General features: G+C 64.2%; 48 protein-coding genes, 1 pseudogene and 1 riboswitch (2 of these 50 only partly in view). Of the genes and pseudogenes, 17 read left to right on the top strand and 32 right to left on the bottom strand.

Annotated elements, in window-relative coordinates; translation table 11 throughout:
- The 4 genes from FJ424_RS22080 to FJ424_RS22065 all read right to left on the bottom strand — a co-directional run.
- Positions 1-990, bottom strand: partial view of an efflux RND transporter permease subunit gene (locus tag FJ424_RS22080; protein ID WP_140655014.1) — the start only. The gene continues 2,187 nt to the left of window position 1, outside the view; only the first 990 of its 3,177 coding nucleotides appear in the window; it begins with the start codon at positions 988-990; its stop codon lies beyond the left edge, outside the window.
- 70 nt (positions 991-1,060) lie between these two features.
- The gene (locus FJ424_RS22075) at positions 1,061-2,260 is read right to left on the bottom strand and encodes an efflux RND transporter periplasmic adaptor subunit (protein ID WP_140655011.1); all 1,200 of its coding nucleotides are present in this window, start codon (positions 2,258-2,260) and stop codon (positions 1,061-1,063) included.
- An 85-nt stretch (positions 2,261-2,345) separates the two neighbouring features.
- The gene (locus FJ424_RS22070; protein ID WP_140655009.1) at positions 2,346-2,558 is read right to left on the bottom strand and encodes a hypothetical protein; all 213 of its coding nucleotides are present in this window, start codon (positions 2,556-2,558) and stop codon (positions 2,346-2,348) included.
- A gap of 57 nt (positions 2,559-2,615) precedes the next feature.
- Positions 2,616-4,037 (bottom strand): coniferyl aldehyde dehydrogenase, encoded by a 1,422-nt coding sequence (locus tag FJ424_RS22065; RefSeq protein ID WP_140655006.1) that lies wholly within the window; start codon positions 4,035-4,037, stop codon positions 2,616-2,618.
- 273 nt (positions 4,038-4,310) lie between these two features.
- On the opposite strand from FJ424_RS22065, the gene FJ424_RS22060 reads away from it, so the two are divergent.
- On the top strand, positions 4,311-5,195 hold the full coding sequence (locus FJ424_RS22060) for an AraC family transcriptional regulator (protein ID WP_140655003.1): 885 nt from the start codon (positions 4,311-4,313) through the stop codon (positions 5,193-5,195).
- Between the two features lie 89 nt (positions 5,196-5,284).
- On the opposite strand, the gene FJ424_RS22055 is transcribed toward FJ424_RS22060, so the two are convergent.
- The gene (locus FJ424_RS22055; RefSeq protein ID WP_140655000.1) at positions 5,285-6,415 is read right to left on the bottom strand and encodes a patatin-like phospholipase family protein; all 1,131 of its coding nucleotides are present in this window, start codon (positions 6,413-6,415) and stop codon (positions 5,285-5,287) included.
- 492 nt (positions 6,416-6,907) lie between these two features.
- Complete coding sequence (locus tag FJ424_RS22050) at positions 6,908-7,993, bottom strand: citrate synthase/methylcitrate synthase (RefSeq protein ID WP_140654997.1); 1,086 nt, start codon at positions 7,991-7,993, stop codon at positions 6,908-6,910.
- An 89-nt stretch (positions 7,994-8,082) separates the two neighbouring features.
- Between FJ424_RS22050 and FJ424_RS22045 the strand changes: the two genes are divergently transcribed.
- Complete coding sequence (locus FJ424_RS22045) at positions 8,083-9,228, top strand: citrate synthase (protein WP_140654994.1); 1,146 nt, start codon at positions 8,083-8,085, stop codon at positions 9,226-9,228.
- 79 nt (positions 9,229-9,307) lie between these two features.
- Here FJ424_RS22045 and thyA read toward each other — a convergent pair.
- Positions 9,308-9,671 (bottom strand): annotated as a pseudogene (gene thyA, locus FJ424_RS22040) (thymidylate synthase); the annotation flags it as partial.
- Between the two features lie 71 nt (positions 9,672-9,742).
- Positions 9,743-10,462, bottom strand: a complete 720-nt coding sequence (locus tag FJ424_RS22035) for a helix-turn-helix domain-containing protein (RefSeq protein WP_140654991.1) — start codon at positions 10,460-10,462, stop codon at positions 9,743-9,745.
- A 207-nt stretch (positions 10,463-10,669) separates the two neighbouring features.
- Between FJ424_RS22035 and FJ424_RS22030 the strand changes: the two genes are divergently transcribed.
- Entirely contained in the window at positions 10,670-11,902 is a 1,233-nt protein-coding gene (locus FJ424_RS22030) for an NAD(P)/FAD-dependent oxidoreductase (protein WP_140654988.1), read from the top strand.
- Between the two features lie 437 nt (positions 11,903-12,339).
- Here the strand turns inward: FJ424_RS22030 and phaR are convergent, their stop codons facing one another.
- Positions 12,340-12,933, bottom strand: a complete 594-nt coding sequence (phaR, locus tag FJ424_RS22025; RefSeq protein WP_140645823.1) for a polyhydroxyalkanoate synthesis repressor PhaR — start codon at positions 12,931-12,933, stop codon at positions 12,340-12,342.
- Positions 12,934-13,238: 305 nt separating this feature from the next.
- Here phaR and FJ424_RS22020 point away from each other — a divergent pair, with 305 nt between their 5' ends.
- The 6 genes from FJ424_RS22020 to FJ424_RS21995 all read left to right on the top strand — a co-directional run bounded on the left by FJ424_RS22020 (position 13,239) and on the right by FJ424_RS21995 (position 21,353).
- Positions 13,239-14,423: an acetyl-CoA C-acetyltransferase gene (locus FJ424_RS22020; protein ID WP_140645824.1), complete on the top strand. Its 1,185-nt coding sequence runs from the start codon at positions 13,239-13,241 to the stop codon at positions 14,421-14,423.
- A 125-nt stretch (positions 14,424-14,548) separates the two neighbouring features.
- Complete coding sequence (gene phbB / locus FJ424_RS22015; protein WP_140654986.1) at positions 14,549-15,274, top strand: acetoacetyl-CoA reductase; 726 nt, start codon at positions 14,549-14,551, stop codon at positions 15,272-15,274.
- 714 nt (positions 15,275-15,988) lie between these two features.
- Positions 15,989-19,372 (top strand): helicase-related protein, encoded by a 3,384-nt coding sequence (locus FJ424_RS22010; RefSeq protein ID WP_140655022.1) that lies wholly within the window; start codon positions 15,989-15,991, stop codon positions 19,370-19,372.
- Positions 19,373-19,523: 151 nt separating this feature from the next.
- Complete coding sequence (locus FJ424_RS22005; RefSeq protein ID WP_140654983.1) at positions 19,524-19,910, top strand: RNA-binding S4 domain-containing protein; 387 nt, start codon at positions 19,524-19,526, stop codon at positions 19,908-19,910.
- Between the two features lie 151 nt (positions 19,911-20,061).
- Positions 20,062-20,400 carry a ferredoxin FdxA gene (gene fdxA / locus FJ424_RS22000; RefSeq protein WP_140645827.1) on the top strand — a complete coding sequence of 113 codons (339 nt, stop codon included), beginning with the start codon at positions 20,062-20,064 and terminating at the stop codon, positions 20,398-20,400.
- Between the two features lie 371 nt (positions 20,401-20,771).
- The gene (locus FJ424_RS21995; RefSeq protein WP_140645828.1) at positions 20,772-21,353 is read left to right on the top strand and encodes a CarD family transcriptional regulator; all 582 of its coding nucleotides are present in this window, start codon (positions 20,772-20,774) and stop codon (positions 21,351-21,353) included.
- Between the two features lie 299 nt (positions 21,354-21,652).
- Here the strand turns inward: FJ424_RS21995 and FJ424_RS21990 are convergent, their stop codons facing one another.
- The 3 genes from FJ424_RS21990 to FJ424_RS21980 form a co-directional block, all read right to left on the bottom strand.
- Complete coding sequence (locus FJ424_RS21990; RefSeq protein WP_140654980.1) at positions 21,653-22,423, bottom strand: amino acid ABC transporter ATP-binding protein; 771 nt, start codon at positions 22,421-22,423, stop codon at positions 21,653-21,655.
- A complete protein-coding gene (locus FJ424_RS21985) occupies positions 22,420-23,100 on the bottom strand; it encodes an ABC transporter permease subunit (RefSeq protein WP_027166691.1) in 681 nt (226 codons plus the stop codon). Before FJ424_RS21985 ends, FJ424_RS21990 begins: the two co-directional genes overlap by 4 nt.
- Positions 23,101-23,263: 163 nt before the next feature.
- Positions 23,264-24,037, bottom strand: coding sequence for an amino acid ABC transporter substrate-binding protein (locus FJ424_RS21980; protein WP_140645831.1), 774 nt, complete (start codon positions 24,035-24,037; stop codon positions 23,264-23,266).
- 305 nt (positions 24,038-24,342) lie between these two features.
- Between FJ424_RS21980 and FJ424_RS21975 the strand changes: the two genes are divergently transcribed.
- Complete coding sequence (locus FJ424_RS21975) at positions 24,343-25,206, top strand: RNA polymerase factor sigma-32 (RefSeq protein WP_140645832.1); 864 nt, start codon at positions 24,343-24,345, stop codon at positions 25,204-25,206.
- A gap of 171 nt (positions 25,207-25,377) precedes the next feature.
- Positions 25,378-27,369 (top strand): caspase family protein, encoded by a 1,992-nt coding sequence (locus FJ424_RS21970; RefSeq protein ID WP_140654977.1) that lies wholly within the window; start codon positions 25,378-25,380, stop codon positions 27,367-27,369.
- 73 nt (positions 27,370-27,442) lie between these two features.
- Here FJ424_RS21970 and FJ424_RS21965 read toward each other — a convergent pair whose 3' ends face one another.
- The 4 genes from FJ424_RS21965 to thiB form a co-directional block, all read right to left on the bottom strand.
- Positions 27,443-28,909: a M48 family metalloprotease gene (locus FJ424_RS21965; RefSeq protein ID WP_140654974.1), complete on the bottom strand. Its 1,467-nt coding sequence runs from the start codon at positions 28,907-28,909 to the stop codon at positions 27,443-27,445.
- A gap of 153 nt (positions 28,910-29,062) precedes the next feature.
- A complete protein-coding gene (gene thiQ / locus FJ424_RS21960) occupies positions 29,063-29,851 on the bottom strand; it encodes a thiamine ABC transporter ATP-binding protein (RefSeq protein ID WP_140654971.1) in 789 nt (262 codons plus the stop codon).
- Positions 29,848-31,464, bottom strand: coding sequence for a thiamine/thiamine pyrophosphate ABC transporter permease (thiP, locus tag FJ424_RS21955; protein ID WP_140654968.1), 1,617 nt, complete (start codon positions 31,462-31,464; stop codon positions 29,848-29,850). Before thiP ends, thiQ begins: the two co-directional genes overlap by 4 nt.
- Positions 31,465-31,688: 224 nt before the next feature.
- Entirely contained in the window at positions 31,689-32,699 is a 1,011-nt protein-coding gene (thiB, locus tag FJ424_RS21945) for a thiamine ABC transporter substrate binding subunit (RefSeq protein WP_140654965.1), read from the bottom strand.
- Positions 32,700-32,741: 42 nt separating this feature from the next.
- A riboswitch (TPP riboswitch) is annotated at positions 32,742-32,847 on the bottom strand.
- Between the two features lie 136 nt (positions 32,848-32,983).
- Here thiB and FJ424_RS21940 point away from each other — a divergent pair.
- The 4 genes from FJ424_RS21940 to FJ424_RS21925 are packed head-to-tail and all read left to right on the top strand — an operon-like array spanning position 32,984 to position 36,041.
- A complete protein-coding gene (locus tag FJ424_RS21940) occupies positions 32,984-33,628 on the top strand; it encodes a thiamine diphosphokinase (protein WP_140654961.1) in 645 nt (214 codons plus the stop codon).
- Position 33,629: 1 nt separating this feature from the next.
- Positions 33,630-35,444, top strand: a complete 1,815-nt coding sequence (locus FJ424_RS21935) for an ABC-F family ATP-binding cassette domain-containing protein (protein ID WP_140654958.1) — start codon at positions 33,630-33,632, stop codon at positions 35,442-35,444.
- Positions 35,445-35,499: 55 nt separating this feature from the next.
- The gene (locus FJ424_RS21930) at positions 35,500-35,742 is read left to right on the top strand and encodes a type II toxin-antitoxin system CcdA family antitoxin (RefSeq protein WP_140645840.1); all 243 of its coding nucleotides are present in this window, start codon (positions 35,500-35,502) and stop codon (positions 35,740-35,742) included.
- Entirely contained in the window at positions 35,742-36,041 is a 300-nt protein-coding gene (locus FJ424_RS21925; protein WP_140654955.1) for a CcdB family protein, read from the top strand. Before FJ424_RS21930 ends, FJ424_RS21925 begins: the two co-directional genes overlap by 1 nt.
- Before the next feature lie 30 nt (positions 36,042-36,071).
- Here the strand turns inward: FJ424_RS21925 and FJ424_RS21920 are convergent, their stop codons facing one another.
- Together FJ424_RS21920 and FJ424_RS21915 are read right to left on the bottom strand one after the other, a co-directional pair.
- Complete coding sequence (locus FJ424_RS21920) at positions 36,072-37,868, bottom strand: hypothetical protein (protein WP_140654952.1); 1,797 nt, start codon at positions 37,866-37,868, stop codon at positions 36,072-36,074.
- Positions 37,869-37,936: 68 nt separating this feature from the next.
- Complete coding sequence (locus tag FJ424_RS21915; RefSeq protein WP_140645843.1) at positions 37,937-39,235, bottom strand: adenylosuccinate synthase; 1,299 nt, start codon at positions 39,233-39,235, stop codon at positions 37,937-37,939.
- 320 nt (positions 39,236-39,555) lie between these two features.
- Between FJ424_RS21915 and FJ424_RS21910 the strand changes: the two genes are divergently transcribed.
- Complete coding sequence (locus FJ424_RS21910; RefSeq protein WP_140654949.1) at positions 39,556-40,455, top strand: DMT family transporter; 900 nt, start codon at positions 39,556-39,558, stop codon at positions 40,453-40,455.
- A 108-nt stretch (positions 40,456-40,563) separates the two neighbouring features.
- Here the strand turns inward: FJ424_RS21910 and serA are convergent, their stop codons facing one another.
- From serA to glmM, 5 genes are all read right to left on the bottom strand, one after another.
- Positions 40,564-42,165 (bottom strand): phosphoglycerate dehydrogenase, encoded by a 1,602-nt coding sequence (gene serA, locus FJ424_RS21905; protein WP_140654946.1) that lies wholly within the window; start codon positions 42,163-42,165, stop codon positions 40,564-40,566.
- Positions 42,166-42,229: 64 nt separating this feature from the next.
- Positions 42,230-43,405, bottom strand: coding sequence for a phosphoserine transaminase (locus tag FJ424_RS21900; RefSeq protein WP_140654944.1), 1,176 nt, complete (start codon positions 43,403-43,405; stop codon positions 42,230-42,232).
- A 195-nt stretch (positions 43,406-43,600) separates the two neighbouring features.
- Positions 43,601-44,386 (bottom strand): outer membrane protein, encoded by a 786-nt coding sequence (locus FJ424_RS21895; RefSeq protein WP_140654941.1) that lies wholly within the window; start codon positions 44,384-44,386, stop codon positions 43,601-43,603.
- Positions 44,387-44,589: 203 nt separating this feature from the next.
- Positions 44,590-45,435, bottom strand: a complete 846-nt coding sequence (locus tag FJ424_RS21890) for an outer membrane protein (RefSeq protein ID WP_140654939.1) — start codon at positions 45,433-45,435, stop codon at positions 44,590-44,592.
- Positions 45,436-45,655: 220 nt separating this feature from the next.
- Positions 45,656-47,008 carry a phosphoglucosamine mutase gene (gene glmM, locus FJ424_RS21885; protein ID WP_140654936.1) on the bottom strand — a complete coding sequence of 451 codons (1,353 nt, stop codon included), beginning with the start codon at positions 47,006-47,008 and terminating at the stop codon, positions 45,656-45,658.
- 370 nt (positions 47,009-47,378) lie between these two features.
- Here glmM and FJ424_RS21880 point away from each other — a divergent pair, with 370 nt between their 5' ends.
- Complete coding sequence (locus FJ424_RS21880; RefSeq protein WP_140654933.1) at positions 47,379-48,239, top strand: hypothetical protein; 861 nt, start codon at positions 47,379-47,381, stop codon at positions 48,237-48,239.
- 391 nt (positions 48,240-48,630) lie between these two features.
- On the opposite strand, the gene ftsH is transcribed toward FJ424_RS21880, so the two are convergent.
- The 9 genes from ftsH to tolQ form a co-directional block, all read right to left on the bottom strand.
- Positions 48,631-50,565: an ATP-dependent zinc metalloprotease FtsH gene (gene ftsH, locus FJ424_RS21875; protein WP_140645850.1), complete on the bottom strand. Its 1,935-nt coding sequence runs from the start codon at positions 50,563-50,565 to the stop codon at positions 48,631-48,633.
- A gap of 105 nt (positions 50,566-50,670) precedes the next feature.
- Positions 50,671-52,047 carry a tRNA lysidine(34) synthetase TilS gene (tilS, locus tag FJ424_RS21870; RefSeq protein ID WP_140654930.1) on the bottom strand — a complete coding sequence of 459 codons (1,377 nt, stop codon included), beginning with the start codon at positions 52,045-52,047 and terminating at the stop codon, positions 50,671-50,673.
- A complete protein-coding gene (gene ybgF / locus FJ424_RS21865; RefSeq protein ID WP_140654927.1) occupies positions 52,041-53,210 on the bottom strand; it encodes a tol-pal system protein YbgF in 1,170 nt (389 codons plus the stop codon). Before ybgF ends, tilS begins: the two co-directional genes overlap by 7 nt.
- Before the next feature lie 210 nt (positions 53,211-53,420).
- Positions 53,421-53,927: a peptidoglycan-associated lipoprotein Pal gene (gene pal / locus FJ424_RS21860; protein ID WP_126080754.1), complete on the bottom strand. Its 507-nt coding sequence runs from the start codon at positions 53,925-53,927 to the stop codon at positions 53,421-53,423.
- A 233-nt stretch (positions 53,928-54,160) separates the two neighbouring features.
- The gene (locus FJ424_RS21855; RefSeq protein WP_140654925.1) at positions 54,161-54,382 is read right to left on the bottom strand and encodes a four helix bundle protein; all 222 of its coding nucleotides are present in this window, start codon (positions 54,380-54,382) and stop codon (positions 54,161-54,163) included.
- Entirely contained in the window at positions 54,345-55,631 is a 1,287-nt protein-coding gene (tolB, locus tag FJ424_RS21850; protein WP_226892221.1) for a Tol-Pal system beta propeller repeat protein TolB, read from the bottom strand. Before tolB ends, FJ424_RS21855 begins: the two co-directional genes overlap by 38 nt.
- Before the next feature lie 66 nt (positions 55,632-55,697).
- Entirely contained in the window at positions 55,698-56,852 is a 1,155-nt protein-coding gene (locus FJ424_RS21845; protein ID WP_140654922.1) for a TonB family protein, read from the bottom strand.
- A 7-nt stretch (positions 56,853-56,859) separates the two neighbouring features.
- Positions 56,860-57,318, bottom strand: coding sequence for a protein TolR (gene tolR, locus FJ424_RS21840; protein ID WP_140645854.1), 459 nt, complete (start codon positions 57,316-57,318; stop codon positions 56,860-56,862).
- Positions 57,319-57,327: 9 nt separating this feature from the next.
- Positions 57,328-57,671, bottom strand: the end of a protein-coding gene (tolQ, locus tag FJ424_RS21835; protein WP_140645855.1) for a protein TolQ. 367 nt of this gene lie beyond the right edge of the window; only the last 344 of its 711 coding nucleotides appear in the window; its start codon lies off the right edge, out of view — the gene reads right to left on this strand; its stop codon occupies positions 57,328-57,330.

Below are 57,671 nucleotides of genomic sequence, written 5' to 3'. Positions count from 1 at the left end.
GTCGCCCAGCAGCTGGTTGACGAAGACCGACTTGTCCTGCGTGTAGGTGACATGCATGCCCTCGGGCATCGTCTTGATGAAATTGTCCGACACTTCCCTGACATGGGTCAGCGTGTCGATCAGATTGGCGCCGATGCGCTTCTTCACCTCGATGGCGATGGCCGGCCTGCCATCGAGGCGCGTCACCGTTTCGGCATCCTTGAAGGTCGAGCGGATCGTCGCGATGTCTTTTGCCTGCACAACCGCATTGGGCGTCGCGACAACCGGCAGGTTGGCGACATCCTCCGGCGTCTCGATCAGCGACGGCACCTTGACCGCGTATTTGCCTTCCGAGCCTTCGAGATTGCCGGCGGCAACCAGGCTGTTGGAGGAGGCGACACCCTGGATCACCTGGTCGAGCTGCAGCCCGTAGGAAGAGAGCTTCACCGGGTCGATGACGACCTCGACCAGATCGTCGCGCGCGCCTTGTATAGTGCCCTCAAGAACGCCCGGCACTTCCTCGATGCGGTCGCGCAGTTCTCGCGCCGACGCCGTCAGCACACGCTCGGGCACATCGCCGGACAGCGTCACAACCAGGACCGGAAACTCGGAGATGTTGACCTCGGTAACAACCGGTTCTTCTGCCGCCTGGGGCAGGTCAGCCTTCGCGTCCTGAACCTTCGAACGTGTATCAGTCACCGCGGTGTCGACTTTTATAGACGGCAGAAACTCAAGGAAGACAAAGGCGCCGCCCTGATAGGCGGATGATTTCATCTCCTTTAAGCCTTTGAGACTCTTGAGCTTTGCCTCCAGAGGCCTGAGCAGAAGTCTTTCCGCGTCTTCGGGCGCAATGCCTTGATAGGCGACATTTATGTAAACATAAGGGGTGGGAACATCGGGTTCCGCTTCCTTCGGCGTCGCTTGGTAGGCGACCCAGCCGGCGACCAGCAGGAACATCAACGCAGATATTGTGAGCCGGGCATTGTGGATTGCGAGTCTGACGATATCCATGACTTGAGCCTGCTGTTTTCGGGAGCTGCGATGCTGGCCGCGCCGGGCAAGGCCGGCGGCGGCCGTCGCGCTACTGCGTGCCGGCGGTGGCTTCACTGATCAGCTTGTTGATGGTCGCCTGGTCGGCCTCGACCGGCTTCACCGGGTCGCCTTCCTTCACCAGTTCCTGGCCGGCGACGATGATGCGCGCATCCTGCGGGATGCCGCCCAGCACCAGGCCGTGCGGCGTGTCGTCGACGAGATCGATCGGGAAGAACGCCACCTTGTCGTCCTTGCCGACGGCGCGGATGCCGAGGTCGCCCTTGTCGCCCAGCGTCACCACCGAGCGTGGCAGCATGACCGCATTGGTCGGCTCGGCGCTGAGCGTGATCTCGGCCGTCATGCCGGCGGGGATCGAACCGTCGCCATTGGGGATCGCCACCTCGACGCGGAAGGTACGGGTCTGCGCCGAGGCATCGCGGCTGATGTAGCGCACGGTGCCGGTGACCTTCTGGTCGTTGACCAGGCGCACGTCGGCCTCGTCGCCGATCTTGACGTAGCGCAGGTCGCGCTCGCTGATCTCGCCGCGCGCGATCACCGGATCGAGCTTCAGGATCGTCGCCACCTCGCCGCCCTGCATCACCGAGCTGCCTAGCTCCACCGGGATGCGGTCGATGACGCCGTCGAACGGCGCCTTGACCTCGTTGCGGTCGAGCTCCGCCTGCGCGGTGTCGAGCTGCGATTGCGCAAGCGTCAGGTTGGAGCGGGCGGTGTCGAGCTGCAGCTTGGGCAGGTTGCCGGTCTTGGCCAGCCGCTCGGCGGCATCGAGCTCGGCCTTGCGCTGCACCAGCAACTGCTTGGCGTTGTCGACATTGGAGATCTTCTCCTCGGCTGCGAGCATCAGCACGAGGTCGCCGGTCTTGACGTGATCGCCCTGCTTGACCGGCAGCTTTTCGATGACGCCATTGACGCGGGTTGCAAGAACCGCGCGCTTGTCGGCCTCGGTCAGCCCGGAAACGCGGATGGCGCGCGCGAAGGTCTTGCGCGGCGGCGTCACCACCGCGACGGTGCGCGGCGCAGCCTTGGGCTCGGCTTGCGCCTCGTTCGGCTTGGTGATGTCCGGCTTCCCGGCTTCAGGCTGCGCCGGCTTGCCGGCGTCAGCCTGCTTGTTGGCGGTAACCGACTTGTCGGCGGCGCTGCCGACGGAGGAAAACTCGCCCGTCCCCATCCAGGCCGCGAATCCGATGAGCACGACAATGGCTGCAAGCTTGTGAAACCTGATTTTCGGCATCGTCATTTTTCCGTTGCAGGACCTGGCGAGGTCGGCGCTTCCGACTTCGGGCGCGCGGCCGATATGGGTGCGCGCGGGGCCCAGTTCAATTTGCCGTGAACGGCGAAGCGCCGCTTCTACCTGAAAGTTGCGGCGCAATATAGCCGGAAAAGTTGCGGGAACGTTGCGGCGTGGAACGCTGTGCCTCGACAAATATCGGCTTTTCTGCCAGCCGGCTGCCGCTTTTGCAGGCGCGCCGACAGGTTTCCCCAAGGTTACTGGCAGCAGCCGTCAGCATGATGCGAAAAATCTTCCGCATGCAGCGACAGTCGCCCGGCTGGAGCGCAGTCACGCCCGCCATTCCCGGCTGAAGCTGTCAAGTGATGAGATTCAGCAGCCAGAAGAGACGCTCGAAGGTCTTGCCATAGGGCGGGCGCAGCAGGCCACCGGCGCTGAGCTTCGACTGGATGAAGATCGGCTTTTCCTTGCTGAAGGTGCGGAACCCCCATTCGCCGTGATAGGCGCCGGTGCCGCTCTCGCCGACGCCGCCGAAGGGCTGCCGCTCCTGCACCAAATGCAGCATGCAATCATTGACCGTGACGCCGCCGGCCACGGTTTCCCGCATGACCCTCTGGCGATTGGCGCTGTCGCTGCCGAACCAGTAGAGCGCCAGCGGACGCTCGCCCCGGTTCACATGCTCGATGGCCTCGTCCACCGTGCCATATTCGACGATCGGCAGCACCGGCCCGAAGATCTCCTCGCGCATCAGCCGCAGATTCTCGCCGGCATTGCGCACCAGCACGGGCGCCATCTTGCGGTCGGTGACGCCGAGCTTCTCGTTCGCGGGATTGATCTCGGTGATGTCGGCGCCGCTGTCGCGCGCCTCGGCGACCATGTCACCCAGCCGTCGGTGATGCCGCTCGCTGACGATCGCCGTATAGTCGCGATTGTCGCCAAGGCGCGGATAGAGCTTTGCGATTGCCGCGGCGAACTTGGCCGCGATCGCCGCGCCCTGGCCTTGCGGGACCATCAGATAGTCCGGCGCGATGCAGGTCTGGCCGGCGTTGAGCAGCTTGCCATAGGCGACGCTGGCGACCGCCGCGTCGAGATCGCAGGAGGGATCGAAGATCGCCGGCGACTTGCCGCCGAGCTCGAGCGTCACCGGCGTCAGATTGGCGGCGGCGGCGAGCGCAACCTGGCGGCCGACGGCCGTCGAGCCCGTGAACAGCAGGTGATCGAACGGCAGGGACACGAATGCCTTGCCGACCTCCGCGTCGCCGACCATCACGCTGAGCTCGTCGGCGGCGAAATATTTTTCGACCAGGCTGGCAAGCAGGTCCGAAAACGTCGGCGTCAGCTCCGACGGCTTGACCATAACGCGGTTGCCGGCAGCGAGTGCCGCGGTCGCCGGCGCAACGGCGAGCTGGAACGGATAGTTCCAGGGCGAGACGATGCCGACGACGCCGAGCGGTTGCGGCAAGAGGCGGTTGCGTCCGGGCAGAAACGGCAGGCTGGTGGCGACGCGCCGCTCGCGCATCCAGGCGCCGAGATGCGACAGCGCATGCCTGATGCCGGCGCGCACGACGAACAGCTCGGCAAGCCGCGTTTCCTCAGCCGAGCGTGCCGAAAAATCGCTGTCGATCGCAGCACATATCTCGGCTTCATGCTTTTCGGTGAGCGCCAGAAGGCGGTTCAGCCGGTCCTTGCGCGCCGCCAGCGTCGGGAACGGCTCCTTCTCGGAGGCCCTGCACTGCGCTTCAAACCTGACCCCGAGAGCGTTCCGTCCGGTCTGCAGCATCGCTTACCTCCCCTTTACGTTCAGGTAAGTTACATCGGCCAAGCAACCGAATCCAGCATTTGCCTCGATCCAAGCGATCCGGATATCCCGTTTGGCACCCGTCATCGACATAGGAAAGCCACCGGTCCGCAAACCGCCCTTTTCGCCGTTCATGCATGAATTGGCGTGCAAACGGTCCTTGGCGGCGGTGGGCGGCTCGCGACAGAACCGCAAGATCGGTCGAGCGCCTCATGTCCGCGCGGCTTAGCTGATGCTGCCACGGAGAATGGAACGATGAAGGCGGCAGTTCAAAACCACCATGTCCGGATGCAGAGGGTGCTGAATCACATAGACCGGCATCTGGACGACGATCTGGACCTGGACGCGCTGAGCGGTGTCGCGGCCTACTCGAAATATCATTTCCACCGGCAGTTCACGGCGACCTTCGGGCTGTCCGTGCATCGCTATGTCCAGCTCGCCCGCATGAAGCGCGCTTCATGCCGGCTGGGCTGCGCGGATGCCGAAAGCGTCACCGATATAGCGATGGATGCCGGTTACGACGCACCGGATGCCTTCGCCCGCGCCTTCCGGCAACGGTGCGGGCAATCGCCCTCGTCGTTCCGGAGATCTCCCGACTGGGGTTCGTGGCTGATGGCCTTCGGGCCTCTCGACAACGCGAGGAGAAAGCTGATGCAGATAATCTTTACACCGGAAGACGTGATGATCCGCGACGTGTCGCCCACCCCGGTGGCGATCATGGAACATCGCGGGGATCGGGCGACGCTCGGCGATACCATCCAGCGGTTCATCGCCTGGCGCAAGGCAGCCGGCCTGTCACCCGAAACGAGCCCGACCTTCAACGTCTTTCGGTCCGAAAGATGTCCCGCTGTCGCGGCCGATTACAGCATGGATATTTGTGTCGGCACCGACCGGCCGATCGACGCGGGCGACGAGCAGATGAAGGCTGGCGTGATCCCCGGCGGACGCTGCGCCGTGCTGCGCTACCCCGGCAACACCAACAATCTGGAGCCGGCCGCGCTTTATCTTTATCGCGACTGGCTTCCGGCCAGCGGCGAGGAAGCACGCGACTTCCCGATCTATTGCCAGCGGCGGCTGTCCTTTCTTCCGGAGATGTCGGTGCCCGAGATCGTCACTGAACTCTTTTTGCCTCTAAAATAGCGCGGCGGGAAAGCGGCCTTTCTCTTCCGTTCGAAGGAACGGGCCGCCATCCAACCAATCTCGGCTTTATGAGCTCACGACCTGGGCAATCAGGCGCGGCGCCGCGCGGATTCCGGCTTGATGCGCGCGGCGAGGAATTCCTTGACGCGACGGCCCGGCGCCGGGCCGCGCAGCGGCTTGAACCCGTCGTCGAGCTCGCCCGACAGATCGAGCGTGGCCCGCTGGCCGACGGCGTCGTAATTTTCTTCCAGCCAGTCGCTGGCGGCGCTGCGGCCAAGGTCGCGCAGATAGGCGATGAAAGCCCATTCGGCATTGACCTTGGATGAGGCAGACAGGTCCTTGAAGGCCTCGTCGGCATCGATGCGGTGCATGCGGATGTCGCGATATTCGCCATGCGGCAGGCGCCCGGCCGCGATCAGTTCCTTGACGAAGGCGATCGAGCGGAATTCGCGCAGTAGCCCGGCGTTGAAGGTGATCTCGTCGATGCGGTTCTGGATCTCGTTGGCGCTCTTCGGCGTGCCTTCGCGCACCACAGGATTGATCTGCACCAGGAGCACGTCCTCGGTCGCCGCCGTCTTGAAGAACGGATAGAGCGCCGGATTGCCGCCATAGCCGCCATCCCAATAGGGCACGCCCTTGATCTCGACCGCCTGGAACAGCTGCGGCAGGCAGGCCGAGGCCATCACCGTGTCGAGGTCGATCTCGCCGTCGGAGAAAACGCGCAGTTGCCCAGTCTCGACATTGGTCGCCGAGATGAACAGTTCCATCGACTTGCAGACGCGCACGTTGTCGAAATCGATCTCCTTTTCGACCACATCGCGCAGCGGGTTGAGGCCGAGCGGATTGGCGACATAGGGCGAGAACACCCGCGACATCGTGTCGAAGAAGACATAGCCGGGCGTGTTCTCGATCGACCAGTTGCCCCAGACCACGTCCCAGGGCATGCGCTGCACCGGGCTGAAACGGCCCTTCGAGGCAACCGCCCGCCAGAAATCGTCGAGCTTCTTTCGCGCGCCTTCCACGCCGCCCCGGACAAACCCGTCGGCCAGCGCCACCGCGTTCATGGCGCCGGCGCTGGTGCCGGACACCGCCGCGATCTCCAGCCGCCCATCTTCCAGCAGCCGGTCGAGCACGCCCCAGGAAAAGGCGCCGTGTGAGCCGCCGCCCTGGAGGGCAATGTTGATCTTCTTCTTTTCCTCCGCCTTGCCGTTCTTCGCCATGGCGTTCCTTGTCTCGATGCGCCGGCCTACCGCCGCGTCATTTCGACGGAGCCGGTGCAGTCAGCCTATGTTGCAGTGCAGCATATAAGGGCGGACCAAGGCAAGAACACGAACACACAAGCGTGATCATGGATTTTCCTCGCCCCACGAAGTTGGCTACAGCATGCTGTGACTGGCGTGACTGATCAGACCTGAGGCTTGATTGCCACGTGGTTCCCCCAATCCGTCGCTGCTTCGCAGCGCCACCTTTCCCCCCTCCGGAGGGAAAGGAAGGGAGCGTTGCTGGACGAGCATTGACGGCAAAAAGCTTGGCGCCTTTCCTCTACCCCGTCGATCGGGGGAGAGGTGGCTCGGCGAAGCCGAGACGGAGTGGGGGTCGATCAGCGCTACATTAGCCAATGCATGCGCCAAGCTGCCATACACGCTATCGCCAAAGGCCAGCCGCTTGGAAATGTGTGCATGCCGTAGACGAAGTGGGGCGAGGAACTACCCTCAGGCGACGAGATCCGGCACCGGCCCGACATAGCGCGACTGCGGCCGGATCAGCCGTCCGGTCGCCTGCTGTTCGCGGGCGTGGGCGATCCAGCCGGCGACGCGGCCGGCGGCAAAGACGTTGGAGAATGCCTCTTCCGGGAAGCCTACCGCTTCCAAAAGAAGCGCGGTGTAGAATTCGACATTGGTCTGGATCGAGCGTTGCGGCTTGGCGATGCGAAGCACTTCGAGCGCCGCCTGCTCCACCGTCTCGGCGAAGGCCAGCCGGCTGCCGGTCTCGTTGCGGGAACCGAGCTGCCGCACGACGGCCTTCAGCGCGTCGGCGCGCGGATCGCGCACACGATAAATGCGGTGGCCGAAACCCATGATGCGCCGGCCATGCGCGATCTCGTTGCGCAGCCATGCCGTGGCGTCGCCGCTCGCCTCGATGGCGTCCAGCATCTCGATCACCGGCCCGGGCGCGCCGCCATGCAGCGGCCCTTTCAGCGCGCCGAGACCGGCCAGGATCGCCGAGGTCAGGCCGGCCTGCGTCGAGGCCACCACGCGGGTCGCGAAGGTCGATGCATTGAGGCCGTGGTCGCAGACCGTCACCAGATAGCTGTCCAGCGCCTTGGCAAGCGCCGGCGAGGCGGTGCCGGCAAGCATCCGCAGCATGTCGCCGGCATGATCGGCATTTTCGTCGGGAGCGATCGGCGTCTCGCCCCGGCCGAGGCGCAGCAGCGCCGGCGTCAGCACCGCCGGTGCCGCGATCAGCCGCAGCGCGTCGGCAAGCCCGTCACCGTCCGGCAGGACGGCCATGCCGGCCCGCATGCCGCTATAGACATCGAGCGGCGCCAGCTGCGCAAGCATCGGTTTCACACGATCAAATACTTCCACCCGCGCCTTGCCGATCGCCTTCGCCATTTCGGCATCGCTGGGAAGGTCGTCGAAGAAGCCGTCGAACAACAGCCGGACCACCTGCGCGTAGCGCCAGCGGCCGGCGAGCTCCATCAGCGAATGACCGCGGATGGTGAGGTGCCCGCCTACACCGTCGACATCGGAAAGCACCGTGTCGGCCGCCACAACATCATCGAGCCCATTCGCCATGATCGTCTCCTTGACCTTTTGTGCATTGCAATTAATGCTGCGCAATCAATGCATCAATCTTGATCAAGATAATCAATGTAAGGCGGCAAATGACGGAATGGCTGTCGCGGGAGCAAGCGCTGGAGCGGCTGAACGTCCGGCCGCAGACGCTTTATGCCTATGTCAGCCGCGGCCGCATCGGCATGAAGCCGGACGACACCGACCCGCGCCGCAGCCAGTACCGCGCCGACGACATCGCCGTGCTCGCCACGCGCCGCGACCGCGGAAGGAGCCCGCGGGCGATCGCCGAGAGCGCCATCGCCTGGGGCGAGCCGGCGATCGCCACCTCCATCTCGACGGTGCTGCATGGCCGCCTCGTCTATCGCGGCAGGGACGCGGTGGAGCTTTCGGCAACGGCGACGCTCGAGGAGACCGCCGAATTGCTGTGGGCTTCCGACCGTCCGGTGTCGTTCGCTTCGCTGACCCCTTCGGCTGCCCGGCAAAGCGGCACGCCAACGGCATTTGCCAGGCTTTCGGCGCTGGCTGCCGAAGGCTGGCCTTCGCTCGGCCGCAGGCCGGCCATGCTGCAGCAGGACGGCGCTGCCGCGACCAGCGCTCTGGCCTCCGCGCTCGGCGCGACGCCGGGCTCGGAGCCGGTGCATGACAGGTTGGCGCAGGGCTGGTCGGTGGACGCCGCGGGGGCAAAACTCATCCGCAAGGCGCTGGTGCTGCTCGCCGATCACGAGCTCAACGCCTCGACCTTCGCCGCCCGCGTCGCGGCCTCCACCGGCGCGCCGGTCGCCGCCTGCCTGCTCGCGGGTCTCGCGACGCTGAGCGGCCCGCGCCATGGCGGCGCGGGCGCGGCGGCGATCGCGCTGGTCGAGGACGCCGAGCGGCTGGGTGCTGACGAGGCGATCGCCCGCTGGCTCGCCCACGACCGGCCGCTGCCGGGCTTCGGCCACCCGCTCTACCCCGAAGGCGATCCGCGTGCCGAGGGGCTGTTTTCCGATTTCAGGATCGATGACGGCCTGTTGCAACTGCGCAAGGCGGTTCTTGCCGCGACCGGGCTGCATCCGAACATCGATTTCGCGCTGGCCGCGATGACGCGCGGCCTGCGCCTGCCCGCCGACGCCCCGTTCCGCCTGTTCGCGCTCGGCCGCAGTGTCGGCTGGACCGCGCATGCCGTCGAGCAGGTGACAAGCAACAGGCTGATCAGGCCCCGCGCCCGCTATGACGGACCAATTGGCGCGGGATGACGACCTTGGAGATCAGCCGGAACGCGTTTGAGGTCGTCATCCTGGGGCGGAGCGTGTGGCTGCCGCGCTATCGGGGACTCTAGACGGCGATCGGCGCCTTGATGCTCGCATCCGCGAAATAGTTCTCGAGGCGGAAATCCTCGAAGCGGAAGGCAAAGAGGTCTTTCACCTCCGGATTGATCCACATCGTCGGCAAGGCCTTGGGGCGTACGCAGCATCTGCTCGAAATGGTTCGAATAAAGATGCGCATCGCCGAGCGTGTGGACGAAATCGCCGGGCTTCAGCCCGGTCGCCTGCGCCACCATCATGGTGAGCAAGGCATAGGAAGCGATGTTGAACGGCACGCCGAGGAAGATATCGGCCGAGCGTTGGTAAAGCTGGCAGGAGAGCCGGCCCTCCGAGACATGGAACTGGAACAGGCAATGGCAGGGCGGCATCGCCATATTGGAGGCTTTGCCCGAGATCATCGCATCGACAAAGTGCAAAACGCCTTGGCCCGCCAACGCAATGCTGCTTAGGCCGCCTTGGGACTCTTTGCGACACGCCTCTCTACTCGCTCGGACTTCACGTCGGCAAACTTGGACCTGGCAAGCCAACGTGGCAGGGCCGATCTTGCTCGGGCGCTGCCGATCGCTTCGATCCTGCTTTGGCTGAGCGCGGCGTGAAGTGGAAGATCACCGCGCCAGACGTAGATCATGTCGCGCAAGGTCGTGGTTAGGTAGAGATCGACATCAAACGCAGGATCAGTGATGCAGAGCTGCGTCGCGCCATTCTCGCCGACAAACCAGTAGTGCCGCCAGCGAGCCGGTCGCTCGCGGAACGTAAGCTTCACGACCGAACGCCGTGCTCCGAAGGCATCCGGATGCGCCCCCCTTTCAATTGCCCAGAGAAGCAGGCCGGCATCGAGTTCATGATCCATTAGCTCTCGGCGAGACCACCGTTGACCCCAGACGCCGAGCGCGTGCACCAGCGGCATCAGATCTTGGCCTGGCGCCGTGAGGTGGTAAGTCCAACCGCGCCCTGATTCCGGTAGGCGCCGCTCAACAAGTCCCTCCGCCTCCAGTTGTTTGAGGCGCTTGGAAAGGAGGGTCGGAGACGCCCGCGCAACACCGCGTTGAAGTTCAGAGAAGCGCGAAACGCCCTTGCCGAGGTCGCGCAGGATCAATGGCGTCCAGCGCTCGCAGAATATCTCCGCGGCTTTGGAAATGGGACAGAACTGCCCGTAACTTCTCAATGGCCCGCTCCTTCTGTCAGCGTATCAACGCAAGATACTACATTTTGTGGAGTATTCGCATGCGAGGCGTCGGGGCAAGCTCGTCCAAGCAGGAGACAGGTCGCCACGCATCGCGGGCTGGCCGCGGTCGGTTACCGCGCGCCCAGCGCGTGCGAGGGGCTGTCGGAAGGATGGTGACGAGATGAACGATGGCCATTGGGGGCGGCCATGAACGAAATGGGCGTTCTGGATGCCGTGGTTGTGGGCGCTGGATGGGCCGGCCTCGGCGTCAGTTATATGCTTGCCCAATCCGATATGCGGCATTGCGTCCTTGAACGCGGGCGAATCGGCGAAACCTGGCGGACCCAGCGTTGGGACTCGTTCCACTTCAATCTTCCCAACATGTACAGCGTGATGCCTGGCGATCGTTACGATGGCCCGAACCCAGAAGGGTTTATGACGCATATAGAGTTTACGGCTCTCCTTGAAGACTATGCGCGGCGCTACCAACTCCCGGTTCGTAACGGCATCTCGGTCACAAAACTGAAATCAAGTGACGGGCTCTTTCACATTGTGACGCCGGAGCAGACGTGGCGGGCGAAAAACGTGGTTGTCGCCAGCGGCAGCTTGAACCGTCCGCGTCGACCAGTTTCCGCCTTCGCGTTGAAGGATGGCCCAGTACAGCTCGATGCCTCTGACTACCGTAATGCCGACGACCTTCCCGCCGGAGCTATCCTTGTCATCGGCAGTGCGCAGTCTGGCAGTCAAATCGCCGAAGATTTGATTCTGGCAGGCAGGGAGACCTATCTTGCGACGGGCCATATTGGCCGCCTGCCGCGATGCTATCGCGGGCGCGACATTGTCGTATGGATGGTGAAGACCGGATTGGTCGATGCGCCGCGCAAGGATTTTGTCGATCCCTCCGGTCGCGTTGCCGGCAGGCCCCTGATTGGCGCTTTGCACACGATAAGTCTGCAATCTCTCAGCGCCCAAGGCGTCATGCTGCTCGGACGATTTCTCGGAGTGGAGAACGGCCAGCCTGTCTTCGCCGACGATCTTGTTGGGAATATTCGGTTCGGCGACGAGATTTCCGCGCAATTCAAAAAACGTATCGATGAGTTTATCGAACGCAGCGGTCTCGATGCCCCCGCACCCGTTGAGGAGGAGGCGGAGGCAGTCGCTCCGCGCCTACCCCAGCGCCCCATTCTGTCGCTCGATCTCGTAGAGCGGAACATTTCAGCGATTGTCTGGTGCACCGGCTTCCAGGGCGATTTCAGTTGGATCGATGTACCCGGTGTTCTCGACAAGCGAGGCCAGCCTGTTCACGAAGACGGCGTTGCCCCGATTCCCGGAATCTATTTTGCCGGGCTCGATTTTGCGTCCACGCGCCGGTCGGGCACCGTTATGGCCATTGAAGACGAGGCGCGTCGATTTGTCGGCCAAATATTAGCTCGGACGTGATCCGGTGACGGGTGAAGAGGTCACCTATCCGAATCGAATTCAGGAGGGTAGACGGCCCACAATCGGTGAGGACGTGCTTCTCGGAGCTTTGTTGCTCGGCCGGGCCGGGAGTTTCGAGGGTGGGACTTTGGGGCGGCCCTTGAACCGGCCTTCAACCGTCCGATGCGGTTGAAGGCCGGTCAGGCGGTGCAGGAGCTGGAGCGCTTCTCGTCGCAGCCTCGACAGCCCAATCTGTCGCGAAACGCCAAAAGCCGCCTTTCGGCGGCCTCGGTCTTCTTCAAATCGGCACCATAAGCGACACTGGAACTGTTCGGCCTCAAATTTCCACCGTAAGTAAGTGTCGGTCTCGGTCAAAACCTGCCCGAGGATGACGAAGGGATGGGTCGGTTCGGCTAATCTCAGGCGCAGCGACCACCATCAACGACAGCCACCACCCGTCAGGACATCGTGTCCAGCTTGCGCTGCATGGCCGCAATCTGCGCCTTCAATTCCTGCAGATCGTCGCCCTTTTCTTCCTTCTTCGGCGGCTCGGCCGGCGCTGCCGAATTGCCGCCGGCGGGCGGGAACGGCGTGAACATGCGCATGGCGTTCTGGAACATCTCGACATTGCGTCGCGTCTGTTCCTCGAGCGCCTTCATCGGCGTCTTCATCATGTCGATCGGCGTCTTGCCGAAGGCACCCTTGAGCTGCTCGCGAAACCGCTCCTGCTCCTTGGAGAAGGCGATCATCGACTGTTCGAGGAAGCTCGGCACGATCATCTGCATCTGATCGCCGTAAAAGGAGATGAGCTGGCGCAGGAACGGGATCGGCAGCATGTTCTGCCCTTCCTTGTTCTCCAGCTCGAAGATGATCTGCGTCAGCACCGGGTGGGTGATGTCATCGCCGGTCTTTGCATCCTGGACCGTGAACTCCTCGCCCTTCTTGACCATCTCGGCCAAGTCCTCGAGCGTCACATAGGTGCTTGTGCCGGTATTGTAGAGCCGGCGATTGGCATACTTCTTGATGACGATCGGGTCGTCTTTTGCGGCCATCCATATCCTCCCCAGGACACCGGCACCTCTAGGAGTAAGCGGCCGGTAACGATTGCGCCCTTTAACCAAGATACGCGCAAAAGCGTCACAATTCCAAGCGGTTTGTGCACTGCGGCATCAATTAATGCTGCACAGCCATTGCAAAATCCGCCGCATGGCCAACGTCACGTTACCGCGACTGGCGCGCGCTCTGCTTGCCGCGCATGGCGGTCATGCCCATTTCCGGTTTGACTCAGGGTTTCGAACGGGCAAGAAAGTCCTAAAGCGATCTCGAAAATACGACACCTCGAAGTCTGGAGAAGAAAATGTCCGCTTCCAATTCCATCGTCGTCGCCAGCGCCGCCCGCACCGCGGTCGGCTCCTTCAACGGCAGTTTCGCCGCAACGCCCGCGCATGAGCTCGGCGCCGTCGTCATCAGGGAACTGCTGGCGCGGGCGAATGTCGAGGCGGCGGAAGTCGACGAAGTCATCCTCGGCCAGGTGCTGACCGCCGCGCAAGGGCAGAACCCGGCTCGCCAGGCCTCTATCAATGCCGGCCTGCCGAAGGAGACCACCGCCTGGGGCCTCAACCAGGTTTGCGGCTCGGGCCTGCGAGCCATCGCGCTCGGCATGCAGCAGATCGCCACCGGCGACGCCAAGGTGATCGTCGCCGGCGGCCAGGAATCGATGTCGATGTCGCCGCACGCCGAGCACCTGCGCGCCGGCGTCAAGATGGGCGACTACAAGATGATCGACACCATGATCAAGGACGGCCTTTGGGATGCCTTCAACGGCTATCATATGGGCAACACCGCCGAGAACGTCGCCCGCCAGTTCCAGATCACCCGCGAAACCCAGGACGAGTTCGCCTTGGCCTCACAGAACAAGGCCGAGGCCGCGCAGAAGGCCGGCAGGTTCAAGGATGAGATCGTCGCCTTCACCATCAAGGGCAAGAAGGGCGACACAACAGTCGACCAGGACGAGTACATACGCCACGGCGCGACGCTCGACGCCATGACCAAGCTGAAGCCCGCTTTCGACAAGGATGGCACGGTCACCGCCGCCAACGCCTCCGGCATCAATGACGGCGCCGCCGGCGCGCTGCTGATGACCGAGGCCGAGGCCGCCCGGCGCGGCATCACCCCGCTGGTGCGCATTGCATCCTGGGCGACCGCCGGCGTCGATCCGGCGATCATGGGCACGGGGCCGATCCCCGCCTCGAAGCGGGCGCTGGAAAAGGCCGGCTGGTCGGTCAAGGACCTCGATCTGGTCGAGGCCAACGAGGCGTTCGCCGCGCAGGCTTGCGCCGTCAACAAGGGCATGGGCTGGGATCCCTCGATCGTCAACGTCAATGGCGGTGCCATCGCCATCGGCCATCCGATCGGCGCTTCGGGCGCCCGCGTCTTCAACACGCTGGTCCACGAGATGCGCCGCCGCGGCGCCAGGAAGGGCCTCGCCACGCTGTGCATCGGCGGCGGCATGGGCGTGGCCATGTGCGTGGAAGCGCTGTGAGCTCAGCGAGTAGCGAATAGGGAGTAGCGAATAGGGAAGAAGAAGCGTCGCGCGGCGGGACATCGGACCCCTACTCGCTATTCGCTACTCCCTATTCGCTCAGACGATTTTAAAGGGAGGACCACATGAGCAAGGTAGCAATCGTCACGGGCGGATCGCGCGGCATCGGCGCTGCGATATCGGTCGCCTTGAAGAAGGCCGGCTATTCGGTCGCGGCGAACTATGCCGGCAATGACGAGGCGGCGCAGAAATTCAAGGCCGAGACCGGCATCCCGGTCTACAAATGGTCCGTCGCCGACTACGAGGCCTGCGCCGCGGGCATCAAGCAGATCGAAGCCGATCTCGGCCCGGTCGGGGTGCTGGTCAACAATGCCGGTATCACCCGCGACGCCATGTTCCACAAGATGACGCCCGCGCAGTGGAAGGAAGTCATCGACACCAACCTCTCCGGCGTCTTCAACATGACGCATCCTCTGTGGAGCGGCATGCGCGACCGCAAGTTCGGTCGCGTCATCACCATTTCCTCCATCAACGGCCAGAAGGGCCAGGCCGGCCAGGTCAACTACTCGGCCGCCAAGGCCGGCGATATCGGCTTCAGTAAGGCTCTTGCCCAAGAAGGCGCGCGCGCGGGCATCACCGTCAACGTCATCTGCCCCGGCTATATCGCGACCGAAATGGTCAAGGCGATCGACGAAAAGGTGCTCACCGAGCGCATCATCCCGCAGATCCCGGTTGGCCGCCTCGGCGAGCCGGAAGAGATCGCGCGCTGCGTCGTCTTCCTGGCGTCCGACGAGGCCGGCTTCATCACCGGCTCGACCATCACCGCCAATGGCGGCCAGTACTTCGCCTGATACCCAACTTCGCCTGATACCCTTTTTGCGCTGAGGCGGCCCCGACGTCGGAGCCGCCTTTTTGCCCCGTCGACAAGCTCGGCGCGACACCTTGCCTCAATTCGGCACGCAAAGGTTAACGGCAGCAGCCCCCTTTGTGCGCAACTCCGCCAACAAGCTGTGAATTCTCGGTGGGTAAGCTGTGGATAACACCATATCTAGGGGTGAACAAACCGGGAAAATAACCGGATCGCTGATTCGTCGCCGATTCGTTCTGGCTTTGGCCGGAAAGTTAACGGCGGACGGCGCAAACGTCACCGAACTCGTAAAAAGCGATTAAGAAAAATCAACAATTTCATAACTTTGAGGACAAGGCTCAAGTCGACCGCGACCGTTGCCCGGCAAAAGTTAACGACGATCTCGGTCCGACGGGGCCACGCAGGAATCGGGCCAATTCAGCGATTCAGCATGTGGTGAGACTCACCGTCAAAAAACCCACATATAGCCGTGAACAAAACCTGAATCAGAACGAGTCAGCGATTCGTCGCTGATTCGTTCCAGACTCGTTCCAGCCGTTAACAACGATCGATTTTGCCCACCCCGGCCCGTTCTGCCTGTCGCCAAAGGAACATTCCGCTTTCGCTTCACGCCCGAAGTCCCTATGTGTCGCCTGTCACACGCGGCGGCACCGCCGTGCTTCAGACTACAAGCGGCAGAAACCTTATTTCCGAGCCGATGAACATCCAGCCGAAACACTCCCAGCCGCTGATCCTTTCGGGCCGCGACGTGACGGCCGTGCTGGGGCCCACCAACACCGGCAAGACCCATCTCGCCATCGAGCGCATGGTCGCGCATGAGACCGGCGTCATCGGCCTGCCGCTCAGGCTGCTCGCCCGCGAAGTCTATGCCCGGGTCTGCGAGAAGGTCGGCGCCCACAAGGTGGCGCTGATCACCGGCGAGGAGAAGATCGTGCCTGCCGGGGCGAAATATTCGGTCTGCACCGTCGAGGCGATGCCGCGCGAAACCGACGCCGCCTTCGTCGCCATCGACGAGGTGCAGCTCGCCGGCGATCTCGAACGCGGCCATATCTTCACCGACCGCATCCTGCATCTGCGCGGCCGCCAGGAGACGCTGCTTCTCGGCGCCGCCACCATGCACGGCATCCTGCAGCACCTGTTGAAGGGCGTGTCGGTGGTGACGCGGCCGCGGCTTTCGCACCTTGCCTATGCCGGCTCGAAGAAGCTCACCCGGCTGCCGCGGCGCACCGCTATCGTCGCTTTCTCCGCCGACGAGGTCTACGCCATCGCCGAGCTGATCCGCCGCCAGCAGGGCGGCGCGGCCGTCGTCCTCGGCGCGCTCTCGCCGCGCACCCGCAACGCGCAGGTGGAGATCTTCCAGTCCGGCGATGTCGACTATCTCATCGCCACCGACGCCATCGGCATGGGACTGAACCTCGACCTCGACCATGTCGCCTTCGCCCAGAACCGCAAATTCGACGGTTACCAATACCGTAACCTGACCGCCGCCGAGCTTGGCCAGATCGCCGGTCGTGCCGGCCGGCACCTGCGCGACGGCACGTTTGGCGTCACCGGCCAGGTCGATCCGTTCGACGAGGATCTGGTCGCCAAGATCGAGGGACACGACTTCGATCCGGTGAAGGTGCTGCAGTGGCGCACCGCCGATTTCGACTTTTCCAGCCTCGATGCGCTGAAACGCTCGATCGAGGCCAATGCGCCGGTCGAAGGGCTGACCCGCGCGCTGCCGGCCGTGGACGCGCAGGCGCTGGAGCATCTGTCGCGCGATGGCGACATCCGCGCTTTGGCCACCGGCAAGGAGCGCGTGGCGCTGCTGTGGGAAGCCTGCGCCCTGCCGGACTACCGCAAGATCGCGCCGGCCCATCATGCCGACCTCGTCGCCTCGATCTATATGGACCTTGCGCGTCACGGCCATGTCGATGAGAATTACATGGCCGAGCAGGTGCGGCGCGCCGACACGACGGACGGCGATATCGACACGCTCTCGCACCGGATCGCGCAGATCCGCACCTGGACTTTCGTCTCCAACCGCCCCGGCTGGCTGGCCGATCAGCTACACTGGCAGGAAAAGACGCGCGAAATCGAAGACAGATTGTCGGATGCGCTGCATGAGCGGTTGACGAAACGCTTCGTAGACCGCAGGACTTCCGTCCTCATGCGGCGCCTTAGAGAAAATACCATGCCTGAAGCCGAAATCAGCCCTACCGGAACCGTCCTCGTCGAAGGCCATCATGTCGGCGAGCTGCAGGGGTTCCGCTTCACCGCCGACCAGAGCGCCGGCGGCGAGGACGCCAAGGCGGTGCGCACCGCCGCCCAGAAGGCGCTCGCGGCCGAGTTCGAGGCGCGCGCCGAACGCTTTGCCGCTTGCGCCAATGGCGACCTGGCTTTGGGCTCGGACGGCGTCCTGCGCTGGATCGGCGCGCCGATCGGCACGCTGGTCGCCGGCGACGAGGCGCTGAAGCCGCGCCTGGTCCTGCTTGCCGACGAGCAGCTGACCGGGCCTGCCCGCGACAAGGTCGCGGCGCGCGCCGAGCGTTTCGTCAATTTCCAGATCGAGTCGCTTTTGAAGCCGCTGGTCGACTTGAAGAATGCCGACCAGCTCACCGGCATCGCGCGCGGCATCGCCTTCCAGCTGGTCGAGCATTTCGGCCTGATCAATCGCCGCGACATCGCGGAGGAGATGAAGTCTCTCGACCAGGAAGGCCGCGCGGCACTTCGCCGCCTCGGCGTGCGCTTCGGCGCCTACCATGTCTTCGTGCCGGCGCTGATCAAGCCGGCGCCGGCCGGCCTGGTGACCTTGCTCTGGGCGCTGAAGAATGACGGCAAGGACAAGCCGGGCTTCGGCGACGTGGTGCATGCGCTGGCCTCCGGCCGCACTTCCGTGGTCATCGACCCGGCCTTCGACAAGACCTTCTACAAGCTCGCCGGCTACCGCAATCTCGGCCGCCGCGCCGTGCGCGTCGACATCCTGGAAAGGCTCGCCGACCTCATCCGCCCGGCGACCAACTGGAAGCCTGGCCTCGGCCAGCGTCCGGACGGCGCCTATGACGGCCACGCCTTCATGGTGACGCCGCCGATGATGTCGATCCTCGGCGCCACCGCCGACGACATGGAGGAGATCCTCAAGGGTCTCGGCTATCGCTCCGAGGCAAAGCCGGCCGCCGAGGTGAAAGCGAAGCTCGACGCGCAGGACGACGCCGCCCGTGAAGCGGCCGCGGCCAAGCTCGCCGCGGAAGAGGCCGCTCGCGCCGCGCGGGCGACGGAGGCGCCCGCCCCCGAGGCCGCCACCGTGGCAACGTCCGGCGAGAGCCCGGAGACGGACAGCACCGAAATCCATGCCGCGGAAACCCCCGCCGGGAGCGCGGCGGAGCCTGTCGACGAAACAATCGGACGGGAGACACTGACCGCGGAAACTACGGAAACCGCAGCGGCAGGCGAACCGGCAGCGCAAAGCGATGAGCCGGCCGGCGAGGCCGTGACGGAGGAAGGCGTGCCTTCGGCTCAGGCCGAGTCCTCGCAGACCGAAACCCCGGCCACGAGCGAGACCCCCGCATCGACTGAAATGACGACGGAAGCCGAAACCGCGGCCGAGACTGAAGAGCCGAAGCCTGTCCTTCTGTGGCGCCAGGCGCGCTTCGACCATCAGCGTCCGCGCCATCGCCACGACAACCGTCGCGACAATCGTCCGCGTGGCGGCCAGCCCGCGCGCGATGGCCAGCCTGGCGCCGCTGCCGGCCAGCCCGGCGATCGCCCCGCCCAGGAAGGCCGCCGCGAGCAGCGCGACGGCGCCGGCAAGCCGCGCTTCGACCGCTCGAAGTTCAAGCCACGGCCGGAAACCGGCGACAGGCGCGAAGGTGGCGAACGGCGCGAAGGCAGGCCGCAAGGCGAGCGGCCAGATCGCCACGAGGGGGGCCGCCGCGAGGGCCGGCCCGAATGGAAGGGCAACAGGCAGGACGGCAAGGGCAACGCCCAGGGCGGCAAGCCGGCCTTCCAGGGCAAGCCGCGCGAGGAGCGCCCGCAACGCTTCGATCCGGACTCGCCCTTCGCCAAGCTCGCCGCCTTGCGCGACCAGCTGAAGAAATAGGTTCGAGCATGATCCCGAAAAGTGGGACCCGGTTTTCGGGCGAGATCATGCTCCATCAAAGAGCCAGCATGATCCCGAACCGAAGGACCGCGCCAGCGAAAAGTGGGAACCGGTTTTCGGATAAGATCACGCTCCAACAAAGTTAGCCCCGATGGTTGGAGAGGGCCGCCAGCGCATCGACAAATGGCTGTTCTTTTCGCGCGCGGTGAAATCGCGGTCCCTGGCGGCGAAAGTCGCCGTCGCCGGGCGCGTGCGCATCAATCGCGACAAAGCAGCGCAGGCCTCCGATCTGGTCAAGCCCGGCGACGTTCTCACCATCACGCTCGAGGGCCGTATCCTGGTCTGGAAGGTGCTGAATTGCGGCACGCGACGCGGTCCGGCCGACGAGGCGCGGCTGCTTTACGAGGACATGTCGCCGGCGCCGACACCCAAGGGCGAGGCGGTTCCGGATGCCATTCCAGGCCTGCGCGAGGCCGGCAGCGGGCGCCCGACCAAACGCGAGCGGCGGCAGACCGACCGTCTGCTCGGCGATGATTGAATTGGGCCAGCCGGACCGCCAGCGGCGAGACCGCTGGAATTCTATTCCCCGGGGCCGGCAGTGCCCGAATGCGCTGCCCTTGCAAGCAGCCGGCAAAGGCGTTACCTCAACCTGAAAAAGCCGAGCAAATCGGGACGTTCCGGAGCCTGCAATGACCTATGTCGTGACCGACAATTGCATCAAATGCAAATACATGGACTGCATCGAGGTCTGTCCGGTCGACTGTTTCTACGAGGGCGAGAACATGCTCGTCATCCATCCCGACGAGTGCATCGACTGCGGCGTGTGCGAGCCCGAATGTCCTGCCGACGCGATCAAGCCGGACACCGAGGGCGGCCTCGACAAATGGTTGCAGGTCAATTCCGAATACGCCGAGAAGTGGCCCAATATCACCGCCAAGAAAGAGCCGCCCGCGGACGCCAAAACCTTCGATGGCGAGGCCGGGAAGTTCGAGAAATATTTCTCGCCGGAGCCCGGTGAAGGCGATTGATGCTGGCGCCGGCGACGCCGGCATGACGCGACGTAACGCGACCGATACAGTTGCTGTCTTGACAGGCAGCGACCCCGTTTGGCGTTAGCGAACGCAGCAAAACCTTGATTCTTCCGACTTTTTGTGTTACATCAACGAAACATGCCGGTGACACAACGTCGATTTATGGCGCTAACGCCCCAAATCACTGAAAGGTGAGCTTTTAGATCCGGACCAGAGCGATCTGGGGCAGGCGGTCGCATTCGTGCGGTATGCCGGTCCCTGCTTTTCCGGTGGTTCATCCTGTTGCGCGGCTAATGGTCGGCTATCGCCGACCCCATCGGTTCGAGCCGGCATGATGCCGGCTGCACAACTAAGGAGTTCAGGGCGTAATGGCAACGATCACCCCGCAGAAGAAGTCCAACGCGGCCCGCCACGGGTTCAAGACCGGCGAGTTCATCGTCTATCCGGCGCATGGCGTCGGCCAGATCGTGGCGATCGACGAGCAGGAAGTTGCGGGTCACAAGCTGGAACTGTTCGTCATCGATTTCCAGAAGGACAAGATGCGGCTCAAGGTACCGGTCGCCAAGGCGACCTCGATCGGCATGCGCAAGCTGTCGGAAGAGGACTATGTCGACCGCGCGCTGAAGGTCGTGCAGGGCCGCGCCCGCATCAAGCGCACCATGTGGTCGCGCCGCGCCCAGGAATATGATGCCAAGATCAACTCCGGCGACCTGATCTCGATCTCGGAAGTGGTGCGCGACCTTTACCGCGCCGACAACCAGCCGGAGCAGTCCTATTCCGAGCGTCAGCTCTATGAAGCCGCGCTCGACCGTATGGCCCGCGAGATCGCCGCGGTGAACCGCATGTCGGAGACCGAGGCGGTTCGCCTCATCGAGGTCAACCTCAACAAGGGTCCGAAGCGCGGCGCCAAGGCCGACAACGAAGAATCCGAACAGGAAGAAGCTGCCTGAGCTTTTTCGCTCATCGAACTACGAAGAACCCGGCCTCGCGTCGGGTTTTTTGTTTGGGCTTAAAGCATGTCTCCCGAAAGTGGACCCGGTTTCGGGACAAAGACATGCTTAAAATCAAAACTTAAAGCAGGTCGCGTGAATCCTTTTTCACGCGACCTGCTTTAATGCATGTCGCGCAAAAATGTGCAGCGGTTTTGCGACAACGACATGCATGAAAACAAAGCCTTGAAGAAGCGGCGGCCCCCGCTCTTTACCCGGACCTTCGGTCCGGTCTCCCCACAAAAGGGGAGGTAAAGGACTCAGCCGCCAGACTCCTTCTGCGCTTCTTCCTGCCGCAGCGAAGCGATAAACCGCTTGGTCCGCTCGCGCTCCGGATTGTCGAACACGACCGAGGCCGGGCCTTTCTCGACGATCGAGCCGGCATCGAGAAAGACGACCTCCTGCGCGATCTTGGAGGCGAGCCTCAGATCGTGCGTGGCCATCACCATGGTTGTGCCTTCGCGGGCAAGCTGCCCAAGCACGTCGACCACTTCCTGCGCCAGTTCCGGATCGAGCGCCGAGGTCGGCTCGTCGCAAAGCAGCACGCGCGGCGACGGCGCCAGCGCCCGGGCGATCGCCACGCGCTGCTGCTGGCCGCCGGACAGCGTCGCCGGCCAGGCATCGGCCTTGTGCGCCATGCCTACCTTCTCGAGCAGCGCCATGGCCCGCTCGCGCGCCCTTGGCTCCGGCCATTTCAGCACCGTCACCAGCCCTTCCATGACATTCTCGATCGCGGTGCGATGCGGGAAGAGCTGGAAATTCTGGAACACCATGCCGGTCTGCAGGCGAATGCGCTGGATGTCCTTGGCCGGCACCTTGATGCCCGGACGGAATTCCAGCCTCTCCTCGCCGATGCGCAAAGCGCCGGACGTCGGGATCTCCAACAGGTTGATGCAGCGTAAGAGCGTGCTTTTGCCGCCGCCCGAAGGGCCGACCAGCGCCGTCACGCTGCCCTCGTCCAGGCTGACGGTGACGCCTTTCAGCACCAGATTGTCGCCGAAGCGCTTTTCGATGTCGGTGAGGCCGATCATGCGTTGGCCTCCAGGAACCCGCCATAGCGGTTGAGCCGTACCTCCAGCCGCGCCTGCAGCGCCGACAGCACCGAGCTCAATGCGAGATAGAGCGCCGCCGCCTCGACATAGAGGATCAGCGGCTCATAGGTGGTGGCGACGATGCGCTGCGCCGCCTGGAACATCTCGGGCACCGTGATCGCCGCCGCCAGCGAGGTATCCTTGACCAGCGAGATGAAGGTGTTGGAAAGCGGCGGCACCGCGACGCGGCCGGCTTGCGGCAGGATCGTGCGCCGCATCGCCTGGCTCCAGGTCATGCCGATCGAGTAGGATGCCTCCCATTGGCCTTTCGGCACCGAGCCGATGACGGCGCGGATGATCTCCGACGTATAGGCGCCAATGTTCAGCGTGAAGCCGATAAGCGCGGCGGGAAAGGCATCGAGCAGGATGCCGACCGACGGCAGGCCGTAGAAGATCAGGAACAACTGAACGAGCAGCGGCGTGCCGCGAAAGATCCAGACATAGAAGCGAACCAGCGCAACCAGCGGCTTTGGACCGAACAGCCGGATCAGCGCCGTCACCAGTCCGGCGATGAGCCCGAGCGCGAAGGACAGGAGCGTCAGCGGCACGGTGAAAATCAGCGCCGCCCACAACAGCGTCGGCAACGATTCCAGCATCAATTGCAGCCAGTGCGGCACGGAGCGCTTCTCCCTTCCAGATACGGCGGCGCGTTCCTCCGTATGGACTGACTATCATGCAAAAACCGGCGGGCCGTCAAAGACCGCGGCGCATGAATATCGTGCAAAAAAATAACGGGCCGTCTTTGACGGCCCGCCGGTTTCCGAACAGAGGACGATTGCCTTACTTCGAAACGTCCTGGCCGAAATATTTGTCGGCGATCTTCTGGTAGGTGCCGTCGGCCTTGATGTCGGCCAGCGCCTTGTTGATGGCCGCGACCAGCTCCGGATCGCCCTTGCGCACGATAACGCCGGAATAGTCGGCATTCTCTTCCTGCGCGGCGATCTTCACATTGGCGTCCGGCTTGTGCTTCTTGAAGTCGAGGAAGGACAGGCTGTCGTTGATGGTGGCGTCGGCGCGGCCGGTGAGCAGAAGCTGGATCGACTGGTCGAAGCCGTCGGTGCCGACGAGCTCGGCGCCATTGGACTCGGCGAGCTTGCCGAAGTTGGAGGTCAGCGACTGCGCCGACTTCTTGCCCTTGAGGTCGGCGAAGGTCTTGATGTCGGTGTTGTCGCCGCGCACGATCAGCACCGCTTTCGAGGCGATGTAGGGATCGGAGAAGTCGTACTTGGCCTTGCGCGCATCGGTGATGCCGACCTCGTTGATGACGGCGTCGTAGCGGTTGGCGTCGAGGCCGGCGATCAGCCCATCCCACTTGCCTTCGAGGAACTCGACCTTGACGCCGAGCTTGTCGGCGATGGCCTTGGCGATCTCGACATCGAAGCCGACCAGGGCGTTGGATTCGTCATGATAGGTGAAGGGCGCGTAGGTGCCTTCGGTGCCGACCTTGATGACGCCCGCCTGCTTGATCTGGTCGAGATTGGCGCCGGCATGCCCGGCCGTGACCGCCAGAACCTGCAACGTTCCGGCGACAAGGAGCGATTTGAGCCATTTCATTTTTCTGTGATCCCGTTTTGACCGGTGCCCCGGCGCGATTGTGAGAGCCGGAAACTGACAGATAGAAGGCTGCGAAATAAGGAACCAGATTTCAAAAATCGGCTCTGCCAGAAATCTGATTCTCAAAATTACCCGACAACCGCCAAGCGACTCTTTCGGGCCGATAACAAAACGTTCCCGCTGGCAATATTTGCCCCCTCGGACGGCGGAACCATCGATGCGCCTGACACGTTGCATGGCTGTTGTAGGGCGCGGTGGCATCTTTTCAACCGCTGTGAGCCCACTCACCACCAAAAGGAGCCGGCATGATCGAGGACGCGGCAGGACGGACGCTGGTCCGGGCGGCAATGAAGGCTCCTTATCTCGAGCGCGACGAGGAGCATGTCCTCGCCTTGCGCTGGAAGGAAGAGAACGACCAGCACGCGTTGCACAGGATCACCGTCGCCCACATGCGCCTGGTCATCTCGATGGCCTCGAAATTCCGCCATTACGGCCTGCCGCTCGGCGACCTTATCCAGGAGGGCCATGTCGGCCTGCTCGAGGCTGCCGCCCGATTCGAGCCCGCGCGCGAAGTGCGCTTCTCGACCTATGCCACCTGGTGGATCCGCGCCTCCATGCAGGATTACATCCTGCGCAACTGGTCGATCGTGCGCGGCGGCACGAGTTCGGCGCAGAAGGCGCTGTTCTTCAACCTGCGGCGTCTGCGCGCCCGCCTCGCCAACGGCGCCGAGCCGCTCTCCAATGCCACGCTCTATCGCGAGGTCTCGGCCGCGCTCGGCGTTCCGGAAGCCGACGTGGCGATGATGGATTCACGCCTGTCCTCGCCCGACAGCTCGCTCAACGCGCCTTTGGCCGACGAGAACGGCGCCGCCGAACGGATGGATTTCCTGGTCTCCGAAGACCCGCTCCCCGACGAGATCGTCGGCGACCGGATCGACATCCAGCGCCGGGCAGTCTGGCTGAAGAGCGCGCTCGGCGCGCTCAACGCCCGCGAGCTTCGCATCATCGAGGAGCGCAGGCTGAGCGACGACGGCGCCACGCTGGAAGCGCTCGGCGAACAGCTCGGCATCTCCAAGGAACGCGTCCGCCAGATCGAGGCCCGCGCCATGGAAAAGCTGAAGCTGGCCCTTGTGAAGCAGAATCCGGAATTTTTGGCGGAAGCGGCCTGAAATTAATGTAATTAAAAAATCAAAGATAAGAAATTTATTAAATAAGAATATATTCGCCGTCGAGGCGATTTTTCCTCGGTAACGCATATTGATTGTGAGCTCTTTAACAGACCGCTGCGCCGCAATCGGCTTTTTTGACGCCTCCAGATCATAACATAAGGGGGATTTGCCATGCTGCGATGCTGCGCGCTCCTTGTAGCCCTGTTCCTCGTGGGCCTCACGACATTCGAAGCGCACGCCGATCGAAGGGTTGCCCTCGTCATCGGCAATTCCGAGTATCGCGAAATCCCGGCGCTCAAGAATCCCGACAAGGACGCGGACGACGTCTCCAATACGTTCCGGCTGGCCGGCTTCGAGGTGTTCGCCGCCAAGGACCTGACCAGGCTTCAGTTCGAAGAGCGGTTCCGCAACTATCTGGCGGCAGCCGACGGCGCCGATCTCGCGGTCGTCTACTATTCGGGACACGGCTTTCAGATCGGCGGCGAGAATTTCCTGATTCCGGTCGATGCGTCGCTGAAAGACGCGGCCGACATGGAGGTCCAGGCCATCAAGGTCGACGACATATTGCGGCAACTGCGCTCGAGATCGAAGATCCAGATGATCATCCTCGACGCCTGCCGCAACAATCCCTTCCCGCGCAAGGACTATTGGCTGCGCGACCAGTTGATCGTCGCCGGCGACAGCGGACTTGCGCAGGTAACAGGTTCGCAGAACACGCTGATTGCCTATGCAACCGAGCCGGGGGCGGTCGCCTATGACGGTTCCGGCGATCTCAGCCCGTTCTCGTCGTCCTTCTCTCGCCGCGCGCTGGCGCCGGACCAGGAGATACGCTCGGTCATGGCGGCCGTGCGCCGCGACGTGGTCAAGGCCACCAACGGCAAGCAGGTTCCGTGGGAGAACTCCTCGCTGATCGACGATGTCGTGCTGATGCGCGGGGCGGAGCAACCAGCGCTAACGCCTCCCGACGCGCAGCAGAACGAGCAGGTGGCCGAGCGCGGAATCCAGGTTACCGATGTCGCCGAGGCGATTGGAAGTCGCGATATCCGCGTCCCGGTCGGCGTCGGGCCGGTTCCGCTGAAACTGGATCTTCCGGCCAAGGATGCCTCGATCAGCCTTAAGCTTGCGAGCTACCCGGCGACCGGAACGCTGTCCTTGCCCGGTCGCGTCCTGTCGCCGCAATCGAGCCTGATGGCCGCCGAGGTCGACAATCTGCGTTACGAACCGCAGATCGGCTCGGCCGCTCCCGTCGAAGTCGGCTTCGAGATCCGCGTCGGCAACGCCGCGAAGCGGGCGACGATGAAACTGTCGCCGGGCGTCGACCCTTGCGACCAGGCCGCTGGCGAGCCGCTCGACCTGCAGGGCGTCGTCCCGGGACGGTTGCCGAACGAGATCGGCGGCGGGGCTCTCGAGACCTGCGAGGCGGCGGTGAAGTCCTACCCCGACATTGCGCGCTTCCGTTACGAGCTGGGGCGGGCGCTGCTGGCGGCGGGCAGGATCGACGAGGCCAGGCAAGCGATCCAGGAAGCTGCGGACAAGGGACATATCCGCGCCCTGTTCGCGCTCGGCTCCATCGCCTCGTCCGGAACAGGGACGGCTGTCGATGCATCGAAGGCGAACGGCCTCTATTCGAAGGCGTCGGATAACGGAGACCCCTACGCCCTGGCCGCCTGGGGACGCGCTTTGTTCAATGGCCTCGGCGTCGAGCGCGACACCGGCAAGGGTCTGGACCTGCTGCTCCAGGCAGCGGCGATGGGGCATGTCGACGCCATGAAGGAGCTTGCCGTGATCTTCACGGAAGGCCGCAACGGCGTGCCCGCCGACCCGGCCCGCGCCCTGGCTTTCCTCAAAGCCGGCATGGAGCGGCAAGACGTCTATTCGATGGGCATTCTCGGTCTTTCTGCGCACCCCGCGCGCACCATCCCCGTGGTCATGGCGTGCAAGGCCCCGAAGGTCATCACGAAGATAAAAGTGGTCCGCGTGCCCGTGTCGAAACCGAAGACCGTCACACCGACAATTCCGGGGGCACCAAAGGTCAAGCCGATGCCAACGGAAACCGGGAGGACATCCTGGAGCGGTGGCAGTAGCCGCGCTGCCGGCACCGGCGGTGGCAGTACCGGCGACGGCGAAGGTGACGGCGGCGACACCGGTAGTGACGGCTTGTGAAGGACAACGTCTCCCGGCCCGGGCGATTGTTCAAATAGCCGACGGCGCCTGGTTGGTGCGAATTCGCAAGTCCCTACCTGTCGGTGACGATCTTGACCTTGTCACCCGACGACACTGTCGCGCCCGGCGACATGGCGTTGAGCACGCGGAACAGGTCGAGCTTGCGGTCGACACCGACCATCTGCGCGGCGAGCGAGCCCATGGTCTGGCCGGCCTGGACGGTGACGACCCTGATATGCAGCGGCTTCAGCGCCGCCTTCTCGGCAGGGCTCAGCACACGGAAGGAACCGCTGACCGAGCGCGCCACCGGGTCCAGCGAAGTGCTGGCCGAGGGCGCGGCCGTCAGCAGCCTGTAGACTTGGCCGCCGGCGCGGATCACTGCGATGTCGAACTGCCAGCCTTGCGCGCTGGCATGCGCCGTCGCCGCATCGTTGCCGTTGATCGTCTCCTGGCGCACGCTGGCGTCTTCCAACCCCGCCACCCAGCCGCTGCGGATGTAATCGGTGAGCGATACCGACTTGTCGATCGCCACGCCGTCGAAGCGGATGGCGATGTCGCCCGGCCCGGTCGCGGTGACGGCGGCCGCCGAATTGTCGATGACGAAGCCGTCCGGCACAGTGAAGGAGACGCCGAGATTGGGGTGCATGAAGGTCTGGCCGCGCACATAGCCTTCTTCCGGCGTGTCGCCGTAAAGCAGGCCGTCTATGCCGGCCAGAAATGCGTCGCGGTCGCGCGTGCCGACGCCGGGCGGGCCGAAATTGCGCGCAAGGCGCTGCGCCAACTCGATGCGCTGCGGCGTGTTGGGGTGCGTCGCCAGGAAGTCGAGGCTGGCGTCGGTGGCGCCGCTGACCGAGCGGAAATCCGTATAGGCCGACATCGACTGCAGGAAGCGACCCGCCGCATAGGGATCATAGCCCGCCTCGCCGATCGACTTGATGCCGATGGCGTCGGCCTGCAGTTCCTGGTTGCGCGAGAATTGCGCAAGCCTGAGCTTGCCGCGGATGAGCGCCGCCTTGGCCGTCGGGCTGTCGCCGAGCACATCGGAAACCACCTTGGTCGCCAGGCCTTCCTCGGCTTCGAGTTGCTGCCGCTGCAGGCCGTGATTCGCGGTGACGTGGCCCATCTCATGCGCGATGACGGCGGCAAGCTCGGACGAATCGTTGGCCAGCGCCAGCAAGCCGCGCGTCACATAGAGATAGCCGCCCGGCAGCGCGAAGGCATTGACGTTGGGCGAGTTGAGGATGGTGATGCGATAGGTCTGGGTAGGGTTCGCCGACACCACCGTCAGATTGCCGACGACCTTGGCCACCATGCGTTCGAGCCTGGGGTCGGAATATTCGCCGCCATAGGTGGCGAGAATCCGCGGATGCTGCGCCTTCGCCATTTCGGCGAGCTTGGCGTTGGCGACGACATTGTCGACGGTGATCGGCTTGTCGGAAGGCTGGAAGCCGCTTTCCTGCACGTCCGGCGGCGTGAACATCTGGCAGCTGGCCAGTACGGCAACGCTCGCCAGCGCGAGAAATCGTGCCAGCGGCCTCATCCAAACCTTCTCAGCGCCGGTCGACAGATCGGCTTCCTTTCGAACTCTTTCGGCAAATCGCTGCCCAGCCGGACTAGCATGGCCGGACCTAGCCACACTCCCCCGGACAAGGCAAGCAAACGCCGGATCGCCCGTTGCCGGTTTGGCCGTAAATTATGTCCGCTTCCAGGCAATATGTTGTGATCCGGCAACGGTGCCGGCTCGATCGCCGATATAGCGCCGGAAGGCGTCCGGTCCAGACCGATCGAAGAAATCATCCGCCGGCCCGGTTGCCGCGATCGTGCCTTCGTCGAGAAAAGCCACGTCCTGGCCGATGCGGCGCGCATCTTCCGGCTGATGCGTGACGAACAGCACCGTCATTTCGCGCTCGGCATGGATGCCGGCCATAAGGTCGAGCATGTCGTCGCGCAGCGCCGGGCCGAGCGACGCGAAAGGTTCGTCGAGCAGCAAGACTGGCCGGTCGCGCAACAGCACCCGCGCCAGCGCCACGCGTTGCCGCTCGCCGCCGGAAAGCTCGCGCGGCAACCGCCTTTCCTTGCCCGCAAGACCGACCCGCGCCAGCGCCTCGGTGACGTCGGCGCGATCGGCATCGCCGAGTTTGAGCGACGGCGAGCGGCCGAGCCCGACATTGGCTTCGACCGAAAGATGCGCGAACAAATTGTTTTCCTGGAACACCATTGACACCGGCCGCGCCGAAGGCGGCGTGTTGCCGAGATCGGCGCCGCCGATCAGCACCTTGCCCGCATCGGGCGTTTCGAAGCCGGCTATCAGATTGAGCAGCGTCGACTTGCCGGAGCCGCTCGGCCCCATGATGGCGGTGATCCTGCCGGCCGCGAATTCGGCGTCGAAACTGAAGGAGGATTCGCCATAGCTGAACGAGACGCCCTCCAGCGCGACGGTGAGGCCCTTTTGCGCGGCGGCGCCATCGATGCTCGTCGTCATGACTTTCCTTCCCGCCCCAGCCAGTCGGCGGCGACCACCAGCATCAGGCAGACGAGGCCAAGCAGCAAGGCAAGCCCCGCGGCGTCGGCTGTCCGGTAGCTGCCCATGCGCGCCAAAAGCAGATAGGGCAAGGTCTGCACGGAATCGCTGCCGAACAGCGCGATCACGCCGAGATCGCCGAGCGACAGCGCCATGGCGAAGGCGAAGCCGGTGGCCAGGGGCCGCCTGAGCGACGGCCAGTCGATCAGGCTGAGCCGGGTCCAGCCGGATATGCCGAGCGCCAGGCAAAGCCGCTCGTGGCGCTCGCTCGCCGCGTCATAGGCCGGGCGAATGGCGCGGATGGCGAAGGGCATCGCCATCACCGCGTTGACGGCGACGACCATGGCCGGCGCGACGGCGAAGACATCGGTGACGTGGCGCAACGCCAGGAACCAGCCGGCGCCAAGGACGATTGGCGGCACGACCAGTACGAAGCCGGCGCCGGTGTCGGCGGCATGTTCGAGCAGGCCCATGGCGCCGCCTGCCCGGCGCCGCAGGGCCAGCGCGCGCCGCGCCGCGATCAGCGCCAGCGACAACGTCACGCTGAGCAGTGCCGCAAGCAGGGCGAGGCCCGCGCTGGTGAGCGTCGCGCGACGCACCGCCGCTTCACCCGCCAATCGGCCGAGGTCGGCCTGAAGGCCTGAAAGCACGGTCGCCGCCATCGGCCCGGCGACGAACAGCAGGGCCAGCGCGATGAGGCCAGCGTTCAGCACGCTTTCGGTCGGTCCCGCCGAAAGGTAGCGGCGTGGCGCTACGGGCAGATTGGCATCGCCGACCGTGTTGGCGCCGAGCCGCGTGAGCGCGACGACCACGACGAAGGTGAGCGCGATCTGCAGCAGCGTCAGCACCACGGCGCGCGCGGGATCGAAATCGAGGCGCAGCGCCTGGTAGATGGCGACCTCCAGCGTCGTCGCGGCCGGACCGCCGCCCAGCGTCAGCACGATGGTGAAGGAGGTTATGCAGAGCATGAAGACCAGCCCGGCGATCCCCGGCAGGGCCGCGCGCAGCACCGGCCATTCGATCAGCCGGAAAGCCGGCCGGGCGCCCATGCCGAGCTGGCTCGCCAGCCGCCACTGGTCGGCGGGAACGATGCCCAGCGCCTCGAGGAAGAGGCGCGTGGCCAGGGGCAGGTTGAAGAAGACATGCGCGACAAGGATGCCGGAGAGGCCGTAGATCCCCGGCCAATCCCCGCCGCCAAGTTCGGCGAAGACGCCGGCAAGATACCCCGCCCGTCCATAGAGCGCCAATATGCCGAGCGCGGCGACGATCGCCGGCAAGGCCAGCGGCACGGTGAACAGCTGCAGGATCAGGCGACGCCCGGGAAAGATCGGATGTCTCGACAAAGCGCGCGCAACCAGCAGCGCCGGCGCGACCGACAGCAGCGTCGACAGAGCCGCCTGCCACAGCGTGAAGCGTGCGACGCGCAAGAGATAACTGTCGAAGGCCGCGGCAGCGCCGGAGAGATCCTGCGCGCCTTCGAGGAGAAGGCCGGCGAAGGCGCCGCCAATAAGGAAGCCGATGGCGGCAAGGGCGATGACGCCAGCGGGGATGCGGGAGTCACGCGCGTGTCGCACGCTGAGCCATTTGAGTTCGAGCTAACGAGCGCCGAGTCCCTTCGCGCCCCCCTCTGTCCTGCCGGACATCTCCCCCTCCAGGGGGGAGATTAGCAACTTCAACGCCGCGCTCGATCCTGCAACGCCGGAGATTGGCGAAGGCCGGCGTGACAGCCAATCTCCCTCCTAGAGGGGGAGATGTCCGGCAGGACAGAGAGGGGGGCCTCGGCGCAAGCATCGCAGCCCTACTTGCTCATCACCGCCAGCCACTCATCCACCCAGGCCTTGCGGTTGGCAGCCACTTCCTGCGGGCTGAACAGCAAGGTCTTGGTCGGCTTGACCAATTTGTCGAAGGCCGGGTTGAGCGGCTTGTCGGTCTTGCCGGCCGGGAACATCCAGTTGGTCTCTGGAATGACGTCCTGGAATTTCGGTCCGGTCATGAAGGCGATGAACTTTTGCGCCAGCGGGTTCTTGGCGCCCGTCGTGGTGATGCCGGCAACCTCGATTTGCAGGTACTCGCCTTCCTCGAAAGAGGCCGCCTGGTAGCGCTCGGTGTTCTCGGCCACCATGTGATAGACCGGCGAGGTGGTGTAGGAGAGCACCATCGGCGCCTCGCCCTTGGTGAACAGGCCATAGGCCTCGCTCCAGCCCGGCGTCACCGTCAGCACCTTCGTCTTGAGCTTTGCCCATGCCTCCGGCGCCTTGTCGCCATAGACGGACTTCACCCACAAGAGCAGGCCTAGGCCGGGCGTCGAGGTGCGCGGATCCTGGATGACGATCTTGTCCGTGCCGGCGCCCTCCACCAGGTCCTTCAGGCTCTTGGGCGGTGTCTTCAGTTTTTGTGTGTCATAGACGACGGCGAAATAGCCATAATCGAAGGGGACAAAAGTGTCGTCGCTCCAGCCGCCAGGCACGTTGATGCCGGAGACTTCGCCATGCGGCGCGAACAGGCCGCTCGCCTTGGCATCCGCCGTCAGGTTGGTGTCGAGGCCGAGCACGATATCGGCCTTGGTGCCGGCGCCTTCCAGCTTGACGCGGTTGAGCAGGGCGACGCCGTCCGCGACCGAGACGAATTCGAGATCGCAGCCGCATTCGGCCTCGAATTCCTTCTTGACGGCCGGGCCGGGCCCCCAGTCGGCGGTGAAGCTCTCATAGGTATAGACGGTGAGCTTGTCCTTTGCCTCTGCAGGCGCGACGCTCGCCAGAAGCGAGACAAGACCGGTTGCGAGAATGAGATTGGACAGCATTGCGCGCATTGGCGCCTCCTTCGTTCGAGTGACAAGGATTGAGGCGCCGGATGGTCCGAAACGTCTAATCCCTCCGCCGGTACAAACCGGATCAGGTTCAGCGGGTTGGCTTGATCGCCTCTCAGCCGGATCACGTCCGGCACCCCGTTAGAGCGTTTCGACAGATAGGCCCCGCCGAAGCGGCGCGCAAGCGGAAGTTTGCCGAGCAGCTAATGTTCGGACGGCAGGCGCGCAACCGAAGCGCGGGCCGTCCGGCTTCCGTTTCGCTTGGAGGGCTGGTAAGGGCCACGGCCATGGGCACATTCACCATCCTGCTTGGCGGCGAGCTTATTCGCACGCCCCGGCTCGAACGCCAGATCGAAGCTTCGCGCATCATCGCCGCCGATGCCGGCATCGGCCATGCCCGCATGCTTGGACTGGTGCCGGAGCTGTGGGTCGGCGATTTCGACTCGGTGCCTGCCAATCTGCCGGATGATCTCGCCGCCGTTCCGCGAAAGGTCTTTCCGGCCGAAAAGGACATGACCGATGGCGAGCTCGCCATAGCGGAAGCGCTCCAACGCGGCGCCACCAGCCTTGTGCTGGCCGGCGCCTTCGGCGGCAAGCGCGCCGACCATGCTTTCCTGCACCTGGCGCTGGCCGTGCGGCTGGCAGAGGCCGGCACCGAGGTCTTGCTGACCAGCGGCGCGCAGGAGGGCGTTCCCATCCTGCCTGGCAAGGCCAGCTTCGACTATGACGACGGCACCTTGTTTTCGGTGCTCGGCTTCTCCGAGCTCGCCGGCCTTACGGTGACTGGCGCGAAATGGCCGCTCGACCGCGTCGAGGTGGCGTTCGGCTCCTCGCTCACTATATCAAACGAGGTCAAAGGGCAGCTTGGCATCGCGCTGGAGCGTGGCCGGGCGCTGCTTCTGGCCCACCCCTATCCTCTTCCAGAAAGCTGACATGGCGCCGCCACTCCTCAATCTCGACGGCATTAAACTGACCTTCGGCGGCACCCTGCTGCTCGACGGCGCGGCGCTCAGCGCATCCGCAGGCGAGAAGATCGCGCTGGTCGGCCGCAACGGCTCCGGCAAGTCGACGCTCCTCAAGATCGCCGCCGGCATGATCGAGCCGCAGGACGGCGAGGTGTTCCGCCAGCCTTCGGCGACCGTCCGCTATCTGCCGCAGATGCCGGATATGGACGGCTTCGCCGACGTGCGTGCCTATGTCGAGGCCGGCCTCGGCCCGGCCGACGATCCGCATCGCGCCACCTATCTGATGGAGCATCTCGGCCTGACCGGCGAGGAGCGTCCGAACGATCTTTCCGGTGGCGAGGCGCGCCGCGCCGCGCTTGCCCGCGTCATGGCGCCGGAGCCCGATATCCTCCTGCTCGACGAGCCGACCAACCATCTCGACCTGTCGGTCATCGAATGGCTGGAAGAGGAACTCGCCCGCACCTCCTCCGCCGTCATCCTGATCTCGCATGACCGCCGCTTCCTCGAGCGCGTCACGCGCGCCACCGTCTGGCTCGATCGCGGCCAGACGCGGCGGCTGGACAAGGGCTTTGCCCATTTCGAGGAATGGCGCGACCAGATGCTGGAAGAAGAAGAGCGCGAGCAGCACAAGCTCGGCCGCCAGATCGTGCGCGAGGAGCACTGGCTGCGCTATGGCGTGACCGCCAGGCGCAAGCGCAACATGCGTCGCCTCGGCGAGTTGCAGACCATGCGCCAGCGCTTCCGCAGCCATCGCGGCGCCGAAGGCACTGCCACCATGGTGGCGAGCGATGCAGCCGAATCCGGCAAGCTGGTGATCGAGGCCAAGGGCATCGACAAGAGCTTTGGCGAGCTCACCGTGGTCAAGGGTTTCTCGACCCGCATCCAGCGCGGCGACCGCGTCGGCCTGGTCGGCCCGAACGGCGCCGGCAAGACGACATTGTTGAAGATGCTGACCGGCGAGCTGGCGCCGGATGCCGGCACCGTGCGGCTCGGCGTCAATCTGGAGATCGCGACGCTCGACCAGAAGCGCGAGGCCGTCGACCCGGCCGAGACGCTGGCGCATTACCTCACCGACGGGCGCGGTGAGAACCTTGTTGTCAATGGCGAGCAGCGCCATGTCGTCTCCTACATGAAGGATTTCCTGTTCAAGCCGGAGCAGGCGCGCACGCCGGTGCGCGAGCTTTCCGGCGGCGAGCGCGCGCGCCTGCTTCTGGCCCGCGTGCTGGCGCGGCCGGCGAATTTGCTGGTGCTCGACGAGCCGACCAACGATCTCGACATGGAGACGCTGGAGTTGCTGCAGGAACTGGTCGCGGGCTTTGCCGGAACCGTGATCCTGGTCAGCCACGACCGCGACTTCCTCGACCGCACCGTCACCAGCGTGATCGCGCCGGACGGCAACGGCCGCTGGATCGAATATGCCGGCGGCTATTCCGACATGCTGGCGCAGCGCGGCGGCTCGAAGCTGGAAGACCGCAAGGCGAGGTCGAAGGCCGAGGCGAGCGAGGCTGGATCGAAAGCCGAACAGGCAGTACCCAAAGGCCCCGCCAAAAAGCTCTCGTTCAAGCAGAAATTCGCATTGGACTCGCTGCCCAAGAAGATCGAGGCGGTGACGGCCTCGATCTCGCGGCTGGAGAACAACATCGCCGACCCGTCCTTCTACGAGCGCGACCCGGCCTCGTTCCAGAAGACCATTGCCGCGCTCGACAAGGAGCGCACGACGCTGGCCGCGCTTGAGGAAGAGTGGCTGGAACTGGAGATGCTACGGGAAGAGATGGAGGGATGAGCAGCTTGCTTGCACGCAGATATGCGCTTATTCTATGCGCATGAAGAGGTAGGCCATGCTCCATTCAACTGCAAAACCGCAACGCAAATCGGTCAACACCTCGATTGATTCCAGATTGATCGAGGAGGCCAAGGCATTGGGCATCAACATGTCCCGCGCTGCCGAGCAAGGGATCGCTAAGGCAATTTCTGCCGAGAAAACGCGTCGCTGGCAGGAAGAGAACAAGGAAGCGCTCGAAAGCTCCAATGAATATGTCAAACGCAACGGTCTGCCTTTAGCCAAGCACCGGCTGTTTTGATGGCCCGTTATGATTTCTATCGGAACGCAGGAAGCGACGGTTATCTCCTTGATGTCCAGTCCGACATACTGGAACACCTCGACACCAACGTCGTCGTTCCGCTTCTGCCGCCCAACATCGCACCGTTGCCGGCGCGCAGGCTAAATCCGATCTTCAGAGTCGACGGCAAAGACCACGTGATGGTCACTCAATTCATTTCGGCTGTAATGGCTTCGGAATTGCGGGCGGCAGAAGGAAACCTTGCCAGGCATCATGACGAGATCGTCGCCGCTCTCGACATGCTTTTTCAGGGATTTTGAGCAGCGGCGCCATTGCGTCGCCGCCGCCGCTCACCCCGACGTCTTCGCCGCCCAGGCCTTCAGCGCCTCGTCGAAAACCTTCTCGCCCGGGATGCCCTTTTCCATGGTGAGCAGCGCGCGGCGCCCGGTCTTGTAGACCACCGGCACGTCGATCCAGTCCTGGCCGCGAAGCAGCGTCAGGTTGGCGTCCTCGTCCGCCTTGGTGTCGTTGAGCGCGACGAGGAAGAAGCCGTCGGCGATCTTGGCCGGAATGCCGATCAGCGGGCTGCCGGCGTCCTGTTCGGAGCTCTTCATGGCGATGCGCAGGATGTTGTCGACGCCGCCGCCGTCAAACCCTTCCGGCGTCAGGAAGATCATCTCGACGATGTGGCTGGCCGGCAGCGTCTGGTCGGTGTTGCGCCGGATCGTCATGCGCAACTGGATATTCTTGCCGGGGATCGTCGCCTCGGCGCGGATCGCCGGTTCGGGCGGCAGATCGCCGCCGGGCGATTCCTGCACCAGCGACCAGACGATGCTGCCGGGCTCGGCCGTGCCCTGCTGCGTGCTGGTGCGCTCCTCATAGAAGATCGCCTTCTGTCCTACCGGCACGATCGCAGTCGTCGGCGCTGGCGCGGGCGGCGTCGTGCCTGCGGCCGGCGGCGTTGCTCCAGCCGCCGGTGGCGTGGTGCCAGCCGCGGGCTGCGTTGCCGCGTCAGCCGCGGGCTGTGTTGTTCCGGCCGCTGGCGGCGTCGGATTGGCGGCGTCGGTCGGAGCCGGCGTTGCGGCAGGCGCCTCGGGCGTTTGCGTGGCCGGAACAGGCGGTGTCGTCACCGGCGCAGCCGGCGGCCGCGAGGTCAGCGCCGCGACGGATTCGCCTTCGCCGATCGTGGCCTGTCCGCCGGCCGGACCGGGATCGGTCTCCTTGCCCTCGGGCGTCAGGCGTTGCGTGAACTTGGCGGTGTCCGCCGGCTCGCTGGCGCTGGGCGCAGCCGGCGCGGCCGCCGTCTCCGTCGCCGGCTTGGCCGGAGCCGGCTTGACCAGCGGCTCGGTCGAGACCGTCTTGCTGCCGCCGCCAAGGCCGAAGAGCGAGCCGAACGCATTCTTGTTCAGCCATATGCCGTAGCCGCCGCCGGCGAGCACCAACAGCGCGATGAGAGCGGCGATCAAGCCGCCATAGCTGCGCTTGCGTTCCTGCCGCTGTGGCCGCAGGCGCTGGAAGGTATCGGCCGCCGGCTGCTCGTCATTGGCAAAGACATCGCCGCCGTCATCGGCATCGTCCATGCCCGTCAGGCCTATATCGTCCTCGCGCGGCGACGGCATCGGCGGCGGCGCCTTCTGCCAGGCTGGTTCGGCCTTTGGCGCGGTCTGCCAGTTCGGCTCCGTCCTTGCCGTGTTCTGCCACGCCGGCTCGGCTTTCACGGGGTTCTGCCGCGCGGGCTCCGCCTTCGGCGCGCTTTGCCAGCTTGGTTCCGTCCTGGCGGGCGCGGGCGCCGGCCTGAACGGTTCGGATTTGAACGGATCCGGCTTGGCAGGCTCAGGCGCCGCCGGCTGGCGGGAATGGCTCGGCTGGTTCTTGTTGCGGTCGATGGAGGAGAAAATATGCTCCAGCTCCGCCAGCGGATCCTCGGCCGGAACGGGTTTGGCATATTCGCGCTCGACGCTGGAGATGGCATCTTCCAGCGAGCGCTTCTGCTTGCTGACGACATCGGGCGCAAGCGGCGGGGAATACTCGGCGAGCTTCTTCGCCAGCACCGCGCGGGCACCGTCGTATATCTGTTTGCGCACCTCGAACGAAGGGTCCACCTTCTTGTCGATCTGCTTTTTCAGAACACTAACGAAATCTGCCATGCGTCAGGTGACCTGCATTCTTTCCCGCCGGCCGCAAATCAGCCGTAGCGCCGGGAAGGGCTGTGAAACTAGTCTTGAAACGGATCGGTCACAAGTATTGTGTCGTCCCGCTCGGGGCTGGTGGAGAGCAGCGCCACCGGGGCGCCGATCAGCTCCTCGATATGGCGGACATATTTGACGGCTTGCGCCGGCAAATCGTTCCAGCTTCTGGCGCCGGCCGTGGTTCCCTTCCAGCCTTCGAGCGTCTCGTAGATGGGCTCGACCCGCGCTTGCGCGCCCTGGCTCGCCGGCAGGTAATCGATCGTCTCGCCATCGAGCCTGTAGCCCGTGCAGACCTTGATCTCGTCCAGCCCGTCGAGCACGTCGAGCTTGGTGAGAGCGATACCCTTGATGCCGTTGACGGCGACGGCCTGGCGCACCAGCACGGCGTCGAACCAGCCGCAGCGGCGCTTGCGGCCGGTGACCACGCCGAACTCATGGCCGCGCGTGCCGAGGAACTCGCCGATCTCGTTCTTCTGCTCGGTCGGGAACGGTCCCTCGCCGACGCGCGTCGTGTAGGCCTTGGTGATGCCGAGCACATAACCGATGACGCCGGGGCCCACGCCCGAGCCGGCAGCCGCCTGCCCGGCCACGGTGTTGGACGAGGTGACGAAGGGATAGGTACCGTGGTCGATGTCGAGCAGCGTGCCCTGCGCGCCCTCGAACAGGATGCGCTCGCCGGCGCGACGCTTGTCGTCGAGCACCTTCCAGACACGGTCCATGTAGGGCAGGATCTCGGCGGCCACCGAGGTCAGCTCCTGCATGATCGCCTCATGCGTCGCTTCCGCATGGCCGAGCCCGCGACGCAGCGCGTTGTGGTGCGTCAGCAGCCTGTCGACCTTCAAGGGAAGTGTTTCCAAATCCGCCAAATCCATCACCCGCACCGCGCGCCGTCCCACCTTGTCCTCATAGGCGGGGCCGATGCCGCGGCGGGTCGTGCCTATCTTGGTTCCGGAATTTGAGGCGGCGTCTTCGCGGAATCCGTCCAGCTCCCGGTGCAGCGACAGGATAAGCGCGGTGTTTTCGGCTATTTTCAGGCGCTCCGGCGTGACCTCCACGCCCTGCTCCTTGAGCTTCTTGGCTTCGGCGACGAAGGCATGCGGATCGAACACCACGCCATTGCCGATGATCGAAAGCTTGCCTTCCCGCACCACGCCCGAGGGCAGCAGCGACAGCTTGTAGACCTTGCCGTCGACGACCAGCGTATGGCCGGCATTGTGGCCGCCCTGGAAGCGCACGACCACATCGGCCCGTTCCGACAGCCAGTCGACGATCTTGCCCTTGCCTTCGTCGCCCCATTGCGAGCCGACGACCACCACATTGGCCATGTTCTTTTCCCTTGAAATGCCGCGCGGGCGGCCTGAAACGACAGGCCTCTATAGCGTCTAGCGCAGGCGGGCGCGACCCTTTCTTTGCCGCCGAAACCATCCTTGGAGCATGACCCCGAACCGAAGGTCAGCGGACCCAAAAAGCGGGAACCGGCTTTCGCAAGTGACCATGCCCCACACAGGAGTTGGATCAAAACGACGCCGCCGGCGAAACGTCAACCTGATCCAGGCACAACAAATTCCGGCTTTCGCATCATTTACTTGCCGCCGCCTCCACTCTAGGCCGGGCTGAATCCTCGAACACCGAGGCCGGAACCTCCATGCACCGAGCCGCCTATCTGTTCCTTCTGTCGACCATGCTCCTGTGGGGCGGCAATTCGGTGGCGGGCAAGCTTGCCGTCGGCCATGTCTCGCCGATGACGCTGGTGTTCCTGCGCTGGGTGATGGCGGTGCTGATCCTGCTGCCCATCGGCTGGCGGACGCTGCGCGAGGATTGGCCTGAAGTGCGCAGGCACTGGAGGTTGCTTGCCGGCCTCGGCGCCTGCGGCTTCACCATCTTCAACGTCATCTTCTACACCGCGCTCAACTACACGACCGCCATCAACGTCTCGATCGAGCAGGCGGCCATCCCGATCGTCATCATCCTTGCCAATTTCGTGCTGTTCAGGCTGCGCGTGCAGCCTCTGCAGGTCGTCGGCGTCGTCCTCACCATCGTCGGCGTCGCGCTGACCGCCAGTCATGGCGACCTCGGCCAGCTCTTGAAGCTCGATCTCAACTTCGGCGACGCCATCATGCTTGTCGCGGTGCTTTGCTACAGCCTCTATTCGGTGGGGCTGCGCCTCAAGCCGGCAATCCGCTGGCAGAGTTTCATGCTGGCGCTGTCGATCGCCGCGCTGCTGATCTCCGTGCCCTTCTTCGTCTGGGAGGTCGCATCTGGCCGCGTCATCGTGCCGGATGCGCGTGGATGGGCGCTCACGCTCTATACGGCGCTTGGCGCCTCGGTCGTCTCGCAGGTCCTCTACATCAAGGGCAACGAATTGATCGGCGCCAACCGCGCCGGCCTGTTCATCAACCTGGTGCCGATCTTCGGCACGCTGCTTTCGGTGCTGATCGTCGGCGAGCAGTTTCAGGCCTATCAGGCTTTCGCGCTGGCGCTTGTCCTCGGCGGCATTGCACTTGCCGAATACAGCGGCAGCCGAGCAGCGCTGCAGGCAGGGTGATGTCTCAAATCATGCGCCAAGCAACCGCCGGGTGACGGCCATATCATAAATTAGCGGCCCGCCTGCTGCTGCAGGCGGGGCATTTCATGTCGGACGATGGATGATCGACTACTCGGCACCGACGTCGAAGCGAAGCCGCTTCGCCGAGTCGATCGACTTATGCGCGCGCACCTGCTCCAGCACTTTTTCCGGGAAGGGCGCGTCGAGATAAAGCAGCGCGATCGCATCGCCGCCCGGCCGGTTGCGGCCGAGCTGGAAGTTGGCGATGTTGACGCCGTTCTCGCCGCACACCGTGCCAAGCAGGCCGATGATGCCGGGCGCGTCGGCATTGGTGGTGTAGAGCATGTGCTGGCCGACCTCGGCGTCGAGATTGATGCCCTTGATCTGGATGAAGCGCGGCTTGCCGTCGGAAAAGCAGGTGCCGGCGATCGAGCGCGTCCTGTGCTCGGTCTTGACGGTGAGCTTGATGTAGCCGTCGAACACGCCCGACTTGTCGCGCTTGACCTCGGCAACGATGATGCCGCGCTCCTTCACCATGATCGGCGCCGACACCATGTTGACGTCGGAGACCTGCGGCCGGATGAGGCCGGCAAGCGCCGCGCTCACCAGCGCGCGCGTGTTCATCGTCGCGGTCGAGCCGTCGAACAGGATCTCGACCTCCTTGATCGGATCCTCGGTGACCTGGCCGACAAAGGCGCCGAGCACTTCGGCGAGCTTGACGAAAGGCTTCAGCCGTGGCGCCTCCTCGGCGCTGATCGAAGGCATGTTGATGGCGTTGGAGACCGCGCCCTTGATCAGGTAGTCGCTCATCTGCTCGGCGACCTGCAGCGCGACATTTTCCTGCGCCTCGGTGGTCGAGGCGCCGAGATGCGGGGTCGCCACGACATTATCCATGCCGAACAGCGCGTTCTGCTCGGCCGGCTCGACCTCGAACACGTCGATGCCGGCGCCCGCCACCTTGCCGCTCTTCAGCGCCGCGACCAGGTCCGCCTCGACGACCAGCCCGCCGCGGGCGCAATTGATGATGCGCACGCCGTCTTTCATCTTGGCGATCGCAGCCGCATCGATGATGTTGCGCGTCTTGTCGGTCAGCGGCGTGTGCAAGGTGATGAAGTCGGCGCGGGCGAAGAGCTCGTCGAGCTCGACCTTCTGGACGCCGAGCTCCTCGGCGCGGCTGTCCGACAGGAACGGGTCGAAGGCGATCACATGCATCTTCAGGCCGACGCCGCGCGTGGCGACGATCGAGCCGATATTACCGCAGCCGATCACGCCCAGCGTCTTGCTGGTGATCTCGACACCCATGAAGCGGTTCTTTTCCCACTTGCCGGAATGGGTCGAGGCATTGGCTTCCGGTATCTGTCGCGCCAGCGCGAAGATCATCGCCACCGCATGCTCGGCCGTGGTGATCGAATTGCCGAAGGGCGTGTTCATCACGATGATGCCCTTACGGCTGGCGGCCGGGATGTCGACATTGTCGACGCCGATACCGGCACGTCCGACGACCTTGAGCCTGCTGGCGGCATTGATCAGTTTCTCGGTGACCTTGGTCGCCGAGCGGATGGCGAGGCCGTCATACTGGCCGATCACCTCAAGCAGCTTTTCCTTGTCCTTGCCGAGGTCGGGCAAGTAGTCGACCTCGATGCCGCGATCCTTGAAGATCTGCACAGCGGTGGTGGAAAGTTTATCCGAAACGAGAACGCGGGGCGCCATCACGGCCTCCTTGAAGGGGATTGGATGTGTCGGAAAATGGTGGCGGCCGGAGGCGCCACGGATTTCAGGCCGCTGCCTTGAGCGACGCCTTTTGCGTGGCGAAGGCCCAGTCGAGCCAGGGCAGCAACGCTTCGAGATCGGCGGTCTCGACGGTGGCGCCGCACCAGATGCGCAGGCCGGGCGGCGCGTCGCGGTAGGAGCCGATGTCGTAGGCGACGCCCTCCTTGTCGAGCGAAGACACGATACCCTTGGCGAAGGCCGCCTGCCCGTCCGCATCGAGCGCCGCCACTTGCGCGTCGGTGAACGAAAGGCACACGGACGTGTTCGAGCGCGTCGCCGGATCGACGGCGAGGTGGCCGAGCCACGCCGACTTGTCGGCGAACCGGTTGAGCACCGCGGCATTGGCGTCCGCGCGGGCAATCAGCGCCTCGAGCCCGCCGATCGACTTCGCCCAGTGGAGCGCGTCGAGATAATCCTCGACGCACAGCATCGACGGCGTGTTGATGGTCTCGCCCTTGAAGATGCCCTCGATCAGCTTGCCGCCCGAGGTCAGGCGGAAGATCTTCGGCAGCGGCCAGGCCGGCTTGTAGGTCTCCAGCCGGGCGACGGCGCGCGGGCTGAGGATCAGCATGCCATGCGCGCCCTCGCCGCCCAGCACCTTCTGCCAGGAAAAGGTGATAACATCGAGCTTTTCGAAATCGAGCCGCTGCGCGAAGGCGGCCGACGTCGCGTCGCAAATGGTCAGGCCCTTGCGGTTCGTAGGAATGAAATCGCCATTCGGCACGCGCACGCCCGAGGTCGTGCCGTTCCAGGTGAAGACGACGTCGCGGTCGAAGTCGATCTGGGTCAGGTCGGGCAGTTCGCCGTAGCCGGCCTCGATCTTGCGCATGTCGGCGAGCTTCAGCTGCTTGACGACATCGGTCACCCAGCCGGAGCCGAAACTTTCCCAGGCGACCATGTCGACGCCGCGCTCGCCGAGCAGCGACCACAGCGCCATCTCGACAGCGCCGGTATCCGACGCCGGCACGATGCCGATGCGGTAGTCCGCGGGAACCTTGAGGATTTCACGCGTCAGCTCGATCGCCTGCTCGAGCTTGCTTTTGCCGATCTTGGCGCGGTGAGAGCGCCCGAGCGCGGCAGCTTTGAGCGCCTCGACCGACCAGCCGGGGCGTTTTGCACAAGGACCTGAAGAGAAATTGGGGTTGGCCGGACGGAGTCCGGGCTTGGTAAGCGTCGTCATCGTGGTCTATCCTTCCAGATAGTGGCCCCTCGTTGGGGAGGGGTGGCCCACGGACGGCGATATGCGCTTAGACCTTCGGCGTCAAGAACAAAGTTTTTGTCGCTGTCAGGATATTCCCTTCGAATGATGCTCGATCCGAAACGAAAACGGCGGGGCCTTCAGGACCCGCCGTCGAAACCTCTGCGCCTACTCCGCTCACCAGAGATCGTAACGCAGCCCAAGCTTGATCTGATGGTTGCTGATCCCCTTGTGGACAGGGAAGGAATTCAGGCTTGCGGCCGTAACATATTCGGCATCGGGCGCGGAGAAATACTGATAGCCAAGATCGATCAGGACATTCTTCGAGACCTGGTAGGCAAGGCCGGCGTTCAATGTGTACGCCAAGGAATATTTCGTTTTGCTGCTGCGCTGAGAGAAGTCGTCGCTTGCGTCACCGTTGTCGGTGAAATAATCCGCCGAAAGGCTGTATTTGCTTTGAACGATGCCGATACCAGCGCCAATATAGGGCGTGACGCCGACATATGTGCCAAGGTCGACATAGCCGTTCAATATGCCTGAGAAGGCATAGTTCTTGAGGCTTCCAGCTCCCACGGTCGCCGTTGCCGGCGCCACCACGGTGGCTGTGTCGTCATAGCTGAAGCTGGCTTTGTTGCCGGGCAGGTATCCGAGGTTGAGATCGGCGCGGAGATAGTCATTGAAATGATACCCGAAGCCGACGCTCGCGAAATAGGCGTCCTCGCTCTCGCTGAAGCTTGCGCTGGCGATCGCTGACGGGAAGGTGAAATCCCCGTTTTTGAAGCTCTTCTGCGGCAGATAGGCGACATCGCCGCGCAGGTACCAGCCCGAGCCGATCTCGACCGGCTGGTAGTCCGGCGCCTGGTCGGCATAGACCGGCGGATCGTAGTCCGCCGCCAGCGCCGGCGTCATCGGCAACAGGATGGTTGCGGCAAGCGCTGACGCGATACGCGATCTGGATATCATGGTCCCCGGCTCCCGAAATTGGCGCCAGCCGCGAACGCGGGCGCCGTTTCAAGGAGCCATTGTTAACCATAGTGGTTAAGTGCGGGTTAAGGATAACAGCCGGTTACCGAATTGATTTTGATTGGATTTTAGCGGGTCATAGGAAAGCGAAGGCCGCCCGGCTGGCGCCGGGCGGCTGACGAATTTCGAGATAATGAAGACGATTACTTGGTGTAGATCGGTTCCGGTTCCGGCTGGTAGGCCACCGGGGCGGCGCAGCCATTGTTGCCGCCGAACTGGTAGCGCAGGCCGCCGCGCACTTCATGGGTATTGATGCCGCGATCGAAGCCCGGTCCGGCGCTGCTCGCATCCCAGTCGAACATGCGCCCGCCCTGGATGTGGGTGAAGCGGTAGCCCGCGTCGAGGATCACCCTGTCGGTCAGGCAGTAGGACGCGCCGGCCATGAGGGCATAGGCGAAGCGCCAGTTGGAAGAGCCGGGATTGGTCTCCGTGGTATTCGGATCATGGACCGTGTCCCACTTGACGTGCGCGCCGCCGATGCCGGCGCCGACATAGGGCGTGACGCCGTGCCAGGTGCCGATATCGACATAGGCATTGGCCAAGAGCAGCAGGGCGCTCATGCTCGACACTTCAGTCGATATCTGGACCGGCGTGGTCGTCAGGTCCGAAGTCTGGCCGTTGAAGTTCGACTTGAACCAGTAGTCCGCGGTCACGTCCGTGCGAAAATAATCGTTGATCTTGTAGCCGACGCCGCCGCCGAGCGAGAAGCCGCCCTTGAGCTTGCCGAAATCGAAGCTCTTGCTGCCGGGCGTGACCGAGCAGTTACAAGGATCGACAGCGTAGGTCATGTAGTCGATGCCGCGCACGGTCGACTTGTGATAGTCGATGTCGCCGCGGATGTACCAGCCGCCGACATCGATCGGCTGCTGTTCGACGACCGGCGGCGGCGCCTCTTCGATTTGCGGTTCGGGGAGGTCGGCCGCGAAGAGCGGTCCGGCCAAGCCCGCGAACAGCGCGGCAAGCAATGCCATTCTTGCTGTTTTGAACATTCTGTCACCCCTAAGAAGCCTCGGGACGACATCGCCCGAAGATGATTGACCTCGGGTGTGGATAATGAATTGCAAAGGTTAAAAGCCGTTTAACCGTACCGATTAACCACGAATCTATACAATTTTAGAGGGAACCCCGTTGTCCGAATGACCCGCTCGGCGACGAAAAAGCCCGCCTGGCGACGGGCTTGAAGACCTTGTTGAAACCCGGCGGCCGGCTTCAGGCGGCGCTGCGGGTTTCCTGCAGGATGCCGACAATATCGTTGACGACCGCTTCGACCAGCTGCGGATCGTCGCCCTCGGCCATGACGCGGATGAGCGGCTCGGTGCCCGAGGGCCGGATGACGAGGCGGCCGGACGTGCCGAGCCGGTTGCGCCCTTCCTCGATCGCCGCCTTGACCGGCGCTTCCTCCAGCGGCTTGCCGCCCGAGATGCGGACATTCTTCAGGAGCTGCGGCACCGGCTCGAACTTCTTCGACAGCTCGCTGACCGGGCGGTTCTGCCGCTTGATGCAGGCCAGCACCTGCAGCGCCGAGACGAGGCCGTCGCCGGTGGTCGAGAAATCGGAAAGCACGATGTGGCCCGACTGCTCGCCGCCGACATTCAAGCCGTGCGCGCGCATATGCTCGACCACGTAGCGGTCGCCGACCTTGGTCCGGTGCAGCTGCAGCTTCATGTCGCCGAGGAAGCGTTCCAGGCCGAGATTGGACATCACGGTGGAGACGACGCCGCCGCCGGCCAACCTTCCGCTCTGGTGCCAGGATTCGGCGATCAGCGCCATGATCTGGTCGCCGTCGACGATCGCGCCGTTCTCGTCGACGATGACGACGCGGTCGGCGTCGCCGTCGAGCGCGATGCCGATGTCGGCGCGCACCTCGTGCACCTTCTTCTGCAGGCCGGCCGGATGGGTCGAGCCGCATTCCTTGTTGATGTTGAAGCCGTTCGGCTCGACATTGATCGCCACCACCTCGGCGCCGAGTTCCCACAGCGCCTCGGGCGCCACCTTGTAGGCTGCGCCGTTCGCGCAGTCGACGACGATCCGCAGGCCCGAAAGCGACATCGAGCGCGGCAGCGTGCGCTTGGCGAATTCGATATAGCGATCATGCACGCCGTCGACGCGCTTGGCCCGGCCGAGCCCGTCGGAATCGGCGAGCGCCAGCTCGATGTCCTTGTCGAGCATGCCTTCGATGCGCTCCTCGATCTCGTCGGAGAGCTTGTATCCGTCGGGACCGAAGAGCTTGATGCCGTTGTCGTAGTAAGGATTGTGCGAGGCCGAGATCATCACGCCGATGTCGGCGCGCAATGAGCGCACCAGCATCGCGACCGCGGGCGTCGGTATGGGACCGAGCAGGAACACGTCCATGCCGGCGGCGCACAGGCCCGCCACCATCGCGTTCTCGATCATGTAGCCGGAAAGCCGCGTGTCCTTGCCGAGCACGACGCGATGACGATGATTGCCGCGCTGGAAGGAGAGCCCGGCGGCCATGCCGACGCGCATGGCGACCTCGGCCGTCATCGGAAATTTGTTGGCGCGTCCGCGGATACCGTCGGTGCCGAAATACTGACCTGCCATGTGCCTTACAGTCCCCGTCGGTTCTTCAGCCGCCCGTATTGCCACAATTGGGGCCGCATCCGATCATCAAATTTCGTGATTATATATTACCAATCCTTAGAAAAACATTGTCGCGGGCGGCGCAAGTGATTCGGCAGCCTATCACCACCTTTGACTTGGCGGCGCTACACCTGCCCGTGCGAGGCTCTTCGGCGCCCTATCCACCGGCAAAGCTTGACTGGCGGCGAACCGGCAAGCAATTCATCACCTTATCGGGAGCAACACACTTTGTGACGGTGCCCATGCCGGAAGCATCTGGCGCAACCGGACATTGAGAGTTATTGATTTTGGCATAGGGACACTTATTGGCGGCAGCAAGGGAGAAAACGCCATGCTTATTCATAGACTTGCAGCTTTGACGGGTATCACCGTCGCAACCTTGTTCTTGGCGGCGCCGGCCAACGCGCTGACCATGGCCGAGTGCAGCACCAAGTATAACGCGGCCAAGGATGCGGGAACGCTCGCTGGCCAGACCTGGAACCAGTACCGCAAGGCGCAGTGCGGCAGCGACGCTTCCGCCGCCACCGACACCAAGGCGGCGACAGACGCCAAGGCGGCGACCGATACGAAGGCCGCCGACACCAAGCCCGCCAAGAAGACGAAGGCGGCCGCCGCCGCTACCGACGACGCCGCCAAGGGCCTGAGCTCCAAGGAATGCAGCGCCAAATACCAGGCTGCGAAATCCGCCGGCACGCTGAACGGCATGAAGTGGAACGACTTCCGCAAGGCCGAGTGCGGCGCCGGCGCAACCGCCGCGGCGGCAACCGCGCCCGCCAAGACGGCCAAGACCTCGACCGCGGCTGCCGACGGCGGCAAGGGCCTGAGCATGGCCGAATGCAGCACCAAGTACCAGGCTGCGAAAACGGCGAACACGCTCAAGGGCATGAAGTGGAACGACTTCCGCAAGGCCGAGTGTGGCGCGGGCGCCGACGATGACGACACCGTGCCGGCTCCGACGGAAGCCACCTACACCAACGAGCCGGCGAAACCGTCCGTCGCCGCGCCGAAGGGCGTCAGCTTCCCGAAGGCGATTTCGCCGAAATTCGCCACCGAGACCCCGGCCAAGGGCCGCATGCATACCTGCCTCGAGCAGTACTACGCCAACAAGGATGCCAACACGCTGAACGGCCTGAAGTGGATCCAGAAGGGCGGCGGCTTCTACAGCCTGTGCAATGCCAAGCTGAAGAGCTGATCGCTTAGTCTCTTCCAGAGAAGGCCCGCGCATCGCAAGATGCGCGGGCCTTTTTGTTGGGTGGCTAACAAAGGTCATACCCACGCTACAAGGAGGCTCGCCGTCGGCTACGCATCGAAGCAAAATTCTCAACCGTTGCAACGCCTTAGCATCACGGCATGGATTCCAGGGTCTGCGCGCGTCGCTCCGCTCCTTGCCCCGCCCTAGAATGACGACCGCAAAGTAGCGATCCTTCGCCCCCTCTGCCGGACATCTCCTCCACAAAGGGGGAGATTGGCTGTCGCGCCGGGTTTCGCCAATTTACCAGCCGCGCCAGCTAAACCTTTGGCGCTCCCAAAACCAAAACGCCGCGGTTTGATCCGCGGCGTTTGTTTGTATCGTCTACCGAACCTCAGCCCTGCGGCTGCGGTTCCATGCCGCCTTCGGGCTCCGGGCCCTTCTTGCGGCGACCGCCGGTGCCGGCCTTCGGCACGGCCGAGCCGCGGCTGGGCGGGGTGTCGTCGCCGAGGTCGCGGGCGGGCTTGTTGCCGGCGATCAGCTGCTTGATCTCGTCGCCCGACAGCGTCTCGTATTCGAGCAGCCCTTCGGCGAGCGCGATCCATTCCTTCTTCTTCTTGGTCAGGATGGTCTTCGCGGTCGAATAGGCGTCGTCGATCAGCCGGCGCACTTCGGCGTCGATGATCTGGGCAGTCTCTTCCGAGATGTTCTGCGTGCGCGCCACCGAATGGCCGAGGAAGACCTCTTCCTGATTGTCGCCATAGGCGACGTGGCCGAGCTTGTCGGAGAAGCCCCAGCGCGTGACCATGGCGCGTGCCAGCTTGGTCGCCTGCTCGATGTCGGAGGAGGCGCCGGAGGTGATGTTCTCCTTGCCGAACTTGAACTCCTCGGCGACGCGGCCGCCCATCATGATGGCGAGCCGCGAGACCATGTATTTGTAGCTCATCGAATAGCGGTCGCCTTCCGGCAGCTGCATGACCATGCCGAGCGCGCGGCCACGCGGGATGATCGTCGCCTTGTGCAGCGGATCGGCGGACGGCACGTTGAGCGCCAGGATCGCGTGGCCGGCCTCGTGATAGGCGGTGAGCTCCTTCTCGGCCTGCGTCATGGCCGACGAGCGGCGCTCGGCGCCCATCATGATCTTGTCCTTGGCGTCCTCAAACTCGGCCATGGTGACGAGCCGCTTGTTGCGGCGCGCCGCCATCAGCGCGGATTCGTTGACGAGGTTCATCAAATCGGCGCCGGAAAAGCCCGGCGTGCCGCGCGCAACCACCTTGAGGTCGACATTGGGCGCCAGCGGCACGTTGCGTACATGCACCTTGAGGATCTTCTCGCGTCCGACGATGTCGGGGTTCGGCACCACGACCTGGCGGTCGAAACGGCCTGGCCTCAGCAGCGCCGGGTCGAGCACGTCGGGCCGGTTGGTGGCGGCGATAAGGATGATGCTTTCGTTGGATTCGAAACCGTCCATCTCGACCAGCAGCTGGTTCAGCGTCTGCTCGCGCTCGTCATTGCCGCCACCGAGGCCGGCGCCGCGATGGCGGCCGACGGCATCGATTTCGTCGATGAAGATGATGCAGGGCGCGTTCTTCTTGGCCTGGTCGAACATGTCGCGCACACGCGATGCGCCGACACCGACGAACATCTCGACGAAGTCCGAGCCGGAAATGGTGAAGAACGGCACGTTGGCTTCGCCGGCGACGGAGCGGGCGAGCAGCGTCTTGCCGGTGCCGGGCGGTCCGACCAAGAGCACGCCGCGCGGGATCTTGCCGCCGAGGCGCTGGAATTTCTGCGGATCGCGCAGGAATTCGACGATCTCTTCGAGGTCTTCCTTGGCCTCGTCGACGCCGGCGACGTCCTGGAAGGTGACGCGGCCATGCGCCTCGGTCAAAAGCTTGGCCTTCGACTTGCCGAAGCCCATGGCGCGGCCGGAGCCCGATTGCATCTGCCGCATGAAGAATATCCATACGCCGAGGATCAGGATCATCGGCAGCCACGAGATCAGATAGCCGAACAGCGAATTGGAGCCGTCGGTTTCGGGCTTGGCGGTGATGGTGACGTTCTTGTCCTGCAGCCTGGAGACCAGCGACGGGTCGCCGGGCGAGTAGGTCTGGAAGCCATTGGCGTTGTCCGTGTAGTTGCCGAAGATGCGGGCGCCGGCGATGGTCACGCTCTTGACCCGGCCGGACGCGACATCCTGCAGGAACTGCGAATAGGCGATATCCGTCGTGGCACCGCGCGTCTGGGGCGTCTGGAAAAGATTGAACAGGGCGATGAGCAGGACCGCTATGATCGCCCAGAGCGCGAGGTTGCGATAATTCGGATTCATCTATTGTCCCGTTGGGGTCCCGCGTACGGACCCGCGATGATGGAGAAGCTTGGGCCTAACATAGGGAGAGCGCCTCCCCTTGCCAAGCAGAACAGCACGTATCGGTTAAGCTTTCGCCCACCCTCGGCCGCCATCATGGCCGTGGAATGGCGGCGCCGGCGGCGGCAGCGCGCCGACAAGGGCCGCGACGGCGGCGCCGGGCGCGAGATCGAAGGACGGCAGGAAGCGGGCGAAAGGGGCTACCACTGGGACCATCGAGATCGCCCGCGGGCCGGCATCGCCGCCAGTGAAATCAAGGCGTTCGTCTCCGGACCACAGCGCGGGCTCCGCGGCAAGCGCGGCGCGCGAAAGGCTTGGTGGAATATCCTCGCTCAAAGGCGCTTTCCTGGCAGCGGCGGACCCCAGCGGCGCGATCACCAAGCCGCCCGGCCCGTCTTTCAAAGTGATGCGTCGCCGGTTGTCCCAAAGCTGGTTATCCGACGGCGGCAGGGCAGCGGGCAGGTTGCGGTTCTCGCGGCGCAGGAAAATGCCGGTTCGGCGCGCGTCGACCACCGTCCGCGACAATGTGGCGCAAAGCGGAGCCGACCGCAGGCGGAAAAGCAGCGCGGCGCAGCGCGCCTCGTCGGCGAGGAACGACATGCCGCCGACAGCGGCCAACAGGATGCGCAGCGCATAGAGGGCGGCTTGGCTATCCTCATGCTCGGTAAACTCGCGGTCGAGGCGGATGAGGCCCGGAACCGGCCTGTCGGCAAACGCGTCGATGAGCACGGCGGCGCGGCGGCCGATGTCGTGGCGCTCGAGAGCCGCCTGCTGCGACCGTGCCAACGCTTCCGCGATCCGCCGTTCGCCATCACCCTGCCCGAGCTTTGCCCGCACGCGCGGCCGCTCGAATCGGATATCGACATTGGTAGGGTCCTCGATCCAGCCGATGTCGCGAGCCCGCAGCATCTCGCGCAACACCCCGCGACTGGTGCCTAGCAGCGGCCGGACGATCCATGTCCGCCAGTCGTGCAGCGTGGCGGGCGCCATGCCGGCCAGGCCCCGGCCTTCCTCGTCGCGGGCCTGCCGCATCAGCACCGTCTCGGCCTGGTCGTCGGCGGTATGGCCGGTCAGGATCAGCTTGATGCCTTCGGCGCCGGCCGCTTCGGCAAGCAGCCTGTAGCGCGCCTCGCGCGCGGCGGCCGGCAGACCGGTCGCCGGCTTGTCGCCGCGCCAGGGAAGAATGCGATGCGCGATGCCGCGCTCGGCGCAGAAACGGGCAACCTGCCGCGCCTCGACGGCCGAGCCTGGCCTTAGGCCATGATCGACGGTCACCGCGAGCAGCCTGGCGCCCGATGCGGTCCGATCGAAGTAATCCTTGAGGAGAATAAGCAGGGCGGTCGAGTCGCTGCCGCCGGACACGGCCGCAACGGCGCCGGTCGAAAGATCTAGGTCGGAGAAAAGGCAGTCCGAAAGGTCAGGTTTGGTATCGGCCGTCAGCACGCCGCCAGGGCCTTTTCCTGCTTGATGCGTTCCTTGAGCGCGCCGGAAACGTCGGGATAGCGCTTGCCGATCTCGCTGAAGGTGGCGCAGGCCACGTCGTTCTGCTTCAGGCCGACCAGCGAAACGCCGAGCTTGAGCAGCATGTCGGGCGCCTTCTTGGCCCTCGGGTATTCCTTGCTGGCGGCGAGGAATATCTCGGCCGCGTCACGGTATTTCTGCTGGCCGAGCAGCGACTCGCCCAGCCAGTAATGCGCATCCGCCGCCTTGGCGTCCTTGGGGAAGCGCGAAATATGATCGCGAAAACCCTGCTCGGCGGTCGGGTAATCGCCCGACAGGATGAACTGGTAGGAGTTGCGGTAGAGCTCGTCGGGATCGTTGGTCGACGGCAGCGCGGCAACTTGCGTGTCGCCGGCCTTGTTCTTCTTGGCCGGCGTCTCGGCGGAAGGAGCGCTTGCGGTGGCCGCCGGGGCTTCCGCCGGCGCGCCTGCCTGCGAACCGGTCTCGGCATTGACCACATTGCCGTTCTTGTCGACGGTGATGGTGCCGAAATTCTTCGGCGGCGCGCCGGTGATCAGCTTGCCGGGATCGCCGGTCTGCGATTCCACGATGACGTCGCCGACGCTTTTGCCGCCGCTGTCTTGCCCGCCGGTGTCGGCCGGCGCCTGCGTCGCCGGAGCCTGGGCGACGCTGTTGTCGGTTCCGGCGTCGCCGGTGCCGGATTGACCGGTGCCCGCATCGCCGAGATTGGTGTTGCCGTCGTTGCTGCCCCGGTCCTGGGGCGCGGCTTCCGATTTCTTCTGCCCGGCCGGCTTGGCGCCTCCTTGCGAACCGCCCTCGAGCTGCTGGAAACGGAACTCATTGTCTTCCTGCTGCTTGCGCATCTGTTCCTGCATCTGCAGGATCTGGAAATTGAGCTCCTCGATCTTGCCGTTCATCTGGCGAAGCTGGTCCTCCAGGCCAGTCATGCCAGCGCCGCCATCCTGCTGCGCGATCTGCGCCTGTTCCGGCTTCTTCTTGTCGCCGAAGATGCCAAGCGTCGGCAGACGGAAGGTGAACCCGCTGTCGGAGGCCCGCCCGGCACTGTCGGCCGAGGCGGCAAGGCTTGGGAGGCTTGATACGAGCAGCAGCGCAAGCGTGCCGCTCAGGACCGTTCTGAAATGCATTCTGTCTCTCGCGGTGGGTGTTGGCCTGATGCGCCTTTCCAAATCAAACAGTGGGAGAAAGCGCCCTCGCGCTCATAGCAGGACGCGAGACTTCGGCCAAATTTTGTTTCAATCCGTTGCAAATGAAAAAGGCGGCCCTGAGGCCGCCTTTCATTTTGGGATGTTGTATTTTTGTCGCCTGGGACGCCTGGCGCCCTTGGCGAAAATCGATCAGGAGCCGGCGCCGGAAAGCGTGGTGACGGCGCGGCGGTTCTGCGACCAGCAGGAGATGTCGTCGCAGACCGCGACCGGACGCTCCTTGCCGTAGGAGATCGTCTTCAAGCGGCCGGCGGAGACGCCCTTGGAGACCAGAAAGTCGCGCGTGGCGGCGGCGCGGCGGGCGCCCAGCGCCAGATTGTACTCACGCGTGCCGCGCTCGTCGGCATGGCCTTCGATGACGATCGCGTACTGGCGGTACTGGTTGAGCCACTGCGCCTGGCGGGCCAGCGTGGTCTGCGCATCGGCGCGGATCGACGAGGAATCGGTATCGAAGAAGATGCGGTCGCCGATGTTGACGGTGAAGTCCTGCGCGGAACCTGGCGTAGCGGCGCCGGCACCGTTGAGGCCGAGATCGGCCGCGCTGTTCGGGGTCTTCTTCGAGGCGCAACCGGTAATGGCGAGAGCCGCCACCAGCGCGATCATGGCCGGATTTCGGGTAAGTGCTGCGATACGGCCCATGCCGCCTCTCCTTCGCATTCGAGTGATTTCGTTGATCACCCAGTAACCACGTTTGGGTTAACCGGCATTCAAGAAACACGGTTAATGTTTGGTTTCGAGCCGCCGTCCGCGACTGCTTGGCCCCACGCTTTCCAAGGGGCGACATTGCGCGCGGACCCTAGGCGGAAATGCGGCCAAAACATGAAAAAAGAGGGAATTGGGGAACTGGAGAATTGAAGAACTGGAGAAACAGGTCACTTCAGCGACCCTCTGAGATTCACCAGCATTCCGTAGATCTGGTTGTAGGATCGCAGCCACTCGTCAAACTGGGCCTTCGAAATGTGCCCGAGGTCGAAGACGTAGGAGATCCATGTCTCGACTTCGCTGGCGCGTCCAACGTAGCGTTCCTGCTTCTTCAGTTCTCCAGTTCCCCGCCCCTCACTCCAAAAGCGGCGACCACGCCGGGTCCGACGCATAGTTCGCGGTCGGAATCTGCTGTTCGTTGCGGCCGGTGAGATCGACCGAGACCAGCTTGGGACCGCCGGCGGTGTCGCGGAAGAACATCAGCACGCGACCATTCGGCGCCCAGGTCGGACCCTCCTGCTGGAAGCCGGAGGACAGGATGCGCTCACCCGAGCCGTCGGTCTTCATGACGCCGATCTGGAACTCGCCGCCGCTCTGCTTGGTGAAGGCGATGAGGTCGCCGCGCGGCGACCAGACGGGCGTCGAATAGACGCCGTCGCCGAAGGAGATGCGATGCGGATTGGAGCCGTCCGCGCCCATGACATAGATCTGCGAACGGCCGCTGCCGCCGCCGCGGTCGGAGGTGAAGACGATCTGCGAGCCGTCCGGCGAATAGGAAGGAGAAGTGTCGATCGCGGTCGAATCGGTGAGCCGCGTCGTCGAACGGCTCCTCAGATCCATGGCGAAGATGTTGGAATTGCCGTCATCGCGCAGCAGGCTCATGATCACCTTCTGGCCGTCGGGCGAAAAGCGCGGCGCGAACGTCATGCCGGGGAAGTTGCCCACCAGCTCGCGCTGTCCAGTCTCGATCTGCAGCAGATAGACCTTCGGCTGCCCGCTTTCATAGGACATGTAGGTGATTTCCTGCCGGTTCGGCGAGAAGCGCGGCGTCAGAACGATCGCGCGGCCGTCCGACAGGTAGCGCACATTGGCACCGTCCTGGTCCATGATGGCGAGCCGCTTCTTGCGGGCGTTCTTGGCGCCGGACTCGTCGACGAAGACGACGCGGGTATCGAAATAACCCTTTTCGCCGGTGATCTTCTCATAGATCGCATCGGCGATGATGTGCGCGACACGGCGTTGGTTGGCGTCGTTGGCGAAAAACTGCTCGCCGGCCAACTGCTGGTTGCCGAAAATATCCCACAGCCGGTACTGGGCGCGAATGCGGCCATCCGCCTCCTTGCTCACGCTGCCGGTCACCAGCGCCTGCGCATTGATGACCTTCCAGTCGTCGAAACGAGGCTGGGCATCCGGATTCGTGATCTTTTCGACAAAGGCGGCCTTGTCGATCGGCGCGAACAGTCCTGACCGCTTCAGGTCGGCTGCGACGATCTCCGATATCTGCGGTCCAAGCCCTCCCTGAAAGTCAGGGATGGCGATCGGCATCGGCTCGACATTGCCTTTGTTGACGTTGAGCTCGAGGGTTGCTCGGGCAGGCAAGGTGACCGCAGCATTTATGCCCATCGCCATCGCGGCGACCATCAGGAGCGGCTTGAGGATGGATTGCATGTCTTCTCGCTTCTCTTGCTGATTTCTCGGACGCTCAGGCTAAAGACCGAGCATCGCTCTCGGGTCGAAGTTGACGCGAACGTCGGACCATATGTCTTGCTTCCCGGCGGGAACCTGCAGTCCCGCGACATCGCATTTCTGCACGGCGCGAACCGCGCTGGCGTCGAACTGAGGGTTGCCGCTGGACTTCTCAACGGTCGGGCGGCCCTCCAGCTTGCCGGAGGCATTCAGGTTGAAACGGATGACCACGGTGAAGTTCTCGGAACCTTCGAGGCCCACCGGAAGGGTCCAGCAACCACCGAGTTGATCCTCCAACGCCCCCTGCTCCGACTTGGAGAGCTTCTGGCCCTGGTCCTTTTCGCCGCCGAGCGAGGCCTGCTGGGTCGAGCGCTTGGCGCCGCCGCCGGACGGCTTCTGCTTATCGAGCAGGGCCGTTATCTCGTCGGCATTGAACTGCTTCTCGTCTGACTTCGGCTTCGAGGAAGCCTCCTTGACCGGCTTTTCCGCATCCTTGCGATCCGGCGCCTTGGCGCTCTCGGCCTGGGCCGGCTGCGGCTTCGGCCGCGCTACCGGCGCTGGCGCGGAATCCGGAAGCTTTGCCTCTTCCGTCGGCTGATCCTGCGAGATCGCCTCTGCGACGGCGTCGGGCTTGACCTCTTCCTTTTGGATGGCCGCGGTCTTGTCCGGCTGCGGCGCGGGCGTCGGTTCCTTGGCCGGCGTCGGCTTCGGTTCCGTCTGCTTGACCGGCTCGGGCTTGACTTCCTCCTTCGGCGTCGGCGTCGGGGCTACCTCGGTCGCCGGGGTCGGCTTCGGCTTCTCCTGCGGCTTCGGCACATCCTCGACCGCGGGCTTCTCGGTCGGCGTCGGCGCGGGCGGCGGCGCCGCTGTCTTCTCGACCGGCTTCGGCTTGGCTTCGTCCGTCACCGGCTTGTCGGTATCGACGGTGTTCTCGCCGACCTTCTGGGCGTCGGGCACGATATCGGGACGCTTGGTCGGCAGCGGCGCCGGCTTGTCATGCATGACCGCCTTCTTGTCGCCCTGCAGCGTCTGTGCCACGGCTTCCATCGGCACGATGTCGACCGCCACCGACTCCACGTCGCTGGCAGGCATGGCCGGCGGCGACGACAGCGTGAACAGCCCGAAGGCCAGCGCCACCGCATGCAATATCACCGAAGAGGTGAGGCCGGTCCGCATTTGGCGTCTACTGATCCTGTTCCTGCAGCGACACCAGGCCGATATTCTTGTAGCCGGCCGCCGAAATGCGAGCCATGACCTTCATCGCCGTGCCATAGTCGGTCGACTTGTCGCCGCGGATGAAGATGCGCTCGTCATAGCCGGTCTTGGAAATCGCCTGCAGCTTGGCCACCAGTTCCTCGATCGGAATCTCGGTCTCCTGCAGGAAAATCTTGCCCGCGGCGTCGATCGAAACGGTGATCGGCTGGGTGTCGACATTCATCGCCTTGGCCTGCGTGTCCGGCAGGTCGATCGGAACCCCGACGGTGAGCAGCGGCGCCGCGACCATGAAGATGATCAACAGCACCAGCATCACGTCGACCATCGGCGTGACGTTGATTTCGGATATCAGGGCATGGTGACGGCCACGCCGCCTATGGCCGCGCCCGCCTCGCCCCATGCCACCTGCGCCTGCAGACATCCCCATGATCGCTCCTCAGGTCTTCTGCGCTACTTTTTCATCGATTTGGCGCGAGAGTATGGCGGAGAACTCGTCCGCGAACCCTTCCATGCGCACGCCGAGTTTGTTCGCGTCCGATGACAGCTTGTTGTAGGCGATGACCGCGGGAATGGCCGCGAGCAGGCCGATCGCGGTCGCCAGCAGAGCCTCGGCGATACCCGGCGCCACCACCGAGAGGCTGGTGTTCTTCGAGGCGGCGATCGCCTGGAACGACGTCATGATGCCGATGACGGTGCCGAACAGCCCGATGAAGGGTGCGGCCGAGCCGGTGGTGGCGAGGAAGCCGAGGCGACCCTCCAGCTTCTCCATTTCACGCGTCA

It is taken from the genome of Mesorhizobium sp. B3-1-8, assembly GCF_006439495.1.
GTDB lineage: Bacteria > Pseudomonadota > Alphaproteobacteria > Rhizobiales > Rhizobiaceae > Mesorhizobium.
The sequence above is the reverse complement of the archived record's forward strand: the minus strand, read 5'-3'. Positions and strand labels throughout refer to the sequence as shown.

Excerpts from the sequence above, each read along its gene's own strand:
- FJ424_RS22075 (WP_140655011.1), bottom strand. The coding sequence starts at position 2,260 with ATGCCGAAAATCAGGTTTCACAAGCTTGCAGCCATTGTCGTGCTCATC.
- FJ424_RS22070 (WP_140655009.1), bottom strand. The coding sequence starts at position 2,558 with ATGCGGAAGATTTTTCGCATCATGCTGACGGCTGCTGCCAGTAACCTT.
- FJ424_RS22065 (WP_140655006.1), bottom strand. The coding sequence starts at position 4,037 with ATGCTGCAGACCGGACGGAACGCTCTCGGGGTCAGGTTTGAAGCGCAG.
- FJ424_RS22060 (WP_140655003.1), top strand. The coding sequence starts at position 4,311 with ATGAAGGCGGCAGTTCAAAACCACCATGTCCGGATGCAGAGGGTGCTG.
- FJ424_RS22055 (WP_140655000.1), bottom strand. The coding sequence starts at position 6,415 with ATGGCGAAGAACGGCAAGGCGGAGGAAAAGAAGAAGATCAACATTGCC.
- FJ424_RS22050 (WP_140654997.1), bottom strand. The coding sequence starts at position 7,993 with ATGGCGAATGGGCTCGATGATGTTGTGGCGGCCGACACGGTGCTTTCC.
- FJ424_RS22045 (WP_140654994.1), top strand. The coding sequence starts at position 8,083 with ATGACGGAATGGCTGTCGCGGGAGCAAGCGCTGGAGCGGCTGAACGTC.
- FJ424_RS22030 (WP_140654988.1), top strand. The coding sequence starts at position 10,670 with ATGAACGAAATGGGCGTTCTGGATGCCGTGGTTGTGGGCGCTGGATGG.
- phaR (WP_140645823.1), bottom strand. The coding sequence starts at position 12,933 with ATGGCCGCAAAAGACGACCCGATCGTCATCAAGAAGTATGCCAATCGC.
- FJ424_RS22020 (WP_140645824.1), top strand. The coding sequence starts at position 13,239 with ATGTCCGCTTCCAATTCCATCGTCGTCGCCAGCGCCGCCCGCACCGCG.
- phbB (WP_140654986.1), top strand. The coding sequence starts at position 14,549 with ATGAGCAAGGTAGCAATCGTCACGGGCGGATCGCGCGGCATCGGCGCT.
- FJ424_RS22010 (WP_140655022.1), top strand. The coding sequence starts at position 15,989 with ATGAACATCCAGCCGAAACACTCCCAGCCGCTGATCCTTTCGGGCCGC.
- FJ424_RS22005 (WP_140654983.1), top strand. The coding sequence starts at position 19,524 with ATGGTTGGAGAGGGCCGCCAGCGCATCGACAAATGGCTGTTCTTTTCG.
- fdxA (WP_140645827.1), top strand. The coding sequence starts at position 20,062 with ATGACCTATGTCGTGACCGACAATTGCATCAAATGCAAATACATGGAC.
- FJ424_RS21995 (WP_140645828.1), top strand. The coding sequence starts at position 20,772 with ATGGCAACGATCACCCCGCAGAAGAAGTCCAACGCGGCCCGCCACGGG.
- FJ424_RS21990 (WP_140654980.1), bottom strand. The coding sequence starts at position 22,423 with ATGATCGGCCTCACCGACATCGAAAAGCGCTTCGGCGACAATCTGGTG.
- FJ424_RS21980 (WP_140645831.1), bottom strand. The coding sequence starts at position 24,037 with ATGAAATGGCTCAAATCGCTCCTTGTCGCCGGAACGTTGCAGGTTCTG.
- FJ424_RS21975 (WP_140645832.1), top strand. The coding sequence starts at position 24,343 with ATGATCGAGGACGCGGCAGGACGGACGCTGGTCCGGGCGGCAATGAAG.
- FJ424_RS21970 (WP_140654977.1), top strand. The coding sequence starts at position 25,378 with ATGCTGCGATGCTGCGCGCTCCTTGTAGCCCTGTTCCTCGTGGGCCTC.
- FJ424_RS21965 (WP_140654974.1), bottom strand. The coding sequence starts at position 28,909 with ATGAGGCCGCTGGCACGATTTCTCGCGCTGGCGAGCGTTGCCGTACTG.
- thiQ (WP_140654971.1), bottom strand. The coding sequence starts at position 29,851 with ATGACGACGAGCATCGATGGCGCCGCCGCGCAAAAGGGCCTCACCGTC.
- thiB (WP_140654965.1), bottom strand. The coding sequence starts at position 32,699 with ATGCGCGCAATGCTGTCCAATCTCATTCTCGCAACCGGTCTTGTCTCG.
- FJ424_RS21940 (WP_140654961.1), top strand. The coding sequence starts at position 32,984 with ATGGGCACATTCACCATCCTGCTTGGCGGCGAGCTTATTCGCACGCCC.
- FJ424_RS21935 (WP_140654958.1), top strand. The coding sequence starts at position 33,630 with ATGGCGCCGCCACTCCTCAATCTCGACGGCATTAAACTGACCTTCGGC.
- FJ424_RS21930 (WP_140645840.1), top strand. The coding sequence starts at position 35,500 with ATGCTCCATTCAACTGCAAAACCGCAACGCAAATCGGTCAACACCTCG.
- FJ424_RS21925 (WP_140654955.1), top strand. The coding sequence starts at position 35,742 with ATGGCCCGTTATGATTTCTATCGGAACGCAGGAAGCGACGGTTATCTC.
- FJ424_RS21920 (WP_140654952.1), bottom strand. The coding sequence starts at position 37,868 with ATGGCAGATTTCGTTAGTGTTCTGAAAAAGCAGATCGACAAGAAGGTG.
- FJ424_RS21915 (WP_140645843.1), bottom strand. The coding sequence starts at position 39,235 with ATGGCCAATGTGGTGGTCGTCGGCTCGCAATGGGGCGACGAAGGCAAG.
- FJ424_RS21910 (WP_140654949.1), top strand. The coding sequence starts at position 39,556 with ATGCACCGAGCCGCCTATCTGTTCCTTCTGTCGACCATGCTCCTGTGG.
- serA (WP_140654946.1), bottom strand. The coding sequence starts at position 42,165 with ATGGCGCCCCGCGTTCTCGTTTCGGATAAACTTTCCACCACCGCTGTG.
- FJ424_RS21900 (WP_140654944.1), bottom strand. The coding sequence starts at position 43,405 with ATGACGACGCTTACCAAGCCCGGACTCCGTCCGGCCAACCCCAATTTC.
- FJ424_RS21895 (WP_140654941.1), bottom strand. The coding sequence starts at position 44,386 with ATGATATCCAGATCGCGTATCGCGTCAGCGCTTGCCGCAACCATCCTG.
- FJ424_RS21890 (WP_140654939.1), bottom strand. The coding sequence starts at position 45,435 with ATGTTCAAAACAGCAAGAATGGCATTGCTTGCCGCGCTGTTCGCGGGC.
- glmM (WP_140654936.1), bottom strand. The coding sequence starts at position 47,008 with ATGGCAGGTCAGTATTTCGGCACCGACGGTATCCGCGGACGCGCCAAC.
- FJ424_RS21880 (WP_140654933.1), top strand. The coding sequence starts at position 47,379 with ATGCTTATTCATAGACTTGCAGCTTTGACGGGTATCACCGTCGCAACC.
- ftsH (WP_140645850.1), bottom strand. The coding sequence starts at position 50,565 with ATGAATCCGAATTATCGCAACCTCGCGCTCTGGGCGATCATAGCGGTC.
- ybgF (WP_140654927.1), bottom strand. The coding sequence starts at position 53,210 with ATGCATTTCAGAACGGTCCTGAGCGGCACGCTTGCGCTGCTGCTCGTA.
- pal (WP_126080754.1), bottom strand. The coding sequence starts at position 53,927 with ATGGGCCGTATCGCAGCACTTACCCGAAATCCGGCCATGATCGCGCTG.
- FJ424_RS21855 (WP_140654925.1), bottom strand. The coding sequence starts at position 54,382 with ATGCGTCGGACCCGGCGTGGTCGCCGCTTTTGGAGTGAGGGGCGGGGA.
- tolB (WP_226892221.1), bottom strand. The coding sequence starts at position 55,631 with ATGGTCGCCGCGATGGCGATGGGCATAAATGCTGCGGTCACCTTGCCT.
- FJ424_RS21845 (WP_140654922.1), bottom strand. The coding sequence starts at position 56,852 with ATGCGGACCGGCCTCACCTCTTCGGTGATATTGCATGCGGTGGCGCTG.
- tolR (WP_140645854.1), bottom strand. The coding sequence starts at position 57,318 with ATGGGGATGTCTGCAGGCGCAGGTGGCATGGGGCGAGGCGGGCGCGGC.